At 71.2% G+C, this 56,121-nt stretch carries 57 protein-coding genes, 1 tRNA gene and 1 pseudogene (2 of these 59 only partly in view); 32 read left to right on the top strand and 27 right to left on the bottom strand.

The features are described 5' to 3' along the window. The 4 genes from ABH929_RS05900 to ABH929_RS05885 all read right to left on the bottom strand — a co-directional run. A protein-coding gene (locus ABH929_RS05900) for a choice-of-anchor G family protein (RefSeq protein WP_404560460.1) crosses the window boundary here: on the bottom strand, positions 1 to 419 show its 5' end (the start). 2,416 nt of this gene lie to the left of the window's left edge; 419 of the gene's 2,835 nt are visible here — the first part of the coding sequence; its start codon is at positions 417 to 419; the stop codon falls past the left edge of the window. A gap of 162 nt (positions 420 to 581) precedes the next feature. After that, a complete protein-coding gene (locus ABH929_RS05895) occupies positions 582 to 2,567 on the bottom strand; it encodes a potassium transporter Kup (RefSeq protein WP_404560459.1) in 1,986 nt (661 codons plus the stop codon). Positions 2,568 to 2,882: 315 nt separating this feature from the next. Continuing rightward, entirely contained in the window at positions 2,883 to 3,593 is a 711-nt protein-coding gene (gene mtnN, locus ABH929_RS05890; protein WP_248704794.1) for a 5'-methylthioadenosine/S-adenosylhomocysteine nucleosidase, read from the bottom strand. 78 nt (positions 3,594 to 3,671) lie between these two features. Next, complete coding sequence (locus ABH929_RS05885; RefSeq protein WP_404560458.1) at positions 3,672 to 4,559, bottom strand: serine hydrolase domain-containing protein; 888 nt, start codon at positions 4,557 to 4,559, stop codon at positions 3,672 to 3,674. Positions 4,560 to 4,754: 195 nt separating this feature from the next. Between ABH929_RS05885 and ABH929_RS05880 the strand changes: the two genes are divergently transcribed. After that, positions 4,755 to 5,771 carry a zinc-binding dehydrogenase gene (locus ABH929_RS05880; protein WP_404560457.1) on the top strand — a complete coding sequence of 339 codons (1,017 nt, stop codon included), beginning with the start codon at positions 4,755 to 4,757 and terminating at the stop codon, positions 5,769 to 5,771. A 5-nt stretch (positions 5,772 to 5,776) separates the two neighbouring features. Continuing rightward, the gene (locus ABH929_RS05875) at positions 5,777 to 6,568 is read left to right on the top strand and encodes a hypothetical protein (RefSeq protein ID WP_404560456.1); all 792 of its coding nucleotides are present in this window, start codon (positions 5,777 to 5,779) and stop codon (positions 6,566 to 6,568) included. On the opposite strand, the gene ABH929_RS05870 is transcribed toward ABH929_RS05875, so the two are convergent. Beyond that, positions 6,461 to 7,123, bottom strand: coding sequence for a response regulator (locus ABH929_RS05870; protein ID WP_404560455.1), 663 nt, complete (start codon positions 7,121 to 7,123; stop codon positions 6,461 to 6,463). The two genes, ABH929_RS05875 and ABH929_RS05870, sit on opposite strands and share 108 nt — an antisense overlap. Further along, complete coding sequence (locus ABH929_RS05865; RefSeq protein WP_404560454.1) at positions 7,120 to 8,298, bottom strand: sensor histidine kinase; 1,179 nt, start codon at positions 8,296 to 8,298, stop codon at positions 7,120 to 7,122. Before ABH929_RS05865 ends, ABH929_RS05870 begins: the two co-directional genes overlap by 4 nt. 146 nt (positions 8,299 to 8,444) lie before the next feature. Between ABH929_RS05865 and ABH929_RS05860 the strand changes: the two genes are divergently transcribed. The 4 genes from ABH929_RS05860 to ABH929_RS05845 all read left to right on the top strand — a co-directional run bounded on the left by ABH929_RS05860 (position 8,445) and on the right by ABH929_RS05845 (position 11,127). Continuing rightward, on the top strand, positions 8,445 to 9,005 hold the full coding sequence (locus ABH929_RS05860) for a hypothetical protein (protein ID WP_404560453.1): 561 nt from the start codon (positions 8,445 to 8,447) through the stop codon (positions 9,003 to 9,005). Positions 9,006 to 9,020: 15 nt separating this feature from the next. Beyond that, positions 9,021 to 9,545 carry a hypothetical protein gene (locus ABH929_RS05855; RefSeq protein ID WP_404560452.1) on the top strand — a complete coding sequence of 175 codons (525 nt, stop codon included), beginning with the start codon at positions 9,021 to 9,023 and terminating at the stop codon, positions 9,543 to 9,545. A 62-nt stretch (positions 9,546 to 9,607) separates the two neighbouring features. Next, positions 9,608 to 10,159, top strand: a complete 552-nt coding sequence (locus ABH929_RS05850) for a cysteine hydrolase (protein WP_263092117.1) — start codon at positions 9,608 to 9,610, stop codon at positions 10,157 to 10,159. A 137-nt stretch (positions 10,160 to 10,296) separates the two neighbouring features. Then, a complete protein-coding gene (locus ABH929_RS05845) occupies positions 10,297 to 11,127 on the top strand; it encodes an SDR family NAD(P)-dependent oxidoreductase (RefSeq protein ID WP_205463982.1) in 831 nt (276 codons plus the stop codon). A gap of 83 nt (positions 11,128 to 11,210) precedes the next feature. Here ABH929_RS05845 and ABH929_RS05840 read toward each other — a convergent pair whose 3' ends face one another. Then, the gene (locus ABH929_RS05840; RefSeq protein ID WP_404560451.1) at positions 11,211 to 11,864 is read right to left on the bottom strand and encodes a TetR/AcrR family transcriptional regulator; all 654 of its coding nucleotides are present in this window, start codon (positions 11,862 to 11,864) and stop codon (positions 11,211 to 11,213) included. Between the two features lie 132 nt (positions 11,865 to 11,996). On the opposite strand from ABH929_RS05840, the gene ABH929_RS05835 reads away from it, so the two are divergent. The 6 genes from ABH929_RS05835 to ABH929_RS05810 all read left to right on the top strand — a co-directional run bounded on the left by ABH929_RS05835 (position 11,997) and on the right by ABH929_RS05810 (position 18,103). Next, a complete protein-coding gene (locus ABH929_RS05835; RefSeq protein WP_404560450.1) occupies positions 11,997 to 12,932 on the top strand; it encodes an alpha/beta hydrolase family protein in 936 nt (311 codons plus the stop codon). Next, positions 12,929 to 13,894: an SDR family NAD(P)-dependent oxidoreductase gene (locus ABH929_RS05830; protein ID WP_404560449.1), complete on the top strand. Its 966-nt coding sequence runs from the start codon at positions 12,929 to 12,931 to the stop codon at positions 13,892 to 13,894. Before ABH929_RS05835 ends, ABH929_RS05830 begins: the two co-directional genes overlap by 4 nt. A gap of 77 nt (positions 13,895 to 13,971) precedes the next feature. Further along, positions 13,972 to 14,724, top strand: a complete 753-nt coding sequence (locus ABH929_RS05825) for a CPBP family intramembrane glutamic endopeptidase (RefSeq protein WP_263092112.1) — start codon at positions 13,972 to 13,974, stop codon at positions 14,722 to 14,724. A 228-nt stretch (positions 14,725 to 14,952) separates the two neighbouring features. After that, positions 14,953 to 16,452: an FAD-dependent oxidoreductase gene (locus ABH929_RS05820; RefSeq protein WP_263092111.1), complete on the top strand. Its 1,500-nt coding sequence runs from the start codon at positions 14,953 to 14,955 to the stop codon at positions 16,450 to 16,452. Between the two features lie 48 nt (positions 16,453 to 16,500). Next, entirely contained in the window at positions 16,501 to 17,823 is a 1,323-nt protein-coding gene (locus ABH929_RS05815; protein ID WP_263092110.1) for a cytochrome P450, read from the top strand. A gap of 94 nt (positions 17,824 to 17,917) precedes the next feature. After that, positions 17,918 to 18,103, top strand: a complete 186-nt coding sequence (locus tag ABH929_RS05810; protein ID WP_404560448.1) for a hypothetical protein — start codon at positions 17,918 to 17,920, stop codon at positions 18,101 to 18,103. 117 nt (positions 18,104 to 18,220) lie between these two features. Here ABH929_RS05810 and ABH929_RS05805 read toward each other — a convergent pair whose 3' ends face one another. Continuing rightward, positions 18,221 to 18,442, bottom strand: coding sequence for a hypothetical protein (locus ABH929_RS05805; RefSeq protein ID WP_404560447.1), 222 nt, complete (start codon positions 18,440 to 18,442; stop codon positions 18,221 to 18,223). A gap of 219 nt (positions 18,443 to 18,661) precedes the next feature. Between ABH929_RS05805 and ABH929_RS05800 the strand changes: the two genes are divergently transcribed. Together ABH929_RS05800 and ABH929_RS05795 are read left to right on the top strand one after the other, a co-directional pair. Further along, on the top strand, positions 18,662 to 19,339 hold the full coding sequence (locus ABH929_RS05800) for a CPBP family intramembrane glutamic endopeptidase (RefSeq protein ID WP_404560446.1): 678 nt from the start codon (positions 18,662 to 18,664) through the stop codon (positions 19,337 to 19,339). 20 nt (positions 19,340 to 19,359) lie between these two features. Next, complete coding sequence (locus tag ABH929_RS05795; RefSeq protein ID WP_404560445.1) at positions 19,360 to 19,830, top strand: hypothetical protein; 471 nt, start codon at positions 19,360 to 19,362, stop codon at positions 19,828 to 19,830. Positions 19,831 to 20,154: 324 nt separating this feature from the next. Here the strand turns inward: ABH929_RS05795 and ABH929_RS05790 are convergent, their stop codons facing one another. Then, the gene (locus tag ABH929_RS05790; protein WP_263092106.1) at positions 20,155 to 20,655 is read right to left on the bottom strand and encodes a MarR family winged helix-turn-helix transcriptional regulator; all 501 of its coding nucleotides are present in this window, start codon (positions 20,653 to 20,655) and stop codon (positions 20,155 to 20,157) included. Between the two features lie 133 nt (positions 20,656 to 20,788). Between ABH929_RS05790 and ABH929_RS05785 the strand changes: the two genes are divergently transcribed. From ABH929_RS05785 to ABH929_RS05775, 3 genes and pseudogenes are all read left to right on the top strand, one after another. Continuing rightward, positions 20,789 to 22,249, top strand: coding sequence for a DHA2 family efflux MFS transporter permease subunit (locus tag ABH929_RS05785; protein ID WP_263092105.1), 1,461 nt, complete (start codon positions 20,789 to 20,791; stop codon positions 22,247 to 22,249). A 51-nt stretch (positions 22,250 to 22,300) separates the two neighbouring features. Continuing rightward, on the top strand, positions 22,301 to 22,738 hold the full coding sequence (locus ABH929_RS05780; RefSeq protein WP_263092104.1) for a VOC family protein: 438 nt from the start codon (positions 22,301 to 22,303) through the stop codon (positions 22,736 to 22,738). Positions 22,739 to 22,747: 9 nt separating this feature from the next. Further along, positions 22,748 to 23,653: pseudogene (locus ABH929_RS05775) on the top strand (alpha/beta hydrolase fold domain-containing protein). 493 nt (positions 23,654 to 24,146) lie between these two features. On the opposite strand, the gene ABH929_RS05770 reads toward ABH929_RS05775, so the two are convergent. Beyond that, positions 24,147 to 24,218: transfer RNA gene (locus tag ABH929_RS05770), tRNA-Gln, on the bottom strand. 79 nt (positions 24,219 to 24,297) lie between these two features. Between ABH929_RS05770 and ABH929_RS05765 the strand changes: the two genes are divergently transcribed. Beyond that, complete coding sequence (locus ABH929_RS05765) at positions 24,298 to 24,792, top strand: MarR family winged helix-turn-helix transcriptional regulator (RefSeq protein WP_131921214.1); 495 nt, start codon at positions 24,298 to 24,300, stop codon at positions 24,790 to 24,792. Positions 24,793 to 24,830: 38 nt separating this feature from the next. Beyond that, on the top strand, positions 24,831 to 25,271 hold the full coding sequence (locus ABH929_RS05760) for a VOC family protein (protein ID WP_263092101.1): 441 nt from the start codon (positions 24,831 to 24,833) through the stop codon (positions 25,269 to 25,271). Between the two features lie 6 nt (positions 25,272 to 25,277). Here ABH929_RS05760 and ABH929_RS05755 read toward each other — a convergent pair whose 3' ends face one another. From ABH929_RS05755 to glp, 6 genes are all read right to left on the bottom strand, one after another. Next, complete coding sequence (locus ABH929_RS05755) at positions 25,278 to 27,149, bottom strand: ABC-F family ATP-binding cassette domain-containing protein (RefSeq protein ID WP_404560444.1); 1,872 nt, start codon at positions 27,147 to 27,149, stop codon at positions 25,278 to 25,280. 271 nt (positions 27,150 to 27,420) lie between these two features. Then, a complete protein-coding gene (locus ABH929_RS05750; RefSeq protein WP_131846979.1) occupies positions 27,421 to 27,819 on the bottom strand; it encodes a PLDc N-terminal domain-containing protein in 399 nt (132 codons plus the stop codon). A gap of 83 nt (positions 27,820 to 27,902) precedes the next feature. After that, positions 27,903 to 28,358, bottom strand: coding sequence for a molybdenum cofactor biosynthesis protein MoaE (locus ABH929_RS05745; protein ID WP_404560443.1), 456 nt, complete (start codon positions 28,356 to 28,358; stop codon positions 27,903 to 27,905). After that, the gene (locus tag ABH929_RS05740; RefSeq protein ID WP_123293708.1) at positions 28,355 to 28,867 is read right to left on the bottom strand and encodes a molybdopterin-binding protein; all 513 of its coding nucleotides are present in this window, start codon (positions 28,865 to 28,867) and stop codon (positions 28,355 to 28,357) included. Before ABH929_RS05740 ends, ABH929_RS05745 begins: the two co-directional genes overlap by 4 nt. Beyond that, positions 28,864 to 29,406 carry a cyclic pyranopterin monophosphate synthase MoaC gene (moaC, locus tag ABH929_RS05735; protein WP_404560442.1) on the bottom strand — a complete coding sequence of 181 codons (543 nt, stop codon included), beginning with the start codon at positions 29,404 to 29,406 and terminating at the stop codon, positions 28,864 to 28,866. Before moaC ends, ABH929_RS05740 begins: the two co-directional genes overlap by 4 nt. Next, positions 29,403 to 30,629, bottom strand: a complete 1,227-nt coding sequence (glp, locus tag ABH929_RS05730) for a gephyrin-like molybdotransferase Glp (protein ID WP_404560441.1) — start codon at positions 30,627 to 30,629, stop codon at positions 29,403 to 29,405. Before glp ends, moaC begins: the two co-directional genes overlap by 4 nt. A 105-nt stretch (positions 30,630 to 30,734) precedes the next feature. On the opposite strand from glp, the gene ABH929_RS05725 reads away from it, so the two are divergent. The 7 genes from ABH929_RS05725 (at position 30,735) to pgm (ending at position 37,194) form a co-directional block, all read left to right on the top strand. After that, the gene (locus ABH929_RS05725) at positions 30,735 to 31,679 is read left to right on the top strand and encodes an MTAP family purine nucleoside phosphorylase (RefSeq protein WP_404560440.1); all 945 of its coding nucleotides are present in this window, start codon (positions 30,735 to 30,737) and stop codon (positions 31,677 to 31,679) included. Beyond that, positions 31,676 to 32,746, top strand: coding sequence for an NAD-dependent epimerase/dehydratase family protein (locus ABH929_RS05720; RefSeq protein WP_404560439.1), 1,071 nt, complete (start codon positions 31,676 to 31,678; stop codon positions 32,744 to 32,746). Before ABH929_RS05725 ends, ABH929_RS05720 begins: the two co-directional genes overlap by 4 nt. A gap of 345 nt (positions 32,747 to 33,091) precedes the next feature. After that, positions 33,092 to 33,877 (top strand): glycosyltransferase family 2 protein, encoded by a 786-nt coding sequence (locus ABH929_RS05715; protein ID WP_404560438.1) that lies wholly within the window; start codon positions 33,092 to 33,094, stop codon positions 33,875 to 33,877. Further along, on the top strand, positions 33,874 to 34,506 hold the full coding sequence (locus ABH929_RS05710; protein WP_263091614.1) for a DUF2064 domain-containing protein: 633 nt from the start codon (positions 33,874 to 33,876) through the stop codon (positions 34,504 to 34,506). The genes ABH929_RS05715 and ABH929_RS05710 overlap by 4 nt, the downstream gene beginning before the upstream one ends. Then, entirely contained in the window at positions 34,503 to 35,165 is a 663-nt protein-coding gene (locus tag ABH929_RS05705) for a class I SAM-dependent methyltransferase (protein ID WP_263091615.1), read from the top strand. Before ABH929_RS05710 ends, ABH929_RS05705 begins: the two co-directional genes overlap by 4 nt. Positions 35,166 to 35,224: 59 nt before the next feature. Next, on the top strand, positions 35,225 to 35,470 hold the full coding sequence (locus ABH929_RS05700; RefSeq protein ID WP_205463967.1) for a hypothetical protein: 246 nt from the start codon (positions 35,225 to 35,227) through the stop codon (positions 35,468 to 35,470). 104 nt (positions 35,471 to 35,574) lie between these two features. Beyond that, a complete protein-coding gene (gene pgm, locus ABH929_RS05695) occupies positions 35,575 to 37,194 on the top strand; it encodes a phosphoglucomutase (alpha-D-glucose-1,6-bisphosphate-dependent) (protein ID WP_248704703.1) in 1,620 nt (539 codons plus the stop codon). Between the two features lie 39 nt (positions 37,195 to 37,233). Here the strand turns inward: pgm and ABH929_RS05690 are convergent, their stop codons facing one another. The 5 genes from ABH929_RS05690 to ABH929_RS05670 are packed head-to-tail and all read right to left on the bottom strand — an operon-like array spanning position 37,234 to position 44,009. Beyond that, positions 37,234 to 38,508, bottom strand: a complete 1,275-nt coding sequence (locus ABH929_RS05690; protein ID WP_404560437.1) for a glycoside hydrolase family 125 protein — start codon at positions 38,506 to 38,508, stop codon at positions 37,234 to 37,236. Beyond that, a complete protein-coding gene (locus ABH929_RS05685) occupies positions 38,505 to 40,862 on the bottom strand; it encodes a glycoside hydrolase family 3 protein (protein WP_263091617.1) in 2,358 nt (785 codons plus the stop codon). Before ABH929_RS05685 ends, ABH929_RS05690 begins: the two co-directional genes overlap by 4 nt. After that, positions 40,859 to 41,713 (bottom strand): carbohydrate ABC transporter permease, encoded by an 855-nt coding sequence (locus ABH929_RS05680; RefSeq protein ID WP_123293697.1) that lies wholly within the window; start codon positions 41,711 to 41,713, stop codon positions 40,859 to 40,861. Before ABH929_RS05680 ends, ABH929_RS05685 begins: the two co-directional genes overlap by 4 nt. Before the next feature lie 37 nt (positions 41,714 to 41,750). After that, a complete protein-coding gene (locus ABH929_RS05675) occupies positions 41,751 to 42,689 on the bottom strand; it encodes a carbohydrate ABC transporter permease (protein ID WP_263091618.1) in 939 nt (312 codons plus the stop codon). Positions 42,690 to 42,719: 30 nt separating this feature from the next. After that, a complete protein-coding gene (locus ABH929_RS05670) occupies positions 42,720 to 44,009 on the bottom strand; it encodes an ABC transporter substrate-binding protein (RefSeq protein ID WP_263091619.1) in 1,290 nt (429 codons plus the stop codon). 121 nt (positions 44,010 to 44,130) lie between these two features. Between ABH929_RS05670 and ABH929_RS05665 the strand changes: the two genes are divergently transcribed. The 3 genes from ABH929_RS05665 (at position 44,131) to ABH929_RS05655 (ending at position 49,086) form a co-directional block, all read left to right on the top strand. After that, the gene (locus ABH929_RS05665) at positions 44,131 to 45,177 is read left to right on the top strand and encodes a LacI family DNA-binding transcriptional regulator (RefSeq protein WP_263091620.1); all 1,047 of its coding nucleotides are present in this window, start codon (positions 44,131 to 44,133) and stop codon (positions 45,175 to 45,177) included. A 13-nt stretch (positions 45,178 to 45,190) separates the two neighbouring features. Next, positions 45,191 to 46,435, top strand: a complete 1,245-nt coding sequence (locus ABH929_RS05660) for a glycosyl hydrolase (RefSeq protein WP_404560436.1) — start codon at positions 45,191 to 45,193, stop codon at positions 46,433 to 46,435. A 185-nt stretch (positions 46,436 to 46,620) separates the two neighbouring features. Beyond that, complete coding sequence (locus ABH929_RS05655) at positions 46,621 to 49,086, top strand: DHA2 family efflux MFS transporter permease subunit (RefSeq protein ID WP_374114443.1); 2,466 nt, start codon at positions 46,621 to 46,623, stop codon at positions 49,084 to 49,086. A gap of 398 nt (positions 49,087 to 49,484) precedes the next feature. Here ABH929_RS05655 and ABH929_RS05650 read toward each other — a convergent pair whose 3' ends face one another. Further along, a complete protein-coding gene (locus ABH929_RS05650) occupies positions 49,485 to 50,375 on the bottom strand; it encodes a DNA-methyltransferase (protein WP_404560435.1) in 891 nt (296 codons plus the stop codon). Between the two features lie 147 nt (positions 50,376 to 50,522). Between ABH929_RS05650 and ABH929_RS05645 the strand changes: the two genes are divergently transcribed. Beyond that, positions 50,523 to 50,810 carry a GNAT family N-acetyltransferase gene (locus ABH929_RS05645; RefSeq protein ID WP_404560434.1) on the top strand — a complete coding sequence of 96 codons (288 nt, stop codon included), beginning with the start codon at positions 50,523 to 50,525 and terminating at the stop codon, positions 50,808 to 50,810. A 34-nt stretch (positions 50,811 to 50,844) separates the two neighbouring features. Here the strand turns inward: ABH929_RS05645 and ABH929_RS05640 are convergent, their stop codons facing one another. The 4 genes from ABH929_RS05640 to ABH929_RS05625 form a co-directional block, all read right to left on the bottom strand. After that, complete coding sequence (locus ABH929_RS05640; RefSeq protein ID WP_404560433.1) at positions 50,845 to 51,174, bottom strand: hypothetical protein; 330 nt, start codon at positions 51,172 to 51,174, stop codon at positions 50,845 to 50,847. A gap of 153 nt (positions 51,175 to 51,327) precedes the next feature. Beyond that, positions 51,328 to 52,377, bottom strand: coding sequence for a biotin/lipoate A/B protein ligase family protein (locus tag ABH929_RS05635; protein ID WP_263091623.1), 1,050 nt, complete (start codon positions 52,375 to 52,377; stop codon positions 51,328 to 51,330). Positions 52,378 to 52,386: 9 nt separating this feature from the next. Beyond that, positions 52,387 to 52,854: a GNAT family N-acetyltransferase gene (locus ABH929_RS05630; protein WP_404560432.1), complete on the bottom strand. Its 468-nt coding sequence runs from the start codon at positions 52,852 to 52,854 to the stop codon at positions 52,387 to 52,389. Between the two features lie 123 nt (positions 52,855 to 52,977). Further along, positions 52,978 to 53,850, bottom strand: a complete 873-nt coding sequence (locus tag ABH929_RS05625; protein WP_263091625.1) for an alpha/beta hydrolase — start codon at positions 53,848 to 53,850, stop codon at positions 52,978 to 52,980. A gap of 87 nt (positions 53,851 to 53,937) precedes the next feature. Here ABH929_RS05625 and ABH929_RS05620 point away from each other — a divergent pair, with 87 nt between their 5' ends. After that, positions 53,938 to 55,098: an inorganic phosphate transporter gene (locus ABH929_RS05620; protein WP_123937556.1), complete on the top strand. Its 1,161-nt coding sequence runs from the start codon at positions 53,938 to 53,940 to the stop codon at positions 55,096 to 55,098. 11 nt (positions 55,099 to 55,109) lie between these two features. Then, a complete protein-coding gene (locus ABH929_RS05615) occupies positions 55,110 to 55,379 on the top strand; it encodes a hypothetical protein (protein WP_263091627.1) in 270 nt (89 codons plus the stop codon). Positions 55,380 to 55,500: 121 nt separating this feature from the next. On the opposite strand, the gene ABH929_RS05610 is transcribed toward ABH929_RS05615, so the two are convergent. After that, on the bottom strand, positions 55,501 to 56,121 hold the 3' portion of the coding sequence (locus tag ABH929_RS05610; RefSeq protein ID WP_263091628.1) for an SDR family NAD(P)-dependent oxidoreductase. The gene runs 132 nt beyond the window's last position; only the last 621 of its 753 coding nucleotides appear in the window; the start codon falls outside the window, past its right edge; its stop codon occupies positions 55,501 to 55,503.

Below are 56,121 nucleotides of genomic sequence, written 5' to 3'. Positions count from 1 at the left end.
GCGACGGAGCTGCCGTCGGCGTCGGCGGCGGCGTACTGGTTGACGGCACCGAGGGTGAGGATGCCGTTGTTCCCGAGCAGGTTGAGGCCCCCGCCCAGGTTGACGTTGACCGCGTTGAGCGCGGTGACGTCGAGCGGGTGGACGTCGGTGTCCGTGGCCCCACCGGTGTTGACCGCGTCCGCCGGGGTCACGGTGAGGATGTCGTCGAGGTTCAGACCGAGCGCGGAGCCGCTGAGGAAGCGCCCCTGCCCGGTCGACGCGACGGGCGCTGCCGTCGCGGGGGCGGCGGCGAGGATGCTGCCGCCGGCGCCGAGGAGGGCTGCGGTGACGATCGCGACGCCCTTGCTCCGGCCTGACCATCGGGTGGAAGTGGACGCCCCTGGGTCTTTCTGGGCGCGCTCGAGTACTCCAAGCCTCATGTGGCTTCGCTCCTGATCCTGGTGCTGGTCCGGCAGTTGGTGATGCTGCCTGCAGCTGTGGTGTGGTTCCGATGAGCGTAACCCTGAACGGGTGCACAAGACCATCACCCCCGAACGGGGGCCTGCGCTCCGCGGATGCGGAACGCAGGCGCACGACGTGCGTCAGATCTCGACGTCGCTGCCCATCGTCACGGTCCGCTGCGCGGGGAGACCGAAGCGTGCTGCGGGGTCGGCGGCGTTGTGGGCGAGTCCGACGAAGAGCTTCTTCCGCCAGGCCACCATCCCCCGGTTGCCGGGCATCGGACGGAGGGCTCCGCGGGAGATGAAGTAGGACGCCCGGAGCACTTCCTCCGGGTCGATGTCCAGGACCTCGGCCAGGCATGCGGCGTGCAGGGCCTTCGGCAGGTCCTGGTCGTCCGAGAACCCGAACTTCACCGTGATGTGGTCGATGCCGTCGTCCTCGTAGCCGAGGTCGTCGCGGAAGAACGCCTTCGCGTGCGGGACGTGCGGCACGTTGGCGGTGAGCACCGAGACGATCAGGACGGTCCGGTGCACCACGTGGTTGTGCTCGACGTTGGCCCGGAGCGCCAGCGGCGTCGTCTCCTTGTTCGGGTGCGGGAAGACCGCCACCCCGGGCACCCGCGGGATGTGCTCCTGGTTGATGCGGTCGATGAACTCGGCGAGCGACCCCTCGCGTTCCTTGCGTTCCTCCTGCACGAGCGCCCGGCCACGGCGCCACGTCGTCATCACGGTGATCACGGCCAGGGCGATGAGGAGCGGCACCCAACCGCCGTGGATGATCTTCGACAGGTTGCCGGCGAGGAAGGTCAACTCGAGCCCGCCGAACGCCACCGCCGCGACGACGAGCTTCCAGGTCGCCCACTTCCACAGCGGGCGGACGACGAGCAGGAGCAGGAGCGTGTCGACGACCAGGGCTCCGGTGACGGACACCCCGTACGCGGTCGCCAGGTTCGCCGACGACCGGAACGCGAGCATGATCGCGAGCACGCCGATGAACAGCAGCAGGTTCACCGCGGGCAGGTAGATCTGCCCGCTCTCCCGCCGCGAAGTCTGCCGGATCGTGAGCGGCGGCAGCAGCCCGAGCTGGACCGCCTGGCGGGTGAGCGAGAACGCCCCGGAGATGACGGCCTGGCTCGCGATCACCGTCGCGAGCGTCGCCAGCACCACCACGGGCAGCCGCAACGCGTCCGGGAACAGCAGGAAGAACGGGTCCTTCGCCGCCGACGGGTCACGCAGCACCAGCGACGCCTGCCCGAGGTAGTTGAGGACGAGCGCCGGGAACACCACGAAGAACCACGCCTTCAGGATCGGCGACCGTCCGAAGTGCCCCATGTCGGCGTAGAGCGCCTCGGCACCGGTGATGACGAGCACCACGGCCCCCATCGCCACGAACGTGATGTACGGGTGCGCGAAGGCGAACGAGATCGCCCACGTCGGCGAGAGCCCCTGCAGGACGCCGGGGTGCTCGAGGATGTGCGGGACGCCGGCGGCGGCGATCACGACGAACCAGAGCAGCATGACCGGGCCGAACAGGTTGCCGACCTTGCCGGTGCCGAAGCGCTGCACCGCGAAGAGCACGACCAGGATGACCGCGGCGATCGGCACGATCAGGTGCTCGACGGACGGCGCTGCGGTACCGAGCCCCTCGACCGCGGACAGCACCGACACGGCCGGGGTGATCACGGAGTCGCCGTAGAAGAGCGAGACCCCGACGATGCCGATCACCAGGAAGATCACCGCGCCACCGCGACGCTTCGCGTAGAGCCGGCGGGCCAGGGCAGCGAGCGCCATCACCCCGCCCTCGCCGTCGTTGTCGGCGCGCATCAGGATCAGGACGTACTTGATCGAGACGATGATCGTGATGCTCCAGAACATCATCGAGATGACGCCGTAGACGTCTTCCTGGTTGGCCTTCACCAGGCCGTCGTCGATCGTGAACACCGTGCGCAGGGCGTAGAGCGGACTCGTCCCGATGTCGCCGAACACGACGCCGAGTGCGGCGAGCGCCAGGACGGCGACGCCCTTGCGCGGGCCGTGGCCACCGTCGTCGGTGGCCTCGGTCGTGGGGGTGGTGTGGTCCGTCGGCTTCGACGGTTCCGTCGGGGTCTCGGAGCGGGTATCGGTCACGCTCGGCACTTCCGTCTCCGGCCGTCCGGGCGACGGCCGCCGCTCATCATCGCACCGTGCGCGGGATGCGCTCGCAGGTGGCGCACATGCGTGCGCACCGCGGCTCTCGACGTGCGCTGCGATCCCGAATCCGCGAAAGCGACAGCGTGCCGCGAACAGTTCGCGGAGATCTGTCGCGATGCCGGACCGGACGGTGCCCCGTGCAGCAGGATCGTCGCTTTCGCGGGCAGCACCGGCTCTCGTCGTGCGCGCAGGGCGGACGGGAGGCACGGGGCGGGCCCGCACCGCGCCTCCCGTCCGACGGCGGTGCGGGTCTCAGGGACGCAGGCCGCGCACCAGGTCGTGGACCACGCGGGCGGCGCGCGCCGCGGCACCGTCCAGGTGCTCGCGGAACTCGGCACCGTCGGGGGCGCAGAGGTCGCTGATGCAGCGGACCGACACGAACGGCATGTCGTGGACGTGGGCGAACTGGGCGATGGCGGCCGACTCCATGTCGACGGCGGCCACGTCGGGGAAGGCGCCGCGGAGCGTCCGGGCGCGCCCCTCGGTGACGAAGACCTCGCTCGAGCCGATCGTCGCCGAGCGCAGCGGCCAGGCGATGTCGGCGGCCATCGCCAGCTCGACCAGTCGGGCGTCCGGGGCGTACCCGGTCGGCATGCCGGGGACCTGGCCGAGGGCGTAGCCGAACGCGGTGGCGTCCGCGTTGAGGTTGACGTACCGGTCGCCGACGATCACGTCCCCGATCGCGATGCCGTGCATGAGGCCGCCAGCGGTCCCGACGCTGATCACGGGGATGCCGGGTCCGAAGTCGTGGAAGCCGTGTGCCACGGCGGCCGTCGCGTTCGTGAAGCCGATGCCGCTGCGGCGGACGGCGACGGTGGCGCCGCCGATGTCGAGCAGCTGGTGCGGGTCGTGGCCGCCGACCGGGCCGTCGAGGATCGGGACCCCGCCGAACAGGTCGGCGAAGGCGGAGACCTCTTCGCTCATGGCCGCGATGATGATCGCGACGGGCGTCTGTTCCTGCACTGACCGATCCTCGCACGGCGGGGACGCGACGGCTGCCAGCGACGGCCGCCGGCTACCGCTGCCGCCTGCGGCTGCCGGCTACCGCTGCCGGGCGAGCTCCTCGGCGACGAACGCGGCCATCGCGTCGGCACCGAAGTGGTCGTCGGCCGTGATCGTGACCACGGTGTCGCCGTCGGGGTGGTCGTCGAACAGCAGCATCTGCCCGTACGCCCCGTGCAGCCGCCACAGCTGCCCCGGACCGCCCCAGCCGGCCATCGCGTAGCGGTGGTAGCCGGGTCCGGTCCCCTCGCGCTCGACCCAGTCGGAGTGCATCGCGTCGCACCAGCGGGCGCTGACGATGCGCTGCCCGTCGACCACGCCGCCGTCGCGGATGAGCCGGCCGAGGCGCGCGAGCTCCTCGGTGCGGAGCGCCAGGCCCTCGCCGGCGGCGACGTACCCGTTCGGGCAGCGCAGCCATTCCACGTCCTCGATGCCGAGCGGGTCGAACAGCCGTCGGGACACGAACGCGCCGACGTCGCCGACGCGTGTCTCGAGCACGCGCATGGCGGTGTAGGTGCTGACGTTGGCGTACTGGAACACGCGACCCCGCGAGGGCCGTCGCAGGAACTCGGCCGCTAGGTCCGGCCAGTCGGTCAGCTCGGTCGCCGACCAGGGCATGTCGATCCCGCTCGTCATCGTGAGCAGGTGTCGCAGGGTGACCTGGTCGACGCCGTCCCCGAACACGAACCCGGGCAGCGAAGCGGCGATCGGTTCGTCGACGTCCACCAGGCCCTCGTCGGCGGCGATCCCGGTGGCGAGGACGCAGACGCCCTTGGCCGCGGAGTGGATCTCCTCGCGCACGTCGGGCGTCCATCGGTGCTCGGCGATGTCGTCGTCGGCAGTCCGGACGTGCAGGCCGTGGGCGCCGAAGCCGGTCGCGTCCACGTACCGGACGATCGCGTCGAGGATGCTGGTCGCGGTGGTCACACGCCATCCTCTCGCGTGCAGCAGACTGCGTGCCCTGAACGGAACCGGACAGCCGACGGGAGGCACGTGGCGGGTCCGCCACGGGCCTCCCGTCCGATGACCCGGCGCTACTGCGATCGCAGTACGTGCGCAGGTCGCCGTCTTGGTCAGATGGTTCCGTCCCGAGCCGCCCGTGCTCGTGACGTGAGGAGCACCATGCGCACCGTCGTCGTCACCGGCCCCGGATCCGTCGAGATCTGCGACGAGCCCGTCCCCGAGGTCGGCCCTGCCGACGTCCTGATCGCCGTCAAGGCGTGCGGGGTCTGCGGCTCCGACGCCTTCTACGCCGCGCGCGGCGGCATCGCGCCGCGTGAGGGGCACACGCCCCTCGGACACGAGGTCGCCGGAGAGGTGGCCGCCGTCGGCGACGCGGTCGAGGGCATCGCCGTCGGCGACCACGTGGTGGTGAACCCGATGGGCGACCCACGCGGCATCATCGGCAACGGCGGCCCCACCGGCGGGCTCTCCGAGTTCCTGCTCGTCGAGCAGGCCGTGCTCGGCACCAGCATCGCCCTCGTCCCGCAGGACCTGCCCTGGCAGGTGGCCGCGCTCAACGAGCCGATGGCCGTCGCCCTGCACGCCGTCAACCGGACCGCGCCACAGCCCGGTGACACGGTCGTCGTGTTCGGCGCCGGCCCGATCGGGCTGGGCGCCGTGATCAGCTACAAGGCGCTCGGCGTCGGGCACGTGGTCGTCGTCGACGTGATCGCGTCGCGGCTCGAGAAGGCCCTGCTCGTCGGAGCCGATGCCGTCGTGAACTCGGCGGACGAGCCGCTCGACGAGCGCCTGATCGCCCTGCACGGCGAAGCACGGGACGGCGTGGGGCACGGCGGGAAGTCCGGCACCGACGTCTGGCTCGACGCCGCCGGGGTGCCGGCCACCGTGCAGACGGCGCTGCGCCTGGCGAAGCACCGCGCGACGGTCGGCATCGTGGCGGTGCACAAGCGGCCCGTGGAGGTCGACTTCGGTGACCTGCTGGCCGTCGAGCCGACGATCGTGACCGCGATGGGGTACCCGACCGAGATCTTCGACGTCACCGAGCACATCATCGCGAACCCCGGGGCGTACGCGCAGATCGTCAGCGACGTCTTCCCGGCGAGCGACGTGCTCGAGGCCCTCCGGGTGGCTGCGACCCCCGGTGCGGCCGACAAGGTCGTCGTCACGTTCGACTGATGCCGGTGACCAGGAAGGTCGCCGTGCAGTACGCCGTCACGGTGTGGCGGGATCGGCCGCGCCGCGGGCTCGTGCTCGCCGTGCTGTCGGTGCCGAGCAGCCTCGTGATGGCGGGGTGGAAGGTCGTCCTGTTCTGCGCGGCTCCCTCGTTGTTCCTCGCCGCGACCGTGGTCTTCACGCTCGGGGTCGCGGCCGCGAAGGTCTGGGCCGTTCGTCGGCACCGGCTGTCGTTCGCGTTCGATGCGGCGAACGGCGACCGGATGCGGTTCCGGCAGGCCGGACACCGGTGGATCGGGGGTGCGGTGACCGCGATGTCGGTCGTGTTCGTCGGGTGCAGCGTGCCGATGCTCGTCGGGCGGGCGCACCCCGTGCACTACGACCAGTGGGTGGCGATCGTCATCGCGGCGGCGACGTTCGCGGAGCTGGGCATCGGGGTCTGGGGTGCGGTGACCGCGCGCAAGGACGGGGAGCCGCTCGTCGAGGCGACGAAGCTCGTGAACATCGCCGCCGCGGTGGTCCTGCTCGTGCTGACCCAGTCGGCACTGCTCTCGTTCGCGGGCAGCGCCGAGGACGCTGCTGCGTCCACGGGTGCGAGCGGGGTGTTCCTCGGCGGCGTGGCCGCGGTGATCGGGCTCGCGATGGCGCTGCGACGGTTCCCGGAAGCGCCGGCGCCTCGGTCGGCGTCGGCCTCAGTCGACCAGGCCGGCCTGGAACGCGAACGCCACGAGCTGGGCGCGGTCGCGGGCATCGACCTTCGCCATGGCCCGGTTCACGTGGGTCTTGACCGTGAGCGGTGAGAGGAACAGCTCGGCGCTGATGGCGTCGATGCCCTGACCTCGGCTGACCATCGCCACGACGTCGCGCTCGCGAGCGGTGAGTGCTTCGAAGCGCCGGGTCATCTCGGGGTCGACCGAGGACGCGGGTGTGCTGGCGACCTGTCCGATGAGCGCCGCTGCGGCCGCCGCGGACAGGGCGCCCCCGCCGGCTGCGACCTCCTCGATCGCCGCCACGAGCTCCGCCGGCCCCGCGGCCTTGCTGAGGAACCCGTTCGCCCCGGCACGCAGCGCCGCGAAGACGAGTTCGTCCTGGTCGAAGGTCGTCAGCATGACGATGCGCACCTGCTCGGCGGTGCGTTCGGCGCGGATCCGTCGGGTCGCCTCGACCCCGTCGATGCCCGGCATCCGGATGTCCATCATGACGACGTCCGCCGGGACCGACAGCGCCGTCTGCACCGCGGCGAGTCCGTCCCCGGCCTCGCCGACGACCTCGATGCCGTCCTGGCGGTCGAGGATCGCACGGAGCCCCAGTCGGATCATGTCCTGGTCGTCGACCAGGATCACTCGTGTGCTCATCGTGCTCCGTTCGCGGTGGGCAGGTGGACCCGGACGACGAACAGCACGCCGTCCGCCGCAGCCTGGACGGATCCGCCGACGGCGGCGACGCGTTCGCGCATGCCGACCAGGCCGAGCCCGCCCGTCCGACCCGCGACGGGCTCGTCCGCCGGGGTCCGGCGACGTGGGTTGCGGACCTCGAGCACCAGGTCGTCACCGGCGCGGGCGAGGGTGACGGTCGTCCGGCCCTCACCGTGTCGATGGGCGTTGGTGAGCGACTCCTGCAGCACCCGGTAGACCGTCACACCGATCGGCACGGAGACCGGGCCGACGTCGTCCAGTCGGGCATCGACATCGAGGCCGATCCGTTCGTACGAGGCGACCAGTCCGGGGAGCTGCTCGATGCCGGGGGCCGGAGCCGTCGGGTCGTCGAGGTCGGCGCCGCTGCTCGACGCCGAACGGAGCACCGTCAGGACGTGCTGGGTCTCCGTCAGGACGTTCCGCACGCCGTCCCGGGCGGCATCCAGCGCACGCCGGGCCTCGTCGGCCCCGGCGGGCAGGGTGACCTCGGCGACCCCGAGCTGCATGCTGACCACCGCGATCTCGTGCCCGATGACGTCGTGCAGGTCCCGCGCGATCCGGACGCGTTCCTCGGCCACGCGGCGCTCGGCCTCGAGTTCCCGCGTGGCGACGGCATCGGCGGCGCGCTGTTCCAACGACGCCCGGTACTGGTGCTGCACCCGCAGCCCCGAGCCGATGGCCGCCGCGGCGACGACGGAGATGAGGGCGCCGAGGGCGGTCGGCACCGCACCGCCCTCCCCCGGCGCGAGGAGCGTGCCGATGACCACGCCGGGAGCGACGATCGCCGCGGCGCGGACCGGGTGCCCCTGCCGCGAGGACACCGCGAACAGCAGCAGCACCGCGCAGCTCCAGGTCACGATCGGCGACCAGCCGGACAGTCCTCCGAGCACGGGGGCGACCGTGGCGAGCCCGAGCGCTGTCCACGGTGTCCACGGCGCCGCGACGACGGCGAGCACGGTCGCGGCGACCGCGATGCCGGGCCCCGGGCCGGCATCGGCCGCGATCACCCGGCCCGACTCGATCGCGCACGCGAGCAGGACGACGGCGGCCGTGCCGCGGAACACCCAGCGGTCGTCGGGACGCCACGAACCCCAGATCGCCCGCAGTCGCCGCATGCACTCATCCTGTCGTGCGGGTCAACGGTCCGGCTACTGCGAACGCAGTAGTCGGGGGTACCACCGATCGGGGACCTGCCCGCGGCGCGTCCCCGGGACGATCGACACCAGGCCGGAACGATCCGGCACCGACCGGAGGAACCACCATGACGCTGACGAACACCGCCACTCCCGCTGCCACCACGTACGACTACTGCACCGTCGACGTCCCACGGGGCAAGGACGCCCTGTACGCGGACACCTACCGCAACTTCGGCTGGACGTCCGACGGCTCGGACCGGACGGGCGCACTGAACCGTCGGCGCACCCTCGGCCTCCGCCGCGACCGTACCGACCGCTCCGTCGAGCTGACCGAGCTCCAGCAGAACGCCGAGGCCGCCCTGGCCACGATCGACTCGCTCGAACGCTCCCGCACGACCGCGGCGTCGGTGGTCGCGTACGCGCTCGGCGCGATCGGCAGCGTCCTGCTGGCCGCTTCGGTGTTCGCCATGCAGGACACCGTGGCGGTCCCCGACCTGCTCGGCGGGCTCGACCCGGTCACGGTGTTCCTCGTCGGGGCCGGTGGGCTGGTCAACTGGGCGATCGCTCCCGTGGCCTTCCAGCTCGTCCGCGCGGCGCGCACCAAGCGGATCCGTCCGGCCGTCGACCGCCAGTTCGACGTCGTCTACGGCGCGTGCGAGGCAGCCAGTCGTCGCCGGAACGCCTGAGCGGGGCCGAGCCCGATGACGAACACCATCGCTCGGGAAGACGCTGTCCTGCACGCGCCGGTCCCCCGCCACCTGGAGACCCGGGTGCTGTACGCGCCGACGGCGTTCGTGCCGCTCCACCGGCACACCCTGGAGCAGTTCGGCTGGACGGTGACCGTGCAGGGCGGACGGCTCGGCACGACGTCCCTGCTGCTCCAGCGGCTGCGCACCCGGCCAGACCCGGCACGACCGCTCCTCGAACGTCGTGCCGAGCGGGCGCTGGCCCGGATCGCGGCCCTCGAGCAGCAGCCGGCCCGGTTGGCTGGTGTGGTCGCCACCGCGGGCTCCGCGGTCGCCCTGCTGGCGGTCGCGCTCGGCGGTCTGCTCGCCCTCGGCGGGGACCCGACGCTCGCGCCGGTCCTCGTCGGTGCTGGCGCGTGGATCGCCGCTGTGGCCGCTGCGCCCGGCATCCGGTCGTGGCGCACCGAGCGGAACCAGGCAGCACTCAGCCGGGAGTACGCCGCGATCGACGCGTGCACGCACCCACCGACCGACCGGTGACCGCGACCGGGATACCGCAGACGCAGTACTCGCCGCGAGGAGCGATCGAGCACCCTGGACCGGTGCCCCGAACCCTCACCGAACACACCGCCCTGCTCGTCGTCGATCTGCAGGCCGGCACCGCGCCGTACCAGCGCACCCACCCCGTCGAGACCGTCGTGACCAACGTCGAGACCCTCGCCCGCGCCACCCGTGGCGGCGGCGGCACGGTGGTCTTCATCCGCCACGACCCCGCCGCGACCCCGGCCGGCACGACCCAGTACGGCGGCGGCCCCCGCCCGGCTCCGGTCGCCTACGGCTCCCTGCTGCTCGAACGGGCCGACGCCGACGGCAACCTCACCCGCGGCGGGTGGAGCGCCTTCGCCGGCACCGGCCTCGACGAGCGGTTGCGCGCCGACGGCGTCACCGGGGTGGTCGTGGTCGGTCAGGCGACGACGTTCGGCGTCGAGTCCACGGCTCGGGCCGCGTACGACCTGGGCTACGACGTCGTCCTCGTCGAGGACGCCACCAACGACCCGGACCCCGACGCCCACGCAGACCGGTTCCGGTCGGTGTTCCCCGCGCTCGGCGTCGTCACGCAGACGGCCGACCTGGCGGGGCCGGGCGCGGCCTGAGCGGCGACCGGACGGCGGACGGGAGGCACGGTGCCAGCCCGACACGTGCCTCCCGTCCGTCACGTGGTCCGTTCAGGGCCGACCCTGTAGGACGGACGCAGCCGAGCGCACGCTCGCCCCCGACCCGAGGAGCACCCATGGCCGCGAAGACCATCGTCATCACCGGCGCGAGCGACGGCATCGGCGTCGCCGCTGCGCGGGAGCTCGTCCGCCGCGGGAACGAGGTCGTGGTGGTCGGTCGCAACCCCGCGAAGACCGAAAGGGTCGCCCGCGACCTCGGCGTCGACCACTTCGTGGCCGACTTCTCGGACCTGTCCGCCGTCCGGGGGCTCGCCGACGACCTGCTCGAGCGCTGCCCCCGGATCGACGTGCTGGCCAACAACGCCGGCGGCATCTTCAGTGCGGGCCGTCAGGTCACCGTCGACGGCCACGAACTGACGTTCCAGGTCAACTACCTGGCGCCGTTCCTGCTCACGGAGCTGCTGATGGACCGGCTCATCGCGTCCGGCGGAACGGTCATCAACACCTCGAGCGTGGCGAACAAGCTCTTCGGCCGCGTCGACATCGACGACCTCGACGCTGAGCGGCACTTCCGGGCCACCAAGGCCTACGGCGACTCGAAGCTCGAACAGATCCTGTTCACCAAGGAACTCGACCGTCGGTACCGCGACCGAGGTGTGACGTCGACGGCGTTCCACCCCGGCACGATCAGCACCGGGTTCTCGAACGACAAGACCTCGCCGATGTACCTCGTGTACCACACGCCCCTGCGCCACGTGTTCCTGACGACCCCGGAGAAGGGTGCCGACACGCTCGTGTACCTGGCGGACAACACCCCCGGTCGCGACTACCCGACCGGCGAGTACTACGTGAAGCGCAGGGTGGCGGCACCGAACGCGCAGGCCGAGGACGCCGACCTGGCACGCGAGCTGTGGGACCGGAGCGTGGCGATGCTCCACACCGCCTGACCGGGAGCGTTCAGCGCGCTACGCGCCGGTCGTCAGCGCGCTACGCGCCGGTCGTCGGCGCGCCCGCGCCGGTCGTCGGCGCGCTACGCGCCGGTCGTCGGCGCGGGCGTGACCGGCGGCTGCGCCTGCCGCAGGCCGGTGACCAGCAGCGTCACGATCGCGCGGACGTCGTAGGCCGGGTCCTGGGGGCTCCACGCGACCAGGTCGCCGACGGCGCGGAGCAGCTGGTACGGCGACACCGACGCGACCACCTCGCCCGATGCACGAGCGGCGTCGAGCATGCGGCCCAGCACCGGGACGAGCTCGTCGACGAACAGCGTGTGCAGCGCGGTGAAGCCGTCGGCGTCGCCCTCCCACACCCGCGCCAGGCCGTGCTTCGTGCCGAGGAAGTCGACGAACTGGTGCACCCAGCGCAGGATCGCGTCGAACGCGGTCGGCGCCGAGGCGAGCAGCACGGGGCCGGCCTCGGCCAGGGCCTCGATCTGGTGCCGGTAGACGGCGACGACCAGGTCCGAGCGGGTCGGGAAGTGCCGGTAGAGCGTACCCACTCCCACGCCGGCGGCGGCGGCGACCTCGCGCACCGGCGCACCGACGCCGGACGCGGCGAAGACTCCGGCCGCGGCGTCGAGGATCGTCCGCTCGTTCCGTTCGACGTCGCGGCGACGCCGGGGCGGCGCGGTGTCGTTCGACGGCGCGGTGTCGTCCGACGGCGCGGTGTCGTTCGACGGCGGGCTCATCCCCCGATCATCGCATGTCCCGGCCTCGGAACGGAACGGCGATCCGTTTCGCTTGCAATCCGGAGCGCTGTTCCGTATCGTTTCGGAACGTCGCTCCGTTTCGAGTGACGTCCGCTTCCGGAAGGACTCCCGATGCCAGCAACAGCACCGCACCCCCAGGTGATCAGCGTGCGCCCCGTCACGCTGCCCGCGCCGACACGCGGCCACGACCTCGAGGTCCGGATCACCGCCCCGACCACGGGCACCGAGCTGCCCGTGATCGTCTTCGCCCACGGCTTCGGACAGTCGATGACCGGCGGCGACCCCCTCGTCGACCACTGGACCGCGGGCGGGTTCGTCGTCGTCCAGCCCACCTTCCTCGACTCGACGGGCTACGGCCTGACGCTCGACGACCCCCGCTACGCGACGATCTGGCAGACCCGTGTCGACGACCTCGAGCGGGTCATCGACGACCTCGACGTCGTCATCGCCGCCGTCCCCGGTCTCGCCGGACGTGTCGACCAGGCGAACCTGGCGGTCGCCGGGCACTCGTGGGGCGGCCAGTCCGTCGGCATGCTCCTCGGCGCCCGGGTGATCGGGTCGGACGGACAGCCCGGCGAGGACCGCACCGACCACCGCGTGCGCGCCGGGGTCCTGCTCTCCACCACCGGCATCGCCCGCGGGGACCTGACGCCGTTCGCCCAGGAGCACTTCGCGTTCATGAGCCCGGACTTCAGCCAGCTGCACACCCCGTCGCTCGTCGTCGCCGGGGACCACGACCAGTCCCAGCTCTCCACGCGCGGGCCGGACTGGTTCACCGACGTGTACCACCACAGCCCTGGCGCCCGGCACCTGGTGACCGTGCACGGCGGGGAGCACCTGCTCGGCGGCATCCAGGACTACGCGTCCACCGCCACGACCGACGAGAGCCCCGAGCGCGTGGACCTGGTCCGCCGCACCACGACGGCGTTCCTCCGGACCGCGCTCGGGCTCGACGCCGATGCGTGGTCCGCGACGGCCGCCGCCATCGCCTCCGCCTCCGCCGAAGCCGCCGTCGGCCACATCGACTCCAAGGAGGACCACTCGTGATCACCGACCAGCACCCGCTCCCCACCCCCTTCACCGCGTCGTCCACCGCCACCGAGGTCCTAGACGGCGTCGACCTGACCGGGCGCAACGTCGTCGTCACGGGCGGCCACGGCCGGCTCGGCCGCGAGGCCAGCCGCGCCCTCGCCGCCGCCGGTGCCGTCGTCACCATCGCCTCCCGCGACACCGACCGCGCGAGCGCCGCCGTCGCCGGCATCCCCGGCGTCCGGGTCGAGCAGCTCGACCTGACCGATCCGGCGTCGATCGACGCCTTCGCCGCACGCTGGACGGCCTCCGGCCGGCCGCTCCACGCCCTGGTGAACAACGCCGCGATGCTCTTCGCACCGGACCGGCGGCTCGACGCACGCGGCAACGAGCTGTCGTTCTCGACGTCCCACCTCGGGCACTTCCGGCTCACGCGGGCGCTCCTCCCCTCCCTGCTGGAGGCCCGTGGTGCGCGGGTACTCAACGTCACGTCCGGCGCCGCCCGCTTCGGACAGATCCGGTGGGACGACCCGGCGTTCGCCAGCGGCTACGACGCGGCCGCCGCCTACGGGCAGTCCAAACGGGCGAACGTGCTGTTCACGGTCGAACTCGACCGCCGGTACGCCGACCGGGGCATCCGTTCCTTCGCCGCGCACCCCGGCGTCATCATCGGCCCCGGGTCCCGGATCGCCTCGTACCGCGAGCAGGGGCTGGTCGACGACGACGGCGCGACGGTCATCGACCCCGAACACGGCAAGAAGACGATCGAGCAGGGGGCAGCGACCCTCGTGTTCGGTGCCGCGAGCCCGCTGCTCGACGGCGTCGGCGGGGTCTACCTGAAGGACAGCGACGTCGCCGTGATCGACGACGAGGTCCGGCCGCTCACCGCGGACAGCATCCCGTCGGACGCGAACTCGACGATGCTCGACGCCGACGACGCCCGGCGGTTGTGGGAGGTCAGTGTGCGGCTGACCGCGTGAGGGCGTCGCGCCCGCTGGTAGCTTTCGGCGGAGACGAGTCGCGACTCAGGGCGATGCAACGTACGAGGGGGAACACCATGGCCACAGATGCTCGACGCTACGGCAGGGCGATCGAACGAGCAGACGGTCGGGACTTCCCTTTCTACGACGGAGACCCGATCCGGATCGCAGCCTGGCAGTGGGTGACGATCATCATCGCGTGCGTCGCCGGCATCACCGTACTGAGCTTCTACCCGGCGGCGGACAACATCCAGTCGCTCGTGCCTCGGTTCCTCTTCACCGCGATCATGCTCGCCGTCCTCATCGCCTTCACGAGACGGCACTGGGCGCGCATCTTCCAACGCACCACCGCACGCGACTTCGGCACCATGATCGTCTTCGCGATCCTCAGCCTCATCGTGTCGTTCACGGTCGGGATCATCGTGAAGGCGATCTTCGGCACCAACGCCAACACCGCGACCGACGGCATCCACGGCGCGGGTGAGATCGTCGCGTTCTACGTCGGGACCGCGATCCAGCTGCTGGGCGAGGAGCTCTTCACCATCCTGCCGTTCCTGGCGGTCATGGCGTTGTGCCACCGCATCGGACTCACCCGCACCCAGGGCATCCTCATCGCCTGGCTCGCGACCGCGATCTGGTTCGGTGCAGCGCACCTGCCGACCTACGGATGGAACTTCGCGCAGGCGTTCCTGATCATCGGCGTCGCACGGCTGGTCCTCACGCTCGCGTACATCCGCACGAAGAACATTGCGGTCAGCACCGGCGCACACATCATCAACGACTGGGTGCTCTTCACCGGCGCGATCATCGGAGCCGCCACGAGTTCCTGAGCGGGGCGGTACTGCGCACTGCGTTCGTTCGATCGATCGTCCACCGCCTCGTGCGGAGGGCCGGCGGGCCGGCGGGCCTCGCAACTGCATCCGGTCATCACGCCAGCAGATGTGGGCGCGCCCGTCGTACTGCGATCGCAGTGATCGGACTACCGCGACCGCGGACGACACCGGGTGGTGCGCCGCGGACGATGGAGACGTCCCACAACGAGAGCCCGGGAGGTCTTCGTGGAGATCGCGGTCGACATGACGAAATGCCAGAGCTATGCGCAGTGCTGCTTCCTCGCGCCGGGGGTGTTCCGGTTCGAGGGCGAGGAAGCACTCGCCTACAACCCCAATCCCTCCGACGCCGAACGGTTCCGGGTGCTGCAGTCCGCAGCCGCGTGCCCCGTCCAGGCGATCCGTGTCGGGGGCGCACGTCTGCCGGTACGAGCAGCCGACACCGCTGAACCAGTGCACGCTCCGCTCACCGCGGACGGACGAGTCGTCGTCGTCGGCGCGTCGTTGGCTGGTCTGACTGCAGCCGAGACGCTCCGCACCTCCGGGTTCACCGGCACGATCACCGTGCTCGGTGACGAACCGCACCTGCCCTACGACCGTCCGCCGCTGTCGAAACAGGTGCTCACGGGCGTTGCCGGCACCACCTCGACACGGTTGCCGCACGCCGCGGACCTCGACGTCGACTGGCGGCTCGGCAACACTGCCACGTCCCTCGCCACCGGAGCCAGGCAGGTGCTCCTGCAGAACGGTGCGCGAGTCGACTACGACCGCCTGCTGATCGCCACCGGCCGTCGTTCACGCCCCTGGCCCGTCACCGCCGAAGCAGCGCTGGACGGTGTCTTCGTGCTCCGCACCGCCGATGACGCGGCCGCGATCCGCGAACGACTGACGGACCGCACCACGAGGGTGCTGGTGATCGGCGGCGGCTTCACCGGCGGTGAGATCGCCTCCTCCTGCAGCAGCCTCGGCATCCCCGTCACCGTCGTCGACCGTGGGCCGGCACCCATGGCGAAACTCCTCGGGACGGCCGTCGGCGAGATGATGCGTGCGCTCCACCGCGAGCACGACGTCGATCTCCGGAGCGGCACCGGCGTCACCGCCATGCTCGGTGACGACGGGGGACGACTGATCGCAGCGCAGCTCACCGACGGCTCCACGATCGACGTCGATGTGGCCGTCGTCGCGATCGGTGCCGTCCCGAACAACGAATGGCTCGCCGGATCCGGCGTCGCGAGTGACGACGGGGGTGTGCTCTGCGACGCTGCCCAGCACGCCCTCGGCACCGACGGGCAGCCCCTGCTCGACGTGTTCGTCGCCGGGGACATCGCCCGGCACCCGAACCCCCTTGCCGGGCCCGGCGTGTGGACGAGTGAACACTGGGGCGCCGCCGTCGGACAGGCCGAGACCGCAGCGCGGAACATGGTGCACGGTACGGACACACCCCATCGGGACGTGCCGGTGTTCTGGACGACGCAGTTCGGGCAGGTGCTCAAAGCGGCGGGAGAGCCGGCGATCGCCGACACCGCACAGGTCACACAAGGATCCCTCGGCGAGCGATCCGCTGTGGTCACGTTCGGCCGTGACGGACGTCTGGTCGCCGCGGTCGCCGTGAACCAGTCGAAGTGGTTGCCGTACTACCGGGCGCAGATCGAATCCGGAGCAGCCTTCCCCCTCGAAGACCCGACGGTCGATCCCGCCGCCGACACCAGGCTGTCAGCGGCGCGGTAGCGCTCGGCATCGCCCGCCACCGATCGAGCCCACCAGGAGCAGAACACGATGACCGACACCCCGCAGACCACACCGACCACCGACGCCGCACCGACGACAGCGACCGCGTCGGCGACCTGGGAGACGTTGCTCGAGCAGGACAGCCGACCCGACCCCAACCCCCACTACGAGCAGCTCCGCACCCAGCCGGTGCAGCAGCTCGACAACGGCGCCTTCCTCATCACCGGGTACGACGAGATCCTGCAGCTCGTCCACGACCCCCGCATCAGCTCCGACCCGATGGCCGCGCACCGCAAGGAGGGCACCGACGCCGGTGAGCCCGGGCTGACGTCCGCGTTCGTGATGACGGATCCGCCGGTCCACGACCGGCTCCGCCGGCAGACCATGCGCCACTTCGGGCCGCCGCACGCCGCCGACTACATCGACGGGCTCCGCCAGGACATCGACGCCATCACCCATGACCTCATCGACGGGTTCGCCGGCCGCACGGAGATCGACGTCGTCGAAGCCTTCGCGTACCCGCTCCCCGTCGCGATGATCTGCGACGTGCTCGGCGTCCCCGCGGAGGACGAGCCCCGCTTCCACGAGTGGAGCCAAGCCATCATCGCGCCCCCGGAAGCGGTCGACGACGCAGACGCTGCGGTCAAGCGCCGCGAAGCCGACGACGCATCCCGCGAGATGGCGGCCTACCTCGGCGACCTCGCCGACGCCCGGAAGGGCACGCCGCACGGTGACCTGCTGTCCGGTCTCGTCAACGACCACGGCCCCGACGGGCCGATGTCGCGCGCCGAGGTCCTGAACACGTCCATCATGCTGCTCATCGGCGGGCACGAGACCACCGTCAACATGATCGCGAACGGCACACTCACCCTGCTGCGCCATCCCGAGACCATCGACCTCATCCGCGACCACCCGCACACGATCGCGCAGGTGTTCGAAGAGCTCATCCGCGTCGAACCGCCCGCCCAGGTGACACCGAAGTACATCGCCCTCGCCGACGTCACCGTTGCCGGCGTCACCATCCCCGCCGGTTCACCGGTCTGGATCGCATGGGCGGCCGCCAACCGCGACCCTCGCCACTTCGTCGACCCGGACCAGTTCGACCCGCACCGTGCTGGCAACGACCACCTCAGCTTCGGCGCCGGCATCCACGCGTGCTTCGGGGCGCCGCTGGCACGACTGGAGACCCAGATCGCTCTCGCCGGCCTCTTCGAGCGCCTCATCAACCCGCAACTGGTCATCGACCCGCCGCCCTACCGCCGCAACGCACTCCTCCGCGGACCGAGCGAGCTGCGCATCACCTTCGACGGCGTACGCCCCGCGGTCGGACGCGATCGACGCGAACCACCGACATCGCCGGCGACGAAGTGATGCGAGGTCCCGTGACCGACCCGACTGAGCCCATCTGTCGTGAGCGGATTCCGACTCCGTTGTGGAGCAGTCGTGGGTCCGGTACCGTGCGGTCATGTCCTCGGAGCTGTGGTTCGTCATCGCGAGCGTCGCCGTCGCGATCATCGCCTGGGTGGGTCACTTCTTCGGGTGGTTCACGAGCAAGCACGGCCGCGGTGTCCCGGACGGGGCCGCGTCGACGATGCAGGGTGGCCAGCCGACGCCGCCGGATGCCGGTGGTCACGGCGGGCACGGCTCCTGACACGGCACCTGGCGTCGCATCCATCCGGGGACGGCCAGCGAACTCCCGCGTCGCACGCGCCACCTCGTGGTGGAGAGCGCCACTGGTCGCATCGTCGTCATGCGCACAGAGGGTGCGTCAGTCGGGCACGCCGGGGAGGCCGCCGCGGTACCACTCCACGTACCATGCCCAGAGCGGCACCAGCGAATCGACCGTGAAGTCGAGGGCTTTGATCGGTCCTTCGGTTGCCACGAGCCAGTGCGCGAGCTGTGTGAGCCACCGTTGCTCCGAGCCGGCGACGAAGTCCCACAACCGGTGCGCATCCGCGACCGAAACCTGATGTGGGAGAAGTCGTGCCATGTGCTTCCGACCGTGACATGCGATGCCGCGACGCCGGAAAGTCAGATCACCGAACCAGACGCAGGCAGCGAGGTGTTCGGCTTATTCGCGGATACCAGTGGTGACGCGGATCGCGGAGCCAAGTACTGACGGGCGTTCCAGGAGTTTCGGGGATTCGTTCCACGGCCTGAGCAGCCTAGAACGCACCTGGCAGCGGCGAAGGACGGTCTCATCGGCTCGGTGGTGTTGCTGGTGTTCGCACGGAGCATCGGCTTCGTCCCGCGGCCACTCTTCGGCCCGCAGCCCGTGCGCGGACGCTGGTGGATGTGGGCGGCACCGATCCTCGTCGCGGCCGCCGCCGTCTTCCACCTCGTCGGCGCCCCCTACAGCCGCTACACCCCCGGTGTCGTCGTCGCGCTGCTCATCGCGGGTCTGTTCATCGGGTTCTCCGAGGAGATCCTGACCCGCGGACTCGGCGTGGCCCTGCTCCGTCGCGGCGGGCACAAGGAGTGGAGCGTCATGGTGCTCTCCTCGCTGATCTTCGCGCTGCTGCACCTGACGAACGCGCTCTCCGGACAGCCCATCGGTACTGTGCTGTTCACGGTCGTCTACACGTTCGGGTTCGGCATCAGCATGTACCTGACGATGCGCGTCGGCGGGAACCTGGTCTGGCCGATGCTGCTGCACGCGATGACCGACCCGTCGACCGCACTCGCCGCCGGCGGCATCGACGAATCCGTCTCCACCGGCAGCAACACGGCGCTCCTCATCGCGACCATAGCCACGTTCGCGTACGACGCGTTCGCGATCGTCGGGTTCATCGCCACGCGTGGTGACGCCGAAGGGCGAGCCGACGCCGACGAACCCCGCCGCGCACGCCACGACGACCCGGCATCGCCGGCCGTCGCCACCAACTGAGACCAACGAGAGGACCCACCATGTCCCGCGAGACACACGCCCGCGAAGGCGCCGAGAAGGCCACCGGCGACCACATCCTCGACGTCGCGCTCGTCTCCCCGAAGGGATCGACGTTCGCCCGCGTCCTCGGCGCGACCGCCGGCGCCGGCCTCGGCGGCAACAACGGCGCGTCCTGGGGTGTCGCCGGTGCGCTCATCGCCGACCGGCTCAGCAGCACCGCTCACGGCACCGATCCGACCACGGTCCTCGCGATCGCCGAGGACAAGCTCCACATCCTCGGTCGCGACGCCACAGGCATCGTCGGCCACTGGAAGGACCTCGAACTCGTCGCCACGATCCCGCGCAGCAGCTTGGCGGTCGAACGCCACCACCGAGGGACGACGCTCGCGATCGAGCTCACCGACACTACGACCGGCGTCACCCTCGAGTTCGAAGCGCGGCCCCTCGGCAACCTCGGTGTCAAGGACCTCCTCCGCGAACTCGAAGAGTAGGGCCGGACCGCCGGTGTCGGCGTACAGCTCCCGTGTGATGTGTCGAGAGAGCTGCGCTACGCCGTGGTCGGGTGTCCACGTGCCAGGGTCGCCGCCTCGAACGTGTTCCTCGACTGATCCGAGCATCTGCCGTCACGGAGGAGGCGACGGAGACCATGGCGGGGTCAGAGACCTCGATACCGGGGTACTCGTCCTGAATGCAGGATGTTGCGGTCGCGGTGCAGGACCTCGGGCTTTGATCGGCAGGCGTCCCTTGGCCAATCCTGGATCCAGCTGGTCACGCCGCATCAGTTCCCGCTCCACGCGTGCCTTCTTCGAGGGCTTCTAGGAGCGCGTGCCCGCCTCGGGTGCTGGTTCTCCGACCGTTCCTGCAACGTTCGGGTCGGCGCTCAGACCGCTCGTGAATCGTCGGATGACCTGCAGCTCGGCTTCCTCGAAGGAGACCATGCGTGCGAGGATCCGCTGGCGCTCGGGCCCGAAGAACCCCTCGGCTTCGACGTGCATGTGCTTCGCCGAGTGCAGGGTCACGATTCGGCGGTCCGCGTGGCCGCGCGTCCGCGTGATGTGTCCGGCGTCCTCGAGGCGGTTCAGGAGGAGCGTCGTCGCGCCGCTGGTCATGCTGATGCGTTCTCCGAGGCGCGCGGGGGTGAGCGGCTGGCCCTGGTTCTCGGCGCTGAGAATCTCGACGATCGCCAACGCGTCGGTCGGACGCATGTGCATGTGACGCGCGAACGCGCGGCCGGAGTCGCTCTGCTCGGCACTGAACGCGAGGAGATCCTCGAGGATACGGGACCGAAGGTCTGCGCTGTCGCCTGTGGTGCTCATTGACTCAACCTCCGAGCTCCAGTCTAGAGCGCACCCCGAGTCACTTTGCCTCATAGTCACTTTGCAAAAAAGGTAGTATGGTCTCAGCAGCCGAAGCCACTGCTCGGTGAAGCGCTCTCTCGGTGAGGACCACATGACCGACACACGCACACCGACGTCGAGCGGGACGACGACGCGTCCGGGCTGGGCACTGTTCGTCATCGCGGTCTCGCAGCTGATGATCGTGCTCGACGGCACGATCGTGAACGTCGCGCTCCCGACCGCGCAACGCGACCTCGGCTTCGCATCCGATCAGCGTCAGTGGGTCGTGACCGCGTATGCGCTCGCTTTCGGTGCGCTGCTCTTGCTCGGCGGCCGCCTCACCGACATCCTCGGGCGACGACGGTTGTTCATCGTCGGCCTGGTCGGTTTCGCCGCCTCGTCGGTGATCGGCGGTGCGGCGCCGAACTTCAGCACGCTCGTCGCCGGCCGCGCTGCGCAAGGCGCGTTCGGAGCGCTCCTGGCTCCGGCCGCGCTGTCGCTGCTCGCTGCCTTGTTCACAGCGCCGAAGGAGCGCGCGAAGGCGTTCGGTGTCTTCGGCGCGGTTGCTGGTGGTGGCGCGGCGATCGGTCTGGTGCTGGGCGGCCTGCTCACGGAGTACACGTCCTGGCGCTGGACACTGTTCATCAACCTGTTCTTCGCCGCCGCTGCCGTCATCGGAGCTCTGCTGACGATCCCCGCCTCGACCAGGCGCGAACCACGACCGACGATCGACGTGTGGGGAGCGGTCCTGGTCTCCGTCGGCCTTGCCTGCCTCGTCTACGGGCTGTCGTCCGCGGAGAGTACCGGGTGGACGAGTCCCGTCACGCTCGGGTGCATGGCTGGCGGCGTCTTCGTCCTGGTCGCCTTCGTCATCGTCGAGTCCCGGACTCGGCAGCCGCTGCTGCCGCTGCGTGTGGTGCTCGATCGCAGCCGTGGGGGTGCGTTCCTCACGACCGGGATCGTGTCGCTCGCGCTGTTCAGCGTGTTCCTCTTCCTGACCTACTACCTCCAGGCGCTCCGTGGGTACACGCCGCTGCTGACCGGAGTGGCGTTCCTCCCCCTGCCGATCTCGATCGCCGTCACGTCCATCGTCATCGCACCCCGCTCGCTCGCACGACTCGGCCCAAAGGTGCTCCTCGTTGCCGGGCCGCTCCTCGCGGCAGCAGCGCTGCTCATCCTCAGCACGATGTCCTTCGACAGCAACTACTGGTTCACCGTCGTCCCGGCCCTGATCGTCCTCGGTGTCGGGATGGGCCACGTCTTCTCGGCGTCCCCGAACGTCGCGACATCGAACCTCGATCCCGGAGACCTCGGAGTGGGGTCAGCCATGGTGAACACCACCCAGCAGGTCGGTGGCGCGATCGGCACCGCCCTGCTGTCGGTCATCGCCACCTCCACCGTGTCCAGCTACCTCGCCGACCACGGAACAGGCGCCACCGCTCAGCGGCTCGCCCAGCTCGCCAGCTACCAGGCGGCGTACCTCTCCGCGGCCGGGATCCTCATTGCCCTCAGCGTGACGACCAGCATCCTCATCCGGAATCCCCCGCGACCTGGCGACACAGCCAAGCCTTGACCACCCTCTCCATCCCGACGCGACGAACGACATCAACCACGGAGTGACTCCATGAAACTCAACCACGTCAACCTCTGCTCCAGCGACGTCACCACGCTCGCCAACACCCTCGAGAACCACTTCGGGTACCGGACGCTCGAACTCGGCACCGTGCCCGACGCCGAGTGGGCCACGAACCCGGGCAGCACCTACGCGATCCTCGTCGGGGACGACGTCTCTGACATCGTCATCACCCAGATCGACCCCGTTCCAGAAGGGGAGTCCGCCTACCCGTCCCAGTTCCACTTCGGCATCATGCAGGACACCGCCCAGGCCGTGCACGCCAAGCACGCCGAACTCGAGCAGGCCGGATTCACACCCGGGAAGCTCAACCCGGGTTTCGAAGTCCTCGGTGCCACCTGGACCGCCTTCTACTGCCCCCTCGGTGACGGACTCGAAATCGAGATCAACCACCGCACCCACTCCGAGTTGCTCGACGGAACGAACTGAGGGACCCCGATGCGTCGCCGACCCTTCAACCCGGTCTTCTGGGCCCTTGCCAACCTCGGATCGCGAGTTCGGTACGTCCCGAAGGTCGCTGCGCCCTTCACGACCGACGAGCTCCCTCCGGAACGTCGACTCCAGGTGCCGACACGCCACGGCGCACTCGACGTCGTGGTTGTCAGCCCCAGCACGCCGCTCGCTCCTACGGAGACAGCCCCGCCTGTCGTCGTGCAGTTCCACGGCGGCGGGTTCCTGAATCGATACCCGGAGCAGGACCGGCACCTCGCACGGTACTTCGCCGCGAAGCTCGGCGCGGTCGTCGTGATGCCCGACTACTCGACAGCGCCGAAGGTGCGGTACCCGGTGGCTGAGGAAGAGGCATTCGACGTCGTCCGCTGAGTACAGGACTCCGGGGACCGGCAGGGGTGGGACGGTCGACGACTGTTCCTGTCAGGCATCAGCGCGGGCTCGAAGCTGTCCATCAACGTGTGCCAGCAGCTCCACGCCACCAGCAGGGCGCGACCCCTGGCCGTCTCGCTCGTCGTCCCCGTCACGGACATGAGCCGTACCGATCGACGATCAGACATCCCGCGCCCGGCGATCAGCCCGTTCGTCCAGCGACTGGTGAGCTGGGCCTACTTCCCGGACGAGGAACGCCGCCGGGAGGCGCTGGCAGCTCCGCGCTTCGACAGGGACCTCCCGACGAAGATGCCGCCCACCCTGATCCAGACCGGGCAGCACGACACGCTCAGCACGGAGGGCAAGGAGCTCGCCGAGACCCTGCGGAGCGGCGGAGTGGAGAACAGGTACATCGAGTACCCCGGAGCGGACCACGACTTCTACGCCAGCAAGCCCGCCGACCGCGTCGAGAGCACCCTCGCCGAGATCACTGCATTCTTTGCCAGCCACCTCCCGCGCTGATGGCTCCGTTGTGCCGACACTGCGGCGCCCGTTGACCCTGCCAGCGAGACCGCGGCGATGTCGGCCAGTACCTGCGCAGCGACGAGGTCGTCCTCGTCGGCGGACTCGCCGAACAGGTTGAGCGATCCGATGACGGTCGTCCGGAGCCGCAGCGGGATCGAGTGGACGGCCGTGTACCCATCTCCGCGTTCCCCGACTCAGTTCCGTACCGCACGATCGCTGCCATGCGTCGGGAGGTCGCTGCGAAAACCGTAGCTCGTCCCGAACTGAACGACCCCGATCTCGCTCGATAGCCGAGCCGAAAGCCTCCTGCCCGGGAACGGAGCAGGGGGCTCTCATCGTGCACCGATCCGTTCGTGCGCCAACGGCTCGGGCCTCATGCAACGGCCAGGGAGAGGCTCGGGGCAGTGCGCAGACGAAGTCCGGGCGGCTCCCGCACCCGTCACAAGCAGAAGAATGACCAGGGATCCGGCAAGGACCGAACAGGCCAGGGCTCCGCCTCCAGGATTCGAACCCGGACCTAACGGCACCAAAGGCCGTCGTGCTGCCATTACACCAAGGCGGAACGCACCCGTGGGTGCTCGTCCATCCTCCCACGACCGACGAGGCTGGCCGTCCGCCCCGGGTTCGGCCAAGATGGAGGGATGCCGCACCAGGACGAGGTCGATCGCATCGTCGCGGCGTGGGGTCGTGAGCGCGCCGATCTCGACTTCGGGCCGCTCGAGGTGCTGTCCCGTGTCGACCGGCTCGCGCGGCACCTGGACCGCGCCCGGCGAGCAGCGTTCGACGCCGGTGACATGGAGCCGTGGGAGTTCGACGTGCTGTCCGCCTTGCGGCGTGCGGGTGAGCCGTACGAGCTGAGCCCGAAGACCCTGCTGCAGCAGACCCTGGTGTCGAGCGGCACCATGACGAACCGTGTTGACCGGCTCACGGCGCGCGGGCTCGTGGGGCGTCGGACGGACCCGAAGGACGGCCGCGGCATCCTCGTGTCCCTGACCAGCCAAGGCCGGATCGCGGTCGACGCTGCCATCGCGGACCTGCTGACGGCGGAGCGGGACATCCTGTCCGGGGTGTCCGACGCCGAGCAGGACCAGCTGGCCGGGCTGCTCCGACGGCTCATCCTCGGCCTCGGCGACTGAGCCGCCCGACCGACGAGACCCGGGGTAGCCTCCGGCCCATGCACGCGATCACCCTGGCCGTCGCTGACGTCGCACGTTCGGCGGAGTTCTACCGCGCCCTGCTCGGGATCGAGGGCAGCGGCGTCATCGGCACCGAGTACCCGCCGACCGAGACCGAGGCGGGCGGCACCACAGCGATGTTCACCCTCGACGACGGTCTGATCGTCAGCGTCTACGGGCGGGACGACATGGCGAAGGACTCCGGGGTGGCACTCGCCGACGGCCCCGCGGCGACGATCGGGCACTTCGTCGACAGTCAGGCCGACGCCGAAGCGTTCCTCGACCGGGCCCGGATGGCCGGCGCGACGATGCTCGCTCCGCCGTACACACGGCCGTGGGGCATGTGGTCCGGCTTCTTCCAGGACCCGGACGGCCATCTGTGGGAGGTCGTCGCGAACCCCGGTGGCGGGGCCCCCGAGGACGCGAAGCCAGCGGAGTAGCGCGCCTCAGACCCCGAGCAGCTCCGCGACCTCGAGCCAGCGCTCCTCGAGCTGCTCGATCTCGGCCTCGTGCGCGGCGAGCTTCGCCTGCAGCTCCCCGAGCCCGGCGTAGTCCGACTGGTCGTGGGTGGCGAAGTCGTCGAGCAGCTTCTTCCGGTCCGCGCCGACCTTCGTGATCTTGCGGTCCAGCGCCGACATCTCCTTCTCGGCCGTCCGACGCTCCGCGCCCGACAGCCCCGAGGCGGCCGCAGCCGACGCGCCGGAACCAGCTGACGCACTGGACCCGGCCACGGCACCGGCCGAGCCGGTCCCGCCAGCAGTGTCGGGCCTCCCGGCAGACGCGGCGGCAGCCGCAGAAGCGGTCCCACCACCGGTGCCGGCCGCACGCAGCCGCATGTACTCGTCGACGCCGCCGGGCAGGTGCCGCAGGTGCCCGCCGAGCACGGCGTACTGCTGGTCGGTGACGCGCTCGAGCAGGTACCGGTCGTGGGAGACGACCAGCAGGGTGCCCGGCCAGGTGTCGAGCAGGTCCTCCATGGCGGCGAGCATGTCGGTGTCGAGGTCGTTCGTGGGCTCGTCGAGGATCAGCACGTTCGGCTCGTCGAGCAGGATGAGCATGAGCTGCAGGCGGCGCTTCTGGCCACCGGACAGGTCCTTGACGGGCGTTGAGAGCTGCTCCGCCGTGAAGCCGAGGCGTTCGAGCAGCTGCGCCGGCGTCATCTCCTTGCCGTCGGCGACGTAGCTCGTCTTCTTGCGGGCGACGACCTCGCGCACGCGGTCGTTCGCGAACTGCGCCAGGTCGGCGAGCTGCTGGTCGAGGATCGCGACCTGCACGGTCTTGCCGGTCTTCACCCGGCCGCTCGTCGGCGCGAGCGTGCCGGAGACGAGGTTGAGCAGCGTCGACTTGCCGGCGCCGTTCGGGCCGAGGATGCCGGTCCGCTCCCCCGGTGCGATGCGCCACTCGATGCGGTCCAGGATCTGGGTGCCGTCGAACGAGACGCTCACGTCGAGCAGGTCGACGACGTCCTTGCCGAGGCGGGCGGTCGCCGTCTTCGCGAGCGCGACCGTGTCGCGGATCGGCGGGACGTCGTCGATCAGGGCGTTCGCCGCGTCGATGCGGAACTTCGGCTTGCTCGTCCGGGCCGGAGCGCCGCGGCGCAGCCACGCGAGCTCCTTGCGGGCCAGGTTCTGGCGGCGCTGCTCGCTCGCCGCGGCCTGCCGGTCGCGCTCGACGCGCTGCAGGATGTACGCCGCGTAGCCGCCCTCGAATGGGTCGACGACGCCGTCGTGGACCTCCCACGTGTCGGTCGACACCGCGTCGAGGAACCACCGGTCGTGCGTCACGACCACCATCCCGCCCTGGTTCGACGACCAGCGGCGGTTGATGTGCTCGGCGAGCCACTGGATGCCCTCGACGTCCAGGTGGTTCGTGGGCTCGTCGAGGAAGAGGACGTCCCAGTCACCGACGAGCAGCCGCGCGAGCGCCACGCGGCGGCGCTGGCCACCGGACAGCTCGTCGACGCTGACGTCCCACGGGATGTCCGACACCAGACCGCCGATGACGTCGCGGATCTTCGGGTCGCCGGCCCACTCGTGCTCTTCGAGGTCGCCGACGACGGTGCTGCCGACGGTCGCGCCCTCGGGCAGGATGTCGCGCTGGTCCAGGTAGCCGACGGTCAGCCCGCGTCGGTGCGTGACTCGGCCGTCGTCGGGTTCGAGGCGCTGGGACAGCAGCGCGAGCAGGGTCGACTTGCCGTCGCCGTTGCGTCCGACCACGCCGATCCGGTCCCCCTCGTCGATGCCGAGGGTGACGTTGTCGAAGACGACCTTGGTGGGGAACTCGAGATGCAGGTTCTCGGCGCCGAGGAGATGAGCCACGCGTCAAGGGTAGGCGGCGTGGCGGGGTGGTCGGTGCGGGGCGGTGATTCGGGTCGTGGGGCCGGGGCGGGGTCGGGCGCACGGTGCGGGCTTGTTCGAGTGGTGCGAGGTTGACCGCTCGGTGCGAGGTTGTAGCGGCGCACGGAGCGCACAACCTCGCACCGACCGACCGACCGCGCACGGTGCGCCCGTCGCGTCGGTGCGACGGCGCGTCGGCCTGGAGGCGCGGGTCAGCTCACCGGGGCCGGTTCGGCTCCGGCAGTCGGGTACGTCAGCTCGCGGGAGCGGCGTCGCCCTCGCCGGCGGCTTCCTTCGCGCGCTTCAGGCGAGCCTGCGCCTCCCAGTACTCGATCTCGCGCTCGAGTTCGGCGAGCTCCTGCTCCGTGCCGCTGATGCGCTTGGCTCCGTGGGCGTTCCGGGCATCACCGAGGGTGGCGTACCGGTCCTCGTGACGGGCGGGTTCGATGTAGCGGCCGTGGTTCCGCTCGCCCGGGGCCCAGTCGTGGCCGATGGCGAACCAGACGATGCTGCCGACGACGGGGACCAGGATCACGAGGATCACCCACGCGATCTTCGGGAGTCCGCGGATCTGGTCGTCGTTCTTCGTCAGGATGTCGATCAGGGCGAAGACCAGCAGGATGACGGTGATCCCGGGCAGCAGAACGCTCATGTTCGCGATTCTATGGATCCGCTTGGAGTCTCACCATGCCCCGAACGAGCGTCGCAGTTGCGAAGTCGCACAGGGTCGGCGTCCTACAACGCCGCGACCCACTCGTCCGTGCCGTCGGTGAACCGCTGGTGCTTCCAGATCGGCACACGCTCCTTCACCAGGTCGACCAGCTCCCCGCACGCTGCGAACGCCTGCGCCCGGTGCGACGACGCCACGGCTGCGGCCAGCGCGACGTCCCCGATGCCGAGCGACCCGACGCGGTGCAGCACGGCGATCCGGACGTCGGGGTGGGCGTCGGCGACGGTGCGGGCGACCTCGGCGATGACGTCGTCGGCGGAGGGGTGCCGCTCGTAGTCGAGCGCAGTGACGCCCTTGCCGCCGTCGTGGTCGCGGACGACGCCGGCGAAGGTGACGACGGCACCGTCCCGGTCGGTGGCGACGACGGCGGAGACCTCGTCGACGGTGATCCCCCGGTCGACGACGTCAGCGAGGACGACGCGCGCGTCCGGTGCCGGGGACGGGGCCGGCGCAGCGGTCATGACGCACTCCGCGGCGCGTGGCCCTCGCCGTGCACCTGCGCGAGCACGTGATCGACCAGCCCGTCGAGCACCGCCAGTCCGTCCGCCACCCCGCCGCGCGACCCGGGCAGCGTGACGATCAGGGATCCGCCGGTGCTGATGCCGGCGATGCCGCGGCTCAGCAGGGCGGTCGGCCCGGCCCCCGCGAGCCCGCGACGACGGACCTCTTCGAGGACGCCGGGCAGCTCCAGGTCGATGAGCGGCGCGACGGCCTCGGGCGTCCGGTCGGTCGGGGTGACGCCGGTGCCCCCGGTCGTGATGACGATCCTGGCCCCGGCCAGCAGTTCGGCGGTCACGGTCTCGGTGATCGCCCCGCCGTCGGGGACGATCACGGGCTCGGCGACGGTGAAGTCCCGCTCGCGCAGCCACCCTGCGATGACGGGCCCGGTGCGGTCGAGTGCGGGATCGGCGGCAGCCTGCGTGGACACCACCACGACGGCGGCACGGCCCCTGGTCGGCTGCGAGGTCATCGGTTGCTCCAGTCTCCGGACCGACCGCCGTGCTTCTCGAGCACACGGACCTCCGTGATCGCGGCCGCCCGGTCGACGGCCTTCACCATGTCGTACACGGTCAGCGCGGCGACGCTCGCGCCGGTCAGCGCTTCCATCTCGACGCCGGTGCGCGAGGTGGTGCGGACCGAGACCTCGATCAGCACGCGGTCGTCGGCGCCGGTGATGTCGACCTGCACCCCGGCGATGGGGAGCGGGTGGCAGAGCGGGATGAGGTCGGAGGTCTTCTTCACGGCCATGATCGCGGCGATGCGGGCGGTGCCGATGACCTCGCCCTTCGGCAGGGAGCCGTCGAGGATGCGGGCGACGACGTCGGGCCGGGTGACGAGCGTGGCGGTGGCGGTCGCCGAGCGGTCAGTGACGTCCTTCGCGGACACGTCGACCATGTGCGCGGACCCGTCGGCGCGCACGTGCGACAGCTCGGCCGCGTCGGACGGATCGGCCTGCTCGGACGGACCCGACTGATCGGACGGTTCGGAAGGTTCGGCGGGTTCGGTCATCGGAGACTCCAGACGGTCAGGACGTCACCGGGTTCGACGGCGTCGACCCCCACCGGGACGTGGACGAGGTGCGTGGCGGCGGCGTAGTGCGCGAGCAGGTGGGAGCTCGGTCCGCCCACGAAGTGGACCACCCCGTCGGCCACCCGGCCACGCCGCACCTGGTGCTTGCCACCCGGTGACTGCGCAGCCGAAGCAGCGGGCAGGTGCAGCTCGGGGCGGTCGGCCGGCACCCCGACGAGGGGCGCGAGCAGCGGACGGAGGAACACCTCGAACGAGACGAGCGCGGAGACGGGGTTGCCGGGGAACGACACGACGGGCACCGGTCGACCGGCGAGCACGACACTGCCGAACGCCTGCGGCCCGCCGGGCTGCATCGCGACCGGGGTCACGGCGAGGCCGCGGGGTTCGAGTGCCTGCCGCACGACCTCGTACGCGCCCGCACTGATGCCCCCGGTGGTGAGCACGAGGTCGGCCCAATCTCCCACGGCGTCGTCGAGCTCGGAGACGAACGCTTCCACGTCGTCGGGGACCCGGACCCTGCGGGACGAAGCACCGACCTCGGCGAGCGCCGCCTGCAGCGCGATGCCGTTCGCGTCTCCGATCGTCGCTGCGGCCGTGTCCGCGCCCTGCAGCTCGGACCCCGTCGAGACCACGAGGACCCGCAGTGGTCGACGAACCTGCACGGTGGACACTCCGGCGGACGCGAGCGCACCGAGCAGGGCTGGGGTGATCGGCGCACCGGTCGGCGCGATGGACGCACCGAGGGCCAGGTCGCTGCCGGTCCCACGGACGAAGGTGCCCGGCGCGAGGTCGGACGGCACCGTGACGTGCCCCAGGTCGAGCGCAGCCGGGAAGGACCCCGGCGACGTCGACTCAACCGGGAAGACCGCATCTGCGCCGTCCGGGATCCGCGCGCCGGTCATGATCGGTGCAGCGGTGCCGGTGGAGAGCGGCGCGGGCACCACGCCGGCGGGGATCGGCGCGACCACCCGGACGTCCTGCCCGGCATCGGCCACCCGGACCGCGAAGCCGTCCATCTGGCTGTTGTCGAAGGGCGGCAACGGGACCGGAGCGGCGACGGGCGCAGCGAGCACGCGGTGCCCGTGACCGGCACGGCCGTCGACGGCCAGGTCGTCGATCCGCCACGATGCAGCCCCGAGGCCCGCCAGGACCGGCGCGAGCAGCACGGCCAGGTCGTCGCGGTGCTGACCGATCGTTCGCACAGGTGCCTCCGAACAGGGATGGTGTCGCCGCTCCCGGTTCGTCCGGGGCCGGCGTCAGTAGCGTATCCAGCGCGCAGACAGCGCCGACGACCTTTCGGAGGACCTGTGGAGAACGACGAAGCCGTGACGATCGGTGTCATCGGGGGCTCCGGCCTCTACCAGCTGTTCGAGGAGGGGACCGCCGAGGAGCTGGACGTGCCGACGCCGTTCGGCCCGACGTCGAGCCCGATCAGCATCGGCACGATGTCCGGACGCCGCGTCGCGTTCCTCACCCGGCACGGTCGCGAGCACTCCGTCGCCCCGCACCGCATCAACCACCGCGCGAACCTCTGGGCGCTCCGCTCCCTGGGCGTCCGGGCGATCGTGTCCTCGAGCGCCGTCGGTGGCCTGCACCCCGACTACGCCCCGGGCACCTTCGTCGTGACCGACCAGCTCATCGACCGCACCTTCGGCCGCGCGGACACGTTCTTCGAGGACGACGTCCAGCACCTGTCGTTCGCCGACCCGTTCGACCCGACGCTGCGCCGTGCCGCGGTCGACGCGATCGCCGCCCTCGACGTGCCGTTCCGTCCGACCGGCACGTGCGTCGTCATCCAGGGCCCCCGGTTCTCGACGCGCGCCGAGTCCGTCTGGCTGCGCGAGGCCGGTGGGCACACCATCAACATGACGATGACCCCCGAGGTCCCGCTCGCCGCCGAGCTCGGCATCGCGACCGTCAACCTGTCGTTCGTCACCGACGCCGACGCCGGCCTGGCCCCGACCGAGGACGAAGCCGCCGCAGCGGCCGCCCACGCGGCCACGGCGGACGCAGCGGCCACCGCGGACGCGGCCGACGACGCCGGCGCACCCGTCACCCACGCCCTCGTGATGGAACGTCTCGCCCGCGCCAACGAGGTGATCGTCCGCGCCATCGGCGAGATCGTCGGAGCGATCCCCGCCGACTTCACGCCGCGCGAACTCGTCCCGGCGAGCGCCAGCGCCAGCATCGTGCAGACCCAGCCCACCGCCGCCAGCACGGGCCCCGCCGTCATCACGGACCCCACCGCATGACCCGCCTGCTCGTCACCGGCGGCGCCGGCTTCATCGGCTCCGCGATCGTCCGCCGCGCGCTGGCCGACGGACACGAGGTCCGCGTCCTCGACTCCCTCCGCGACGACGTCCACGGCGACCCCGGCGAGGTCGTGCGGGCCCACCAGCAGCAGGGCATCGAGTTCGTGCACGGCGACGTCCGCGACCGGGTCTCGCTCGACGCCGCGCTCGACGGCGTCGACGTCGTCTGCCACCAGGCCGCCAAGGTCGGCCTCGGCGTCGACTTCCAGGACGCCCCCGACTACGTCTCGTCGAACGACGCCGGCACCGCCCACGTCCTCGCGGGCATGGACCGGCACGACATCGGGCGACTCGTCGTCGCGAGCTCGATGGTCGTCTACGGCGAGGGTGCGTACACGACGTCCGACGGCGAGCCCGTCCGGCCGCCGGCCCGCCGCCGCGAGGACCTCGACGCCGGTCGCTTCGACCCGATCGGCCCGGACGGCCACCCCCTGCTGCCCGGCCTGATCGACGAGTCCGCCGCGCTCGACCCCCGCAACGTGTACGCGCAGACGAAGGTCGCGCAGGAGCACCTGGCCTCGAGCTGGGCACGCGCGACGGGCGGCCGGGCGGTCGCGTTGCGGTACCACAACGTCTACGGACCCGGCATGCCCGCGAACACCCCCTACGCCGGTGTCGCGTCACTGTTCCGCTCGGCGCTGGCCCGCGGTGAGGCCCCCCGCGTCTTCGAGGACGGCGCCCAGCGCCGCGACTTCGTGCACGTCGACGACGTCGCCGGAGCGAACGCCGCCTCGATCGCCGCGACCGCCGACCAGCCCGCCGACTCGTTCCGCGCGTACAACGTGGGGTCCGGCGTCGTGCACACGATCGGCGACATGGCCGCGGCGATCGCCGGACCCAGCGGTCCGCAACCGGTCGTCACGGGCGAGTACCGCCTGGGCGACGTGCGCCACGTCACGGCGAGCTCGGACCGCATCGCCGCCGAGCTCGGCTGGCGCGCCGAGGTCGACTTCGTAGCCGGCATGCGCGACTTCGCCACCGCCCCCCTCCGGAGCGCCGTCCAGTAGCCCCGCTTCGTGAGCAGGAATGGTCGGGTCGCCGGACGCGACCCGACCATTCCTGCTCACGAACCGCGCACCGCGCGCACCGCGCGCACCGCGCGCACCGCGCGCACCGCGCCCACCGCGCCCGCACCGCGCCCAGCGCGACCGCGCGGCGGACGCGACCCGACCAGAACACGCGCCACGGGCCTCCCGTCCGCCCGTCCCCCGTTCTGGGGACCCGACCCGGAAAACACGCGCTGACTGACCAGCGGGTACAACTTTCCTGTACCCCGGCGCGCGTCGTCGTGTTACGTCGAGTGCATGACAGGACAGACCCGTCGATCTGACGACCGGCACCGAATGACGGACATGAGTGTCGACGTCATCCTCCCGTGCCTCGACGAGGCCGATGCCCTGCCGAAGGTGATCGCTCGCCTGCCGGAGGGCTACCGCGCGATCGTGGTGGACAACGGATCGACCGACGGTTCCGCCGACGTCGCCCGCGCGCACGGCGCCCTCGTCGTCACGGAACCGGTGAAGGGCTTCGGCTCCGCCTGCGCTGCGGGCGTCGCCGCCGCCACCGCCGACTTCGTCGCCTTCTGCGACGCGGACGCCTCGATGGACCCCGCCGAACTGCCGCCGCTGGTCGACCGCGTCGCGAGCGGCCGCGTCGACCTGGCGCTCGGACGACGTGTCCCGACGAGCAAGGGCGCCTGGGCGCCGCACGCGCGGTTCGCGAACCGCGTCCTCGCCGTCCTCATGCACCGCGCGACCGGCTACCGCCTGCGCGACCTCGGTCCGATGCGCGTCATGCGCCGCGAGGACCTCGTCGCCCTGGACCTGCAGGACCGCCGTAGCGGCTACCCGCTCGAGATGGTCCTGGCCGCGCACGCGGCGGGCTGGCGCGTCGACGAGTCCGACATCGGCTACGCGCAGCGCATCGGCGACAGCAAGGTGACCGGGACGCTCCGTGGCACGGTCAACGCGGTCCGCGACATGACCCGCCTGCTGCGCGCGTACCGCCGGGAGGCCCGTGTCCGGGTCGTCGCACCGGCGCCCGTCCGCCACGTGGCCGGCTCCACCGCCGCGGCCGGTGCCGCGGCACGGGCCGACTCCGCCCCCGTCACCGCCTCGGTCGAGGGGACGCGCGCATGACCGCCGAAATCACCGTGGCCGTGGTCGCGAAGGAGTGCCTGCCCGGCAAGGTGAAGACCCGGCTGACCCCGGCGCTCTCCCCCGAGGGTGCCGCCCGTGTGGCGTCCGCGAGCCTCGCCGACACCCTGTCGACCGTCCGCGCCCTGGCCGCCGAGCGCCGCGTGCTGTTCTTCGATGGTGACGTCGTCCCGGAGTCGGCCGACGGCTTCGACGTCCTCCACCAGCCGGGCGGCGGGCTGGACGAGCGCCTCGGGTTCCTGTTCGACGCGATCGACGGCCCGTTGCTGCTCGTCGGGATGGACACCCCGCAGGTGTCCACCGACGCGCTCGCCCCGGTGTTCGACCAGCCCGAGCGCGACGCGTGGTTCGGTCCCGCAGAGGACGGCGGCTTCTGGTCGCTGTACCTGCAGGCCCCGACCGGCGACCTGCTGCGCGGCGTCCCGATGTCGCAGGACGACACCGGCGCCGTCCAGCTCGCCCGCCTGACCGACGCCGGCCTCGACGTCGGGATCCTCGGCGAACTGCTCGACGTCGACACGATGCCCGACGCCGAACGCGTCGCCGAACTCGCGCCGGACTCCGGCTTCACCCAGGCACTCCGTGCCGAGACCGCGGGGAGTCTCCGATGACCATGCACGCACCCGTCTCCTTCGGCGCCGGCGGCGGCGAGCCCTACGCCCGGGCCCTGCGCTCGGACGGACGGCTCCGTCTGACCGACCCGGACCGCCCCGACGTCGTCACGACGATGGACGTCGGCCGGTGGAGCGCCGCGGCCGACCGGGTCGACCGCTCGCTGCTCGACGACGCCGACGGTCCCGTGATCGACATCGGGTGCGGCCCCGGGCGGATGCTCGTCGCTGCCCGCAACCGCGGCATCCCCGCACTCGGCGTGGACGTCTCCGCCGAGGCCGTGGCGATCGCGCAGCGGTCCGGTGGCACCGCGATCCAGGGGTCGGTGTTCGACGCGGTCCCCGACGAGGGGCACTGGGACACCGCCCTGGTCATCGACGGCAACATCGGCATCGGCGGCGACCCCGCGGCACTGCTCGAGCGCTGCGGCGAGATCGTCCGCGCCGGCGGCCGGGTCATCGTCGAGACGAACCCCGACCCGCTGGCCGACCGCGTGTACACCGCCCGCGTCATGGACGCCGACGGCCACGAGAGCGCCGGGTTCCCCTGGGCCGAGGTCGGACTCGACGCGCTGCACCGGCACGCGGCGGACGCCGGTCTCGTGGCACGGCAGAGCTGGACGGTCGCGGGCCGGAGCTTCTGCGAGCTCCTGGCCTGAACACGCACGTTCGTGCAGTTGTTTTGCATCATGCAAGACAGTCACGTACGGTCGGGCCCATGACGAACAGCACCTTCCCGCTCGGCGGCACCTTCGTGTCCGGACTCCGCGACCGTGACGAGCGCGGGTCCTTCACCGGTACCCGCACCACGGACTCGGTCGGCACGTACACGGGCGCACCGATCACCGGGCGCCTCGGGCGCTTCACCGACGCGCAGCGTTCGCGTCCCGCCACCTGGACCGCCTCCACCCGCACGGCCACCGGCTCGTTCCGCACGGCGACCGGCTCTTTCCGCACCGCCTGAGCCGTGCCGTCGCCCCGGTCGGCGGACACGGCTCCGGCCGCGCTCTGCGGCCCCGGCTGTGCGCCGGCCGGACGCCTCCGGGTGCGCGATGCCAGGATGGACCCATGAACGACCGCGCCGGCACCCCCGCGACCGCAGACGACCTCGTCGACATCGACGCGCTCGTCGCCGCCTACTACGACCGTGTGCCCGATGTCTCCGTCGCCGAGCAGCAGGTCGTGTTCGGCACCTCCGGCCACCGCGGCTCCTCGCTCGACTCCGCCTTCAACGACACCCACATCGCCGCGATCACGCAGGCGATCGTCGAGTACCGGCAGTCGCAGGGCACCGACGGCCCGCTCTTCATCGGGCGCGACACCCACGCCCTGTCCGGCCCCGCCGAGCGCACCGCGCTCGAGGTCCTGGCCGCCAACGGCGTGCACGTCCTGGCCGACAGCGACAACGGCTACGTGCCGACCCCCGCGCTCAGCCACGCGATCATCCGCTACAACCGCGCCGGCAACCCCGACACGGCGGACGGCATCGTCATCACGCCGAGCCACAACCCGCCCCGCGACGGCGGCTTCAAGTACAACCCGCCGCACGGCGGCCCCGCCGACAGCGACGCCACGAGCTGGATCGCCAACCGAGCGAACGCGATCATCGAGGGCGGCAACACCGAGGTGCAGCGCACCGAGCACGCCACCCCCGACCGCTACGACTTCCTGCACACCTACGTCGCCGACCTCGAGAACATCATCGACATCGCCGCGATCAAGCGTGCCGGGGTGAAGATCGGCGCCGACCCGCTCGGTGGTGCATCGCTGCCGTACTGGAACCTCATCCGCGACCACTACGGCCTCGACCTGACCGTCGTGAACCCGGACGTCGACCCGACCTGGTCGTTCATGACGCTCGACTGGGACGGCAAGATCCGGATGGACCCGTCGAGCCCCTCGGCGATGGCCTCGGTCCTGGCGCACAAGGACGAGTTCGACGTCCTGACGGGCAACGACGCCGACTCCGACCGGCACGGCATCGTCACGCCCGACGGCGGCCTGATGAACCCGAACCACTACCTCGCCGTCGCGATCGAGTACCTCTACGCACACCGTCCGGCCTGGCGCGACGACGCCGCCATCGGCAAGACCCTGGTGTCGTCGAGCATCATCGACCGCGTCGCAGAGTCGCTCGGACGCCGTCTGTGGGAGGTCCCGGTCGGCTTCAAGTGGTTCGTGCCCGGCCTGATCGACGGTTCCGTCGCGTTCGGTGGCGAGGAGTCGGCCGGCGCGTCGTTCCTGCGCACCGACGGCACGGCGTGGACGACCGACAAGGACGGCATCATCCTGGCGCTCCTGGCGTCCGAGATCGTCGCCGTCACCGGCAAGACCCCCTCGCAGCTGTACGTCGAGCTGACCGAGCGCTTCGGCGACCCGGTCTACCAGCGCGTCGACGCCGCTGCCTCGAAGGAGCAGAAGGCCCGCCTGTCGAAGCTCGACGGCGACGCCATCACCGCCGAGACCCTGGCGGGCGACCCGATCACCGCGAAGCTGTCGAAGGCTCCCGGCAACGACGCGGCCGTCGGCGGCGTCAAGGTCGTCACCGACAACGCCTGGTTCGCCGCACGGCCGTCCGGCACCGAGGACGTCTACAAGATCTACGCCGAGAGCTTCGTCGGGCAGGAGCACCTGGAGCAGGTGCAGCGCGAGGCCAAGGAGATCGTGGACGCCGCACTCGGCGCCTAGTCGATCACCCGCAGGTCCCGCACTGGCGGCGGTCGAGGTTCAGTCCTCGGCCGCCGCCAGTGCCAGTTCGCAGAACATCGCGTCGGCCCACGAGAACCACGGGCGCGAGAACTGCGCCGGGTCCTCGACGTCGAACGACTCGTGCATGTCGCCGGTCCCGCCGTCGGTCGCCACGAGCACGTCGAGCAGTTCCCGGCGACGCGCCGGCGACCCGGACACGAGCCCCTCGACCGCCAGGGCGATCGGCCACACCCGCTGCGGCACCGTGTGCGGGCTGCCGACGCCGGCCGCCGCGGTGCCGCTGAACCAGTACGGGTTGGCCGGTGACAGCACGAAGTCCCGCGTCGCCGCCCACACCGAGTCGTCGAGCACCGACGGCGCCGACAACGGCAGGGACAGCAGCGACGGGGTGTTCGCGTCGTCCATGAGCAGCACGCCGCCCAGCCCGTCGACCTCGTAGGCGTAGACGTCCTCGCCCGCCGGCCCGGGCACGACGCCGTGCTGCCGGACGCCGTCCTGGATGCTCGCGCGCAGCACGTCGGCGTCGTCCGCCAGGCCGGTGTCGGACCAGACGTCCCTGGCGATGGCGGCGACGGCGAGCAGCGCCTCGGCGGCGAACAGGTTCGCCGGCACGTTGTAGCCGTACGTGCAGGCGTCGTCCGACGGGCGGAACCCGCACCACGTCATGCCCGTCACCGCGATCGGGGTGCCGCGGCCGTCGCGCGCGAGGGTCTCGGTCGGGATCGCCCCGTCGCGGACGAACCGGTAGGCCGAGGCCTCGTGGTCCTGTTCGGCCCGCCACTGCGTGACGATCGTGCGGAACACCCGGTGGGCCCGCTCGTCGAGCACCGCGGTCGACCCGGTCGCCCGCCACAGCGCGTGCGCGAAGGTCACCGGGTAGGCCAGGCTGTCGACCTCGTACTTCTGCTCCCACACCAGCGGGTCGGCGTTCAGGTCGTCGGGGTCGTAGTGCGCGCCGTTCGGTTCGCGGTTGAACGAGTTCGCGTACGGGTCGTGCTCGATCAGCCGGAACTGCCGCCGCACCACCGCCCAGAGCAGCTCCGCGAGCGCCGGGTCGTCCGCCACGAACCGCAGGTACGGCGTCATCTGCGTCGTCGAGTCGCGGAGCCACATCGCCGGGATGTCCCCCGTGATCACGAAGGCGCCGTCGTCGTCGATCGAGATCGTGTCCCGCAGCGTGCGGACCAGCGCGCGCTCCACGCGGTCGCCGACCTCGGTGCCGACCGCGGCCCGGACCCGGTCGGCGGCCGCCACCAGCGTCGGCGTGATCTCCTCGAGCTGCGTCTGCGTCACGACACCCATCGCACTGACTCCTGTCCGTCGGTGACGCGGACGGTCCGCGTCGACCCGGGTGGATCGAGCACGTCGTCCGTCCAGCAGTCGAGTTCGAGCGGCCGTGCACCGAGCCGGAGACCAGCGTCCCACGTGCCGAGCGCATCGAGTCCGAGCGCGTACGCGGTGTCGACGGTCCCACCGGCGGGCACGTCGACCGTCACCAGGGCGAGTAGTCGTCGTCGCCGCGGACGGACACCGGGTTCACGCCGCCGCCCCCACAGGGGCACCGAGACCCGACGGAGTGCGTCCGACGTGTTGCGCACCGTCACCGGCACGGTCACCGTCCCCCCGGCCAGGAGGCGCACAGCAGTCACCGCGTCGCTCCCCTCCGCCAGGCGGACGTCCACCCCGTCACCCGGACCGGGCGCACCGGTCACGGTCGAGCGGCTGGTCACGTCGACGTAGCCCCGTGCCGTCTCGAGGCGCTCGTCGTGCGCCACGGGCAGGACGCCGTCGGCGCCGGGCCAGGTCGCGGGGAGTCGCCCCTCGGCCGGGGCACCGAACAACACGTCCGCGACGGCTCGACCGCCGGAGGGCCCCGGGAACGGCACGACGAGCACGCTGTCGGCCAGGGCGAGCACCTCGGTCAGGACCCGTGGTCGACCGTCGACGACGACCGCGACGACCGGCAGACCGCCCTCGCGGGCGGCGCGGAGCACGTCGAGCTGCGCCTCGGGCACGGCGATCGAGGCCAGGTCGACCCCCTCGCCGTTCGTGGTGTCCGGTGCCGGACCACTGACGGCGCCGTTGTCCTCGAAGCCGTCGTCGTACGCGCGACGACTCGAGCCGCCGAGCACCACCACCGCGACGTCGGCGCCGAGGAGCGCCGTGCGGACCGCGAGGAGCCCGTCGGGGCCCGGCAGGGGCTGTCGGAGCCCGCTGCCCCGGGTGGTGCGGATCCGGGCGGGGCCGAGCCGGGCCTCCAGGGCGGAGCGGACGGTGGACGCTCCGGGGTCGACGGGCGGCCTCGGGGGTGAGTAGTCGCCGAGCAGGGCGTCGACGTCGTCGGCGTTCGGGCCGACCACGGCGACGACGGCGTCGGGTGCGATCGCGGGCAGTGCACCACCCAGGGCGACCACGGCGCGGTGAGCGGCGCGTTCAGCGAGCGCGATGGTCGCGCGTTCCGGCGGCTCGGCGCGCGTCGGTGCTGGTGCTGGTGCTGGTGTCGTCGGTGGTGCCGGTGTCGTCGGTGGTGCCGGTGTCGGCGTCGCGAGCAGGCCGACGCGGCGCTTCAGGGCGAGCACGCGCTCCACCGCCTGGTCGAGGTCGTCGGTGCTGATCAGGCCCCGGTCCAGCGCCTCGTCGAGGTGCGCGTAGGCCTCGTCCCACAGGCTCAGGTCGACCCCGGCACGGAGCGCGAGCGCCGCCGCCGAGGCCGGGTCCGGGGTGACGTCGCGCAGCCGGTCGACGGCGGTGCCGTCGGCCATCACGAGCCCGTCCCAGCCCCAGGCGTCGCGGATCGTGGTGGTGAGCAGGTCGCGGTTGCCGCAGCACGGCACCCCGTCGACGTCGTTGTACGCCGCCATGAACCCGGCGACGTGTTCGCGTGCCGCGGCGAGGGCCGGCGGCAGGTGCACCTCGGCGAGCTCGCGGCGGCCGATCGGGGCACCGGAACCGTTCCGCCCACCGATGCCGGCACCCTGCCCGGCCAGGTGCTTCGCGACGACCGCGACGTGCCGGTCGTCGATCGGACCCGGACCGCCGCCCTGCATGCCCCGGACGGTGGCCGCGACCATGATCGCGGCGAGCCCGGCGTCCTCGGACCAGCACTCCTCGCTCCGGCCCCACCGGGGGTCGCGCAGGACGTCGAGCCCGGAGACGAGGGCGACGTGGGTGCCGCGGGCGCTGACCTCGGCGGCGACAGCGGCCGCGAGGTCTTCGACGAGCTGCTCGTCCATCGCGGTGCCGAGCGCGAGGTTCACCGGCACCGTCGTGCCGCCGAGGGCCTGCAGCCCGTGCGGGACCTCTTCCACGAAGAGCGTGGGGACGCCGCCGTCACTGTGTGCGACGACGTGGTCCTGCACGGCGGCGTAGGCCTCGGCGGAGCGTTCGGGTGGGATGCCGTTGCCCCAGTGCACACCGGACCAGGGGTCGGCGCGGAGCACGCCGTAGACCGCGCCGATGCCGCCCCACCGGTCGACCTCGGCGCGCAGGACGTCGGTGATCCGCGGGCGACCGTCGACCCAGCGGATGGCCTCCCAGCCCTTCAGGCGCTGGTTGAGCTGGCCGATGCGGGCGCGGACGTCGAGGCTGGTCGCGGTCTGGCGCCCGGTCGAGTGCTCGGTTGGGTGCTCGGTCGGGTGCTCGCTCATCCCTTGATCGCTCCGGAGACCAGGGCACGCTGCATCTGGCGCTGCAGGATCGAGTACACGAGGTACACCGGCAACAGTGTGAACAGCGTGCCGGCCATGAGCATCCCGTAGTCGGTGCCGGCGTCGACCTTCAGCGTCGGGAGCGCCACCTGGATCGTCCGCTGCGCAGTGTCCGGCCCGATGAGCACCAGGGCGTACAGGTACTCGTTCCAGAACGACAGGAAGTTCAGCAGCAGCACCGTGGCGATGCCCGGGATGCAGATCGGCAGGTACACCTGGCGCATCACCTGCCACGCCGAGGCGCCGTCCATCGACGCCGCCTCTTCCAGCTCGCGCGGGATCGTCCGCATGAACTGCGTCAGGATCACGACGGCCAGGGGCATCGCGGTCGCCGGCAGCAGGAGCACGAGGAACGTCCGGGTGTGGAACAGCCCCATCCCGGCGGCGAGCAGGAACGTCGGGAACAGCGCCGCGAACGACGGGATGAGGAACCCGAGCGAGAACAGTCCCTCGACGATCCGTCCGGCGCGGCCGGTGGCCCGGGCGAGGGCGAACGACGCCGGCAGCGCGAGGACGAGGGTCAGCACGAGGGCCGCCACCGTCGTGATCGCCGAGTTCGCGATGGCCGGTCCGAGCGAAGCCTGGCGGATCGCCTCGGTGAAGTTCGACAGGTCCCACGACGCGGGCAGCGCCAACGGGGACTCGAAGATGCCGTCGTTGTCCTTGAACGACGACACCACGAAGTAGTAGAAGGGCAGGATCAGCAGGGCGGCGTAGATCCACGCCACGGTGCCGCTCGTGATAGAGCCGATCCGGTCACGCAGCCGGATGCCGGCGGTGGGTTTCGCCATGGTGGTCTCCCGGGGTCTGTCGGTCAGGGGCGGGCGGTCAGTGGGTCTTGCGCAGGACGCGGCGGATGACGAACATCCCGGCGAGTCCGAGCACGAACAGGACGACGCCGACGGCCTGGCTGTAGCCGAGGTCGGTGTCGACGAACGCCTTCTGGTACACGAGGTACGACAGCGTCGTGGTCGCGGTGCCCGGGCCGCCCTGGGTCAGCAGGAGCACGTTCTGCGCCGAGCTGAAGAGCATCGACAGGAACTGCAGCATCGCCACGACCCCGATGAAGTCGCGGGCGATCGGCCAGTACACACCCCATGCCAGCCGCCACGATCCGGCGCCGTCCATGCGCGCGGCCTGCACGACCTCGGTGTCGACGCCGTCGAGCCGGCTCGCGATGAGCACCGCCGAGTACCCGATGCCGGCCCACAGGTCGACGACGATGAGTGCGCCGAGGGCGGTCGCGGGGTCGGCCAGCCAGGCCTTGCCGCCGATGCCGAGCGTCGCGAGCACCCCGTTGACCAGACCGTCGGGGTTGAGCATCGCGTAGAACATCATCGCCGTGGCCGGTGCCGAGATGAGCGCCGGGATGAAGAGCAGGTAGCGGAGCACCTTGTGCCCGCGCGGCTTCTGCACGACGTGGAAGGCGAGCAGGAACGCCAGCACGATCATGATCGGCAGCCCCACCACGATCTGCACCGTGCTGTTCCGGACCGCGGCCCAGAACGTCTCGTCGGAGAACAGCACCCGGAAGTTGTCGAGCCCCGCGAACGTCGGCGAGACGAGCATGCCGGGCCAACTCAGGAAGGCGATCACGATCATCGCGACGACCGGCCCGATCATGAACAGGCCGTACCAGACCAGCGCCGGGATCGCGAAGGTCGGGAAGCTGCCGCGGCTGCTGCCGACGGCGCGGGATCCGCGGCGGGCGGGCCCGGACGGGGTCGACGCCGACCGGACGGGTGGTTCCTCGACGAGCACTGCCATGGGGAGCTCCTTCTCGCAGGGTCGGGTGGGTCAGGCGGCCGTGTAGGCGCGCTCGAAGAGGTCGATGATGCGGTCGGCCGAGGTTCCCGAGCCGTACGCCAGGCTGGTCGCGCGGATCATCGGCTCGTACGCCGAGTCGGGCACGAGCAGGTCGGGCAGCATCACCGGGGTGACCTGGTCGTCGGTGAGCTTCGACGCCTGGGCGACGAGCGGGAAGTCGCGGCTGACGGTGTCGGTGATCCGGCTCATGTCACGGCCGGAGTCGAGGACGAACTCGGTCGTCACGGCCGACGAGTACAGGTACTGCACGAACGGCTTGATGAGGTCGAGCTTCGCCCGGCCGTTCTCGCTGATCCAGATGCCGTGCCCGTTGTAGCTCTTGATGACGCTCGGGTGCGCGATGGCGGCGTGCTGCGAGGGGACCGGCCAGCCACCCACCGTCACCTCCTTCGCGCGTTCCTTCGACACCAGTGCCAGGGCGGAGGACATCGCGGGGACGATCGCGGCCTTGCGGGTGGTGAACTGCGTCAGTTCGGAGTCCGACGTGAAGCCCTGCACCGAGTCCACGAAGACCCCGGCGTCCCGGAGCTCGACGAAGTGCTCGACGCCGCGGACCGCACCGGCGCTCTCCGAGATCCTGCCCGTGGAGAAGACCTTCGCCGCTTCGTCCCGAGACACGAACCCCTGGATCACCTGCATGAGGAGCTTCTGCCCGCTCCAGTCCGACCCACCGACGGTGACCGGCCCGATGCCGGCGGAGCGCAGGCGGTCGGCAGCGGCGATGAGCGCGTCCGAGGTCGTCGGGATCTCGCTGACACCGGCCTGTTCGAGCAGCGCCGTGTTGAACGACACCGGCCAGTTCGTCCGGGTGAACGGGAACGCCCGGAGCCGGCCCTGGTCGTCGGTCCACTCCTCGAGCGCCTCGGGGATGATCTTGTCGCGCAGGCCCCACTCGTCGAGGTAGCGGGAGACGTCGATCGTGGCGTCCTCACCCGTCCAGGACAACGTCCGCCCGACCATGTTCACGATCGCGACGTCGGCTTCCTTGCCGGCGAGGGAACTCGTCTCGAAGACGATCGGCAGGTCGGACCCGTTCGAGAGCAGGGCGACCTTGCGGTCCGTGCGACGACGGTAGGCGGCGACGACGTCCGTGAACGTCTGCGCGCCGGCGACCGCGCCGCTGAGCTGGGTGTGCACGCTCAGCGTGCCGGGGCCGCTCGAGGCCGGGGTGAGGGCGCTGCACCCGGCCAGGATCGGCGCGAGGATGCCGGCGCCGAGCCCGGCTCCGATGAGGGTGCGCCTACTGATGCCGTCCGTCACGGTGCCTCCCTGGCAGTGGATGGTGGAGCGATCGCGATGCATTTGGTACAGCGGTGTACTTCAGGTGACGAGCAACGTATACCGCTTTACACGGGGTGGTCAAGCCTCTACGCTCGACGGCATGAGCGACACCACCGCCGGAGCCGTCGACCGACGCCGCGTGACCATCGCGCAGGTCGCCAAGCGCGCCGGCGTCTCGACCTCGGCGGTCTCGCACGTCTTCAACGGGCGGCCGAACGTGTCCGCCGCCACCGCGACCCGCATCCGCAAGGCCGCCGACGACCTGAACTGGCGGCCGAACCTGGCGAGCCGCAAGCTCTCCGGCAACGCGGGTCGCAGTCTGGGGCTGGTCCTCGCCCGCTCGCGCGACACCTTCCAGCGCGACCCGTTCACCATGCGGCTGATCGCTGGGCTGACCGAACCCCTCGCCGCGATCGGCTGGTCGCTGTCCGTCACCCTCGTGCAGGCCGACGACGAAGCCGCCGTCTACCGGCAGTGGTGGACCGAGCAGCGGGTCGACGGCTTCCTGCTCGTCGACGTCCGCACCGACGACCCCCGCATCCCGATGCTGCAGCACCTGGCGGCCCCGGCCGTCATGCTCGGCGCACCGATCCCCGGCAGCACCGTCCCGGCGGTCACGGTGGGCGACGCCGACGCGACCGAGTCCTTGCTCGACCACCTCGGTTCGCTCGGGCACCGCCGGATCGCCCGCGTCGGGGACGGCCCGGCACTCGCGCACACCGGCGCCCGCGACACCCGCTTCACCGCCGCAGCAGCACGTCGGGGCGTGGACGCGCTCGTGCTCGGGTGGCGAGCCGACGCCGAGGACCCGGTGGCCGACCTGCTCGCCCGACTCGACCGTGCCACCGCGATCGTCCTGGACGGCGAGGCGATCGCGGCCGAGGTGATCGCGCACGCCCCCGAGCTCGGCGTCCGCGTGCCCGAGGACCTGTCCGTCGTCGCGTGGGAGGACTCGTGGGTCTCGTCGATCGTGCGCCCGTCGCTGACCGCCCTCGACGCCCCCGTCGAGGAGTCCGCCCGCACCGCCGTCGCCCTGGTCGAACGACTCGTCCGCGGCGACGAGGTCACCGATGCCGAGGTCGGTGGGCGCGCCCTGCACGTCCGCGGCTCGACCGGCCCCGCCCCAGCCGCCGCCACCGTTCCCTGACCGAAGGAGACCGATGACCACCGCCACGCGCTTCGGCGTGAACTACGTGCCCTCGACCGACTGGATGTTCCAGTGGCAGTCGGTGGAGGAATCAGCGATCCGCCGCGACCTCGAGGCGATCGCCACCCTCGGCCTCGACCACGTCCGGCTGTTCCCGCTGTGGCCGACCCTGCAGCCGAACCGCACGCTCATCCGCCGACGGGCCCTCGACGACGTGGCCCTGGTGGTCGACATCGCCGCCGAGTTCGGGCTGGACGCCAGTGTCGACGTCGTCCAGGGGCACATGTCCGGCTTCGACTTCGTTCCCGCGTGGCTCGTGAACTGGCACGACGGCAACATGTTCACCGACCAGCCGGCGATCGACGCGCAGGCCGCCCTGGTCGCCGCCGTGTACGACGCGGTGCGCGACCGCCCGAACTTCACCGGGCTGACCCTGGGCAACGAGCTCAACCAGTTCCAGCCGCCGAACCCCGCCGCGATGCCCGCCGACACCGCGCAGGTGACGCACTGGCTCGAGTCCCTGCTCGGCGCACCCCGCGACAAGGACCCGCGGCACGTCGTCACGCACTCCGAGAACGACCACCTCTGGTACCGCGACGGCCACCCGTTCGTGCCGGCGCACGCCAGCCGGCTCGGAGACGTCACGACCGTGCACTCCTGGATCTTCAACGGGGTGGCCGGTCGGTACGGCGCACTCTCCGACGAATCCGTCCGGCACGCCGAGTGGATGATCGAGCTCGCCCGCGCCTTCGCCACCGACCTCGAGCGACCCGTCTGGCTGCAGGAAGTCGGGGCGCCCGACCGGCACCTCGCCGAGTCCGAGATGCCCGAGTTCCTCGAGCGCACGGTCGGCGCGGCCCTCACCACCGAACGCCTGCACGCGGTCACGTGGTGGTGCTCCCACGACGTCTCCCGCGACCTGGGCGACTTCAAGGACCTGGAGTACTCGCTCGGCCTGCTCGACGTCGACAACCGCGTGAAGCCACTCGGCCGGCGCTACGCCGAGGTCGTCGCCGACGCACGGCGCTCCGCCCCGATCCCGACCCCGCGGACGAGTGCCGTCGTGGTCGACGTCGACGAGGCCGACCTGCCGATCCGTCGGGCGGACCTGGCACCGGGCGGCCCCGTCTTCGAGCGCTGGCACCGCCTGCGCGCCGCCGGCGAGGCCGTGACCGTCGTGACGAGCCGGACCGCAGCCGACCCCGCGGCGCTGACGGCACGGGGTGTGACCCGGATCGTGGAGACCGCAGCGGTCTGACGGGGCCGAGCCGGGCCTCCTGGCCGTGGACCGGGACCGTCACCGAGCCCGCGATCCGGGCGTACCGTGACTGCCGATCCACACAGGAAGCCGCTCCTGAGCAACCGAGCACTTGCGGCAGATGTAACTTTGCAGGCAGCGCAAAAATCGTTTCGCCAGCGCATCGGTACCGGGAGACCCTGCTCATGACCCAGACGGCGACCGCACCCGCGGCCCCCACCACGGCGTCCAACGTCGTGATGAACCACCGACAGATCCTGTTGGTGATCTACGGCCTGATGGCCGGGATGTTCCTCGGAGCCCTCGACCAGACGATCGTCGGCACCGCGATCCGCACCATCGGTGACGACCTGCACGGCCTCGACCAGCAGGCGTGGGTCACCACCGGGTACCTGATCGCCTCGACCGTGACGACGCCGATCTACGGCAAGCTCTCCGACATCTTCGGTCGGCGGCCGCTGTTCATCACGGCGATCGGCATCTTCATCGTCGGCTCGTTCGCGGCGTCGTTCTCGACCTCGATGCTCATGCTCGCCGGGTTCCGTGCGCTGCAGGGTCTCGGTGCCGGTGGCCTGATGTCCCTGCCGCTGGCGATCATGGGCGACATGCTCGCGCCCCGCGAGCGGGCGAAGTACCAGGGCTACTTCCTGGCCGTCTTCGGCATCTCGTCCGTGATCGGTCCGCTCGTCGGTGGCGTCTTCGCCGGTGCGAGCGAGCTGCTGTTCATCTCCGGCTGGCGCTGGGTGTTCCTGATCAACGTGCCGATCGGCGTCATCGCGCTGTTCATGGTGCTGACGTTCCTGCACCTGCCGAAGTTCGGTGACCGTGGCAAGCCCCGGATCGACTGGTGGGGTGCGACGCTCGTCATCGTCACCCTCGTGCCGTTGCTGCTCATCGCCGAACAGGGTCGCGAGTGGGGCTGGAGCTCCCCCGGCGCCTTCGCCTGCTACGGCATCGGTGCAGCCGGTCTGATCGCGTTCATCATCGTCGAACGGGCGATGGGCAGCGACGCGATCCTGCCGATGAAGCTGTTCGGCTCGCGGGTGTTCTCGATGTCCGCGATCCTGTCCGTGCTCGTCGGCTTCGGCATGTTCGGCGCGATGCTGACCATCCCGCTGTACCTGCAGATCGTGAAGGGCGTCACCCCGACCGAGTCCGGGTTCGCGATGCTCCCGATGGTGCTCGGTCTGATGATCTCGTCGATCGCCTCGGGCCAGATCATCTCGCGGACCGGCAACTACCAGGTCTTCCCGATCACGGGCACGGCGTTCACGGCCATCGGCTTCACAGTCCTGACCTTCCTGACCGCCGACCGCCCCCTCTGGTTCCTGATGCTCGGCATGTTCGGCATCGGCCTCGGGCTCGGGCAGCTCATGCAGACGCTGACCCTCGCGGCGCAGAACTCGGTGTCCCCTCGCGACATCGGCGTCGCCACCAGCGCCGCGACGTTCTTCCGGCAGATCGGCGGAACCATGGGCACCGCCGTGCTGCTGTCCGTCCTGTTCACCCTGATGCCGACGAACATCACCGCGGCGATGCAGAACGAGCCCGACTTGAAGAGCGCCCTCAACGCCGCACTCACCCCCTCGGTCGCGAACGCCTCCGAGAACAAGGGCGTGATGGACCAGATCTGGACGAAGATCGTCGATCCCGTGCAGAAGAACGTGCAGGACGGCCTGAACGAGGGCGCCGTGCAGGCCAAGGAAGCCGCCGACGCCGCCGTCACGAAGCAGGTCACGGCCGCCGTGCAGCAGCAGGTCGCGGCCGGCAAGCTCCCCGCTGCCGCAGCCGACACCGTCATCGCCCAGCAGGTCGACGACGCCAAGCCGGCCGCGGAGCAGCAGGCCCTCGAGACGGCTGCGGCCAAGGCCAACGCGACCGTCGTCGACGGCACCCTGCAGGTCGACTACTCGGACAAGGCACAACGCGAGAACGTCGTGGACCAGGTGGCCCCGACGCTCATCAAGCAGCTGAAGAGCGGCGACTCGAGTGCGAGTTCGTCCGGTTCCGCGGCGACGAGTGACACCTCGTTCCTGAACGGCGCGGACAAGCGACTCACCCGTCCGTTCCTGGTCGGCTTCAGCGACTCGGCCGTCCGCGTGTACTACGTCGGTCTCGCGGTGATCCTGCTCGCATTCGTGCTCACCTGGTTCTTCCGGGTGCCGCCGCTGCGCAAGACGTCGGCGCTGCAGGAGCAGGCGGACGCCGCACGGACCGCTGACGCCGACGCTGCGGCAGCCGGTGCGGCCGGCGCCGGATCGGGTTCGGCTGCGATCGCGTCGTCGGACTCGGTGCCGACCTCGCCCGACGTGCCCGCCCAGCCCCGGTCAGCACGCGCGGCCGGATCGTCAGACGTGTCGGTGCTGCCGAACGACGTGCTGCCGAACGACGTGCCGCCGAACGACGTCGCCACGGACGGCACCCGCGCGCCGCTGCCCGACGCCACGACGCACGGCGCCCACTCGGCGGCTGCGCCGGTCGACGAGCCCCCGACGACGACCGGTGCCATCCGGACCCGGGCTGCGCACGCTGCCCCGGTGGTGGACGCCGGCGCCCCTGCGACCGGGGACGACGCTGCGGAGGCGAGTCGCGCCTCCCGGCTGGACGACGCGGACGACGCGCACCCGCACGGGCGGCACTCGGCCGAGTAGACGCAGGCGCGGGCGCAGGTCGGCCCTGCCGACTCGGAACGACAAGGTCGACGTCGCACGACGTCGACCTTGTCGTTTCCGCGCGCGTGCAACTGTTGCGGGCGCGCGGTTGCGTCGTCCTCGATGTCGTACGACGTCGAGGATGTCGCACTGCACGGCGCGCCCTCGGTAGGTGTGCATGTTCCGACAGAACGCGCGTCGATCACCTCGTGGAACGTCGCAGCATGCACCCGCATCGTGTGCGTGTGCATGTTCCGACGGAACACGCGTCGATCACCTCGTGGAACGTCGCACGATGCACCTGCATGCACCCACGCGAGGCCGCCGCCGCCCGCGCGCGGCCACCACTTGCGCGCACCCGAGCATGCACCTACGCGCCACCGCCGCCGCCGCGCCCGTCAGCCCGCGGGCACCTCGCCCGCACGACCACCCGGCCCCGCATCCGCCACCTCGAACGAGGCCGCCGGCAACCGCTTCCGCATGACCTCGACCGCGGCGGGGTTGTCGTCGACGAGCACGTACCGCCGCCGGAGCGCCGACGCCACCGCGCCGGTCGTCCCGCTGCCGGCGAAGAAGTCGAGCACCCAGTCGCCCTCGCGCGACGACGCCTGCACGATCCGCCGCAGCACGCCCTCGGGCTTCTGCGTCGGGTAGCCCGTCTTCTCCTTGCCGGTCGGCGACACGATCGTGTGCCACCAGACGTCGGTGGGCAGCTTGCCGCGCTCGCGCTTCTCCGCGGTGACGAGCCCCGGCGCCATGTAGGGCTCGCGGTCGACCGCCGACGAGTCGAACCAGTACTGCGACGGGTCCTTCACGTAGACCAGGATCGTGTCGTGCTTGGTCGGCCACCGCGACTTGGACTTGGCGCCGTAGTCGTAGGCCCAGACGATCTCGTTCAGGAACGACTCGCGGCCGAACAGCGCGTCGAGCAGGACCTTCGCGTAGTGCGACTCGCGGTAGTCGAGGTGCAGGTACAGGGTGCCGTCGCTGGTGAGGAGTCGCCAGGCCTCGATCAGCCGGGGCTCGAGGAACGTCCAGTAGTCCTCGAACCGGTCGTCGAACCGCATCAGGTCACCGCGGACGCGCTCGTAGGTCCGTCCGTGGAACCCCATAACCGGCCCGTCGGCGCTCGGCACCGCAGACGAAGCATGCCGCCGCTGGTACCGCCCCGTGTTGAACGGCGGGTCGAGGTACACGAGGGTGAACATGCCGTCGGCGAGCGCCGGGGTCACGTCGAGGGCGTCGCCGAGGACGATTCGGTCCGGGCCTCGGTCGTCTCCCGTGTGCACGGGACCATTCTGGCGCACGGACCGCAGCCGGCGGCGACGCACCGGTCCCCGCGCAGCCACCGCAGCCACCGCAGCCACCGCAGCCAGCGCAGCAAGCGCAGCCAGCGAAGCCAGCGGCGACTCGGCCTCGCGGCGTAGCCTCGGCGCATGGCAGCACCCGAGGTCCGCAACGACACCGACGAGCAGCAGTACTCCCTGGTCGAGGACGGCGAGGTCATCGGCCTCGCTGCGTACGAGGTCGACGGCGACGAGATCCGCTTCGTCCACACCGAGGTCGACCCGTCGCACCGCGGCGGCGGGCACGCGTCGATCCTCGTGCAGCACGCGCTCGACGACGTGCGCGCGAACTCGTCACGACGGGTCGTCGCGCAGTGCAGCTACGTGCACGCGTGGATCGAGCGGCACCCGGACTACCAGGAACTCACGACGCGCTGACGCGCACGGCGAGCGGCCGGTGACCGCCGTCCGGTCAGTACGACCGGTCGTGCGTTCCGAGTCGCGCTTCGTGCCGACCGGCGCTCCGCACCGTCGGCACCTTGATGAGCACGCTGCCGCTGAGCAGGTCGTGGTCGTCGTCCGCCGGTGACGGTGCCTCCTTCGGGAGGCGCGACTGCCGTTCGTACTCGGCCCCCGTCTCGTGGCGGGTCGGCGCGAACACCTCGTCCAGCATCCCGCCGATGCCTCCGGATCCGCCGCTGCGCGTGGACTTGTTCGACAGGTCGATCCACCCCACGCGATCGGCGATCCACACCACGACGCCCACGGCGGCCACCGCCCCCAGGAAGATCAACCAGTTCACGCGAGCGACGCTACGTGGACGATCCGGCCACGACATCAGCCGCGCGGGGGATTCTCATGATCCGCACGTGTGGTTCATGGAGTCGGTCGTCACACTGGTCGAGCGGCGGCCGGAGCGTCCCCCCTCTGCTCCGGCCGCCCACCACGAGCCCGCTCAGGGCACCCGCTCGAGCCACTCCTTCGTCGCGAACTTCGTCCGCACCAGCTCCTGCGCCTTCTCGCGCTCGGCATCGGTCACCGCGCCGGGAGTCGCCCCGTACAGCTTCGTGAACGTGCCGACGAGCCGGTCGATGATCTCGGCGCGGGACAGCCCGGTCTGCGAGCGCAGCGGGTCCACGCGCTTCGCGGCCGACGTCGTCCCCTTGTCGCTCATCTTCTCGCGCCCGATCCGCAGCACCTGGACCATCTTCTCGCCGTCCATGTCGTAGCTCATGGTGGCGTGGTGGAGCAGTGATCCGGTGCCGAGGCGCTTCTGCGCGGCGCCGCCGATCTTGCCCTTGGTCGAGGTGATGTCGTTGAGCGGCTGGTAGTACGCGTCGATGCCGAGGGACTTGAGCGCCTCGATCACCCACTCGTCCAGGTAGGCGTAGGAGTCCGCGAACGTCATGCCCTGCACGAGGTCGGCGGGGACGTAGAGCGAGTACGAGATGATCGCGCCGGCGTCCATGAACATCGCGCCGCCACCGGAGATCCGCCGCACCACCTGCACGCCGAACTTCTCGGCGCCGGCCGGGTCGACCTCGTTCTTCAGCGACTGGAACGACCCGATGACGACCGCGGGCTGGTCCCACTCCCAGATGCGCAGGGTCGGACCGCGGCGTCCGGCGCCGACTTCTTCGGTCAGCACCTGGTCGAGTGCGAGGTGCTCGTTCGGGCTGATCGGGCCCTCGTGGATGATCTGCCAGTCGTAGTCCTGCCACGACGATGCACGGGACAACGCGCGGCGGACGGCGACCCCGACGGACTCGGGAGTGAAGCCGAGCAGCACGGCGTCGGCCGGGAGCGCGGCACGGACGGCCGCGGCGATGCCGGCGGCGTCGGTCGTCGCAGGCAGCCCGTTGACGGCCGCATCGATGAGCGGCAGCGCGTCGTCGGGTTCGAGGAAGAAGTCGCCGGCGAGCCGGAACTCCTGGATGTCCCCGTCGACCACGTCGAGGTCGACGACGACCAGTTTTCCGCCTGGGACCTTGTACTCACCGTGCACGCGTCGAGCCTACGCCCGCGCGGGCAGGTCCTTCTCGAGGTACTCGGACGCCTCACGGACCGTCACCCGCTGGTCATCGTCGTCGACGTACGTGTACTCGTACTCCTCGATCTCGCCTGCGGGGGCGTACCCCTGCCGTTGGTAGAGCCGCCGTGCGTCGGGGTTGTCGAGCGCGACTCCGATCCGCAGCACGCCCCGGTCTGTGGCCAGCGCCTCGGCCGCCGCGATGAGGCGGGTCCCGACACCCTGACCTCTCCGGTCCGCGTCGACGCGGAGGTTCCGGAGCTCGGGCCGGGCATCAGCGGTCACCTCGCCCGAGCCGACCGGCACCCCGTCGATCCACGCGACCAGGACGGTCTGCTCGCCGCGCGTCTGGGCCGCGAACGCAGGGCGCACGTACTGCCTCGCCGCGGGCTCGCGCCGCTCGACTGCCTCGACCGATGCCAGGTCGAGGACCGCGACGGTCACCTCGTCCACGTCACTCCGGTCGTCATCCGCATCCGTGTGCCGGACGGGAGGCCCGTGGCGGGCCCGCCACGGGCCTCCCGTCCGCACCGTCGCCCGCCCACACCGCGCCCCGTCAGTTCTCTCGTCGTCGCCTCAACGACGCGCCGTCACCCGGTCCAGCCATGCGACCAGGTCGGCCACGACCTCGTCGCGGTTCGTCTCGTTGTAGACCTCGTGCCGCGCCCCCTCGTAGACCTGCACCGTGACGTCGGACAGTCGTCCGCGCCGCCGGTAGGCCTGTGCCAGCCGCTCGACCGACCGCGGCCCACCGAGGGCGTCGTCGGACCCGACCTGCAGCAGCATCGGCAGGTCGTGCGGGATCCCTCGCCGCGGGACCCCGAGCAGCCGGAGCGTGTCGGGCAGGCCGAACAGGCCGATGACGTCGGCCTCGACGGCGAGCGGGTCGACGGACATCGCGTCGATGATCTTCCGGTCGCGGGTGAGCCACTCGTACTTGGTCGGACCGGAGCCTGCATGCCGCGCGTTGAGGTCGCCGCTGTTCATCCAGCCGGGCAGCCGGTAGGCGGTGGCGGAGAGCACGACCCCGTCGTACGACTCCGACGCGGTGTTCACGATCCGCTGCGCCATGAGGGAGCCCCACGAGTGCCCGAGCAGCACCAGCGGCACGCCGGGGGTGTCCGCACGGGCGACCTCCCCCATCTGCTCGACGGCGGCGATCGCGGCGCGCAGGCCGCCGGGTCCGAGCCGTCCGAGCTTGGCGTGGTCGCCGTCCCACTGGCCGAGGCCGGTGCGCCCGTGCCCGCGGTGGTCGTTCGCGTGCACGGTGTACCCGGCGCGGACGAGGTCCTGCGCCAGGGGCTCGTACCGCAGCCCGTGTTCGCCGACGCCGTGCGCGATCTGCACGATGCCCTTGGGGCGCGCCGCTCGCCAGGTCGAGTAGACGATCTCGACGCCGTGGGCGTCGGTGAACGAGGCGTCGCCTCGCGCTGCGGAGAAGGTGGGCACGTGAACATCCTCGCAGACAGGCACCCCCACGGACCTGTTCATCCGGCGTTCACGCAGGGGCTTCGGGGCGGGCCTACCGTCCCCGGCATGGACGTCCTCGTCATCGTCGTGCTCGTGATCGTGGTGGCCCTCGTGTTCGACTTCACGAACGGGTTCCACGACACCGCCAACGCCATGGCCACGTCGGTCGCCACCGGGGCGCTCAAGCCCCGGACCGCCGTGCTCATCTCCGCCGTCCTCAACGTGGTCGGCGCGTTCCTCTCCACCGAGGTCGCCAAGACCGTCTCGCAGGGCATCATCCGCGAGGGCCAGGACGGCGTCCACATCTCCCCCACGATGATCTTCGCCGGGCTCGTCGGCGCGGTCCTCTGGAACCTCGCCACGTGGTACCTCGGGCTGCCCTCATCGTCGACGCACGCGCTGTTCGGTGGCCTGATCGGCGCATCGATCATCGGCGCCGGGCTGAACTCGGTGGACTGGGCGACGGTGGTGTCGAAGGTCGTGCTGCCGGCGCTGCTCTCCCCGGTCATCGCCGGGGTCATCGCCCTGGTGGCGACCTACCTGGCGTACGTGCTCACGAAGAACGCCACGACGCACGGTGCGGCGACGGGCTTCCGGCACGGGCAGACCGTCTCGGCATCGCTGGTGTCGCTCGCGCACGGCACCAACGACGCGCAGAAGACGATGGGTGTCATAACGCTGACGCTCATCGCCGCGAACTACCAGGACAGCGGCACGGGCCCGGCGCTCTGGGTGATCCTGGCCTGCGGACTCGCGATCGGCCTCGGTACCTACACGGGCGGCTGGCGGATCATGCAGACGGTCGGCAAGAAGATCTCCGACGTGCAGTCGCCGCAGGGCTTCGCGGCCGAGACGAGTTCCGCCGCGACGATCCTCATCTCGTCGCACCTCGGCTTCGCCCTGTCGACGACGCACGTCACCAGCGGTTCGGTGATCGGGTCCGGGCTCGGCAAGAAGCTCGCCGACGTGCACTGGTCGGTCGTCGGCCGCATCGTCGTCGCGTGGGTGATCACGTTGCCGGCGGCCGCGGTGGTCGGCGGGTTGGCGACCTGGCTCGCCTCGACCTCGGCGGTCGGCCTCGTGCTGGTGGCGGTGCTCGCCCTGGCCGGCGGGCTCACGTTCTACGTCCTTGCCAAGCGCAAGCCGATCTCACACGACGACGTCGCCGCCGGATCGACCGAACCCACCGACCAGGCCGAGCCGCAGCCGGCCGGCGCGCAGAACTGAGGGGAACGACGATGGAGATCGACTTCACGAGCATCGGCCTGGTCGCGGGCGTCGGCTTCGTGGCCGCGGTGGGCATCGTGCTCGTCTACACGCTCGGCCTGCGGCTGCTCGGCACGGGGCAACCGCTCGACTCCGGCGGCGAGCGCACCCAGTACTCCGAGGAGACCCCGCGGTCCGGGCACACGCCGCCGGCAGCACTGGCGGGTGCCGTCCTGTGCTTCGTGGTCTGTGCGGCAGCCGTGCTCGCGGGCATCTGGCTCACGATCCCCCAGTTCCACTAGCGCGTTCCTTCCCATCGCGCCCGCGCTGGGAAGCGGAAACGGGCGTACCTGGTCGAAACTTCCGACCAGGTACGCCCGTTTCGACCACCTACGCCCGTTTCGACCAGGTACCCGACCGACGTCAGTGGGCGCTGTACCCGCCGTCGACCAGGTGGTAGCTGCCCGTGATGAACGAGGCCTTGTCGCTCAGCAGGAACAGGACGAGCGCGGCGACCTCCTTGTCGGTGCCGAGCCGCTTCGTGGCGTGCTCCTCTTCCAGCGCCGAGATGGCCTCGGGCGTCATGGCGTTGCGGAGCAGCGGGGTGTCGATGAACCCGGGGCCCACGGCGTTGGTGCGGACCCCCTGCGCCGAGTACTCGAGCGCGGCGACCTTGGTCAGGCCGGCCAGGGCGTGCTTCGACGCGACGTACGCGGCGTTCTGCGCGATGCCGACCGTGCCGAGCACCGAGGCCATGTTCACGATCGCGCCACCGCCGGCGGCGACCATCGCGGGCAGCTCGTAGCGGAGGCCGTAGAAGACGCCGTCCAGGTCGACCGCACGGACGCGGTCCCAGGCGGCGATGTCGTACTCGCCGATCTTCTGCGGGGCGGCGCCGATGCCGGCGTTGTTCACGGCGAGGTGCAGCGCGCCGTACGTGTCGACGGCGTACTGGACCATGCGCTCGTTGTCGGCGGCGACGGCGGAGTTGGCCTCGAACGCGCTGGCGGTGCCGCCGGCCTCCACGATCGAGGTCGCGACGCG

The sequence above is a fragment of the Curtobacterium sp. AB7 genome, from assembly GCF_044909335.1.
In the GTDB taxonomy this organism is placed as follows: Bacteria; Actinomycetota; Actinomycetes; order Actinomycetales; family Microbacteriaceae; genus Curtobacterium.
Note: the sequence above shows the minus strand (reverse complement) of the source record. Positions and strands in the feature narration are given on the sequence as shown.

Bases quoted from the DNA above. Each gene is read 5' to 3' on its own strand.
- ABH929_RS05655 (WP_374114443.1), top strand. From the start codon at position 46,621: ATGACCCAGACGGCGACCGCACCCGCGGCCCCCACCACGGCGTCCAAC.
- ABH929_RS05855 (WP_404560452.1), top strand. From the start codon at position 9,021: ATGACGAACACCATCGCTCGGGAAGACGCTGTCCTGCACGCGCCGGTC.
- ABH929_RS05860 (WP_404560453.1), top strand. From the start codon at position 8,445: ATGACGCTGACGAACACCGCCACTCCCGCTGCCACCACGTACGACTAC.
- ABH929_RS05880 (WP_404560457.1), top strand. From the start codon at position 4,755: ATGCGCACCGTCGTCGTCACCGGCCCCGGATCCGTCGAGATCTGCGAC.
- ABH929_RS05710 (WP_263091614.1), top strand. From the start codon at position 33,874: ATGACCGCCGAAATCACCGTGGCCGTGGTCGCGAAGGAGTGCCTGCCC.
- ABH929_RS05675 (WP_263091618.1), bottom strand. From the start codon at position 42,689: ATGGCAGTGCTCGTCGAGGAACCACCCGTCCGGTCGGCGTCGACCCCG.
- ABH929_RS05705 (WP_263091615.1), top strand. From the start codon at position 34,503: ATGACCATGCACGCACCCGTCTCCTTCGGCGCCGGCGGCGGCGAGCCC.
- ABH929_RS05740 (WP_123293708.1), bottom strand. From the start codon at position 28,867: ATGACCTCGCAGCCGACCAGGGGCCGTGCCGCCGTCGTGGTGGTGTCC.
- ABH929_RS05700 (WP_205463967.1), top strand. From the start codon at position 35,225: ATGACGAACAGCACCTTCCCGCTCGGCGGCACCTTCGTGTCCGGACTC.
- ABH929_RS05835 (WP_404560450.1), top strand. From the start codon at position 11,997: ATGCCAGCAACAGCACCGCACCCCCAGGTGATCAGCGTGCGCCCCGTC.
- ABH929_RS05665 (WP_263091620.1), top strand. From the start codon at position 44,131: ATGAGCGACACCACCGCCGGAGCCGTCGACCGACGCCGCGTGACCATC.
- ABH929_RS05660 (WP_404560436.1), top strand. From the start codon at position 45,191: ATGACCACCGCCACGCGCTTCGGCGTGAACTACGTGCCCTCGACCGAC.
- ABH929_RS05680 (WP_123293697.1), bottom strand. From the start codon at position 41,713: ATGGCGAAACCCACCGCCGGCATCCGGCTGCGTGACCGGATCGGCTCT.
- ABH929_RS05645 (WP_404560434.1), top strand. From the start codon at position 50,523: ATGGCAGCACCCGAGGTCCGCAACGACACCGACGAGCAGCAGTACTCC.
- ABH929_RS05825 (WP_263092112.1), top strand. From the start codon at position 13,972: ATGGCCACAGATGCTCGACGCTACGGCAGGGCGATCGAACGAGCAGAC.
- ABH929_RS05765 (WP_131921214.1), top strand. From the start codon at position 24,298: ATGCCGCACCAGGACGAGGTCGATCGCATCGTCGCGGCGTGGGGTCGT.
- ABH929_RS05865 (WP_404560454.1), bottom strand. From the start codon at position 8,298: ATGCGGCGACTGCGGGCGATCTGGGGTTCGTGGCGTCCCGACGACCGC.
- ABH929_RS05815 (WP_263092110.1), top strand. From the start codon at position 16,501: ATGACCGACACCCCGCAGACCACACCGACCACCGACGCCGCACCGACG.
- ABH929_RS05745 (WP_404560443.1), bottom strand. From the start codon at position 28,358: ATGACCGCTGCGCCGGCCCCGTCCCCGGCACCGGACGCGCGCGTCGTC.
- ABH929_RS05805 (WP_404560447.1), bottom strand. From the start codon at position 18,442: ATGGCACGACTTCTCCCACATCAGGTTTCGGTCGCGGATGCGCACCGG.
- moaC (WP_404560442.1), bottom strand. From the start codon at position 29,406: ATGACCGAACCCGCCGAACCTTCCGAACCGTCCGATCAGTCGGGTCCG.
- ABH929_RS05720 (WP_404560439.1), top strand. From the start codon at position 31,676: ATGACCCGCCTGCTCGTCACCGGCGGCGCCGGCTTCATCGGCTCCGCG.
- ABH929_RS05795 (WP_404560445.1), top strand. From the start codon at position 19,360: ATGTCCCGCGAGACACACGCCCGCGAAGGCGCCGAGAAGGCCACCGGC.
- ABH929_RS05810 (WP_404560448.1), top strand. From the start codon at position 17,918: ATGTCCTCGGAGCTGTGGTTCGTCATCGCGAGCGTCGCCGTCGCGATC.
- ABH929_RS05840 (WP_404560451.1), bottom strand. From the start codon at position 11,864: ATGAGCCCGCCGTCGAACGACACCGCGCCGTCGGACGACACCGCGCCG.
- ABH929_RS05620 (WP_123937556.1), top strand. From the start codon at position 53,938: ATGGACGTCCTCGTCATCGTCGTGCTCGTGATCGTGGTGGCCCTCGTG.
- ABH929_RS05780 (WP_263092104.1), top strand. From the start codon at position 22,301: ATGAAACTCAACCACGTCAACCTCTGCTCCAGCGACGTCACCACGCTC.
- ABH929_RS05790 (WP_263092106.1), bottom strand. From the start codon at position 20,655: ATGAGCACCACAGGCGACAGCGCAGACCTTCGGTCCCGTATCCTCGAG.
- ABH929_RS05845 (WP_205463982.1), top strand. From the start codon at position 10,297: ATGGCCGCGAAGACCATCGTCATCACCGGCGCGAGCGACGGCATCGGC.
- ABH929_RS05615 (WP_263091627.1), top strand. From the start codon at position 55,110: ATGGAGATCGACTTCACGAGCATCGGCCTGGTCGCGGGCGTCGGCTTC.
- ABH929_RS05750 (WP_131846979.1), bottom strand. From the start codon at position 27,819: ATGAGCGTTCTGCTGCCCGGGATCACCGTCATCCTGCTGGTCTTCGCC.
- ABH929_RS05760 (WP_263092101.1), top strand. From the start codon at position 24,831: ATGCACGCGATCACCCTGGCCGTCGCTGACGTCGCACGTTCGGCGGAG.
- ABH929_RS05715 (WP_404560438.1), top strand. From the start codon at position 33,092: ATGAGTGTCGACGTCATCCTCCCGTGCCTCGACGAGGCCGATGCCCTG.
- ABH929_RS05685 (WP_263091617.1), bottom strand. From the start codon at position 40,862: ATGAGCGAGCACCCGACCGAGCACCCAACCGAGCACTCGACCGGGCGC.
- pgm (WP_248704703.1), top strand. From the start codon at position 35,575: ATGAACGACCGCGCCGGCACCCCCGCGACCGCAGACGACCTCGTCGAC.
- ABH929_RS05785 (WP_263092105.1), top strand. From the start codon at position 20,789: ATGACCGACACACGCACACCGACGTCGAGCGGGACGACGACGCGTCCG.
- ABH929_RS05870 (WP_404560455.1), bottom strand. From the start codon at position 7,123: ATGAGCACACGAGTGATCCTGGTCGACGACCAGGACATGATCCGACTG.